The sequence below is a fragment of the Streptomyces sp. NPDC029122 genome (assembly GCF_055569445.1).
Genome location: NZ_JBVHWK010000003.1, coordinates 24918 through 80129 on the forward strand (window position 1 = coordinate 24918; position 55212 = coordinate 80129).

Consider the following 55212-nt stretch of genomic DNA (forward strand, 5'->3'; position numbering starts at 1 on the left):
GAAACCACCACGGTCACCACCACGGTTGTCGCCACCACGGTCATCGCGACGGAAGCCACCCGACGGACGGTCGTCACGGCGGAAGCCGCCACGGTCGCCACCGCGGTCGTCACGGTTGAAACCACCCGACGGACGGTCATCGCGACGGAAACCACCACGGTCACCACCACGGTTGTCGCCACCACGGTCATCGCGACGGAAGCCACCCGACGGACGGTCGTCACGGCGGAAGCCGCCACGGTCACCGCCACGGTCGCCACCGCGGTTGTCGCGGCGCTCGTAGTTGCCCCGCTCGTCACGGCGCTCGAAGGTGCGCTCCTGGACGACGGGCTCGGCGACGGCGGCCACGGCAGCGGCGACCTCGGCCTCGGCGGCCTCGACGACCTCGGCGACGGCGGTCTCCGGGTCCTCACCGCGCTCGCGGGCGGAGCGGGCGACGAGGCGGTCGGCCTCCTCGCGCAGCTCGGCGGCGCGACGGGTCGCGCGCTCCAGCTGCTTCGTCAGGTCGGCGACCTCGCGCTCGGCCTGCTTGGCGGCGTTGTTCGCGGAGTCGGCCTGGACCTCGGTGAGCGAGCGCGCACCGGTGATCTCGGCGACCTCCGGGTCGAAGGCGCCGGCGCCCTGGACGATGTGGCGCGAGGCGTCGACGCCCGCGTCCTCCATCAGGCGGAAGATCTGGCGGCGCTGGTGCGGCAGGGCCAGGGAGACGACGACACCGGACTTGCCGGCACGGGCGGTACGGCCCGAGCGGTGCAGGTAGTCCTTGTGGTCGCCGGCCGGGTCCACGTTCAGGACCAGGTCGATGCCGTCGACGTGGATGCCGCGGGCGGCGACGTCGGTGGCGACGAGCGCGTTGACGTAGCCGTCCTTGAAGTCGGCGAGGACGCGGGTACGGGCGCCCTGCGTCATGCCGCCGTGCAGCGCGTCGGCCTTCACGCCGGCCTCGATGAGCTGCTCGGCGATGCGGTCGGCGCCCAGCTGGGTGCGGACGAAGATGATGGTGCGGCCCTTGCGGGCGGCGATGGCGGCCGTGACCGGCGCCTTGTCCTTCGGCTTCACGACGAGGACGTGGTGGGTCATGGTCGTGACGTTGCCCTGGGCGCTGTCGACCTCGTGCGTGACGGGGTTGGTCAGGTAGCGCTTGACCAGGGTGCCGATCTCGTTCTCCATGGTGGCGGAGAAGAGCATGCGCTGGCCGCCGCCGGGGATCTGGTCGAGCAGCTCGGTGACCTCGGGCAGGAAGCCCAGGTCGGCCATCTGGTCGGCCTCGTCGAGGACGGCGACCTCGACGTTCGCCAGGGAGCAGGCGCCGCGGTTGATGATGTCGCGCAGGCGGCCCGGAGTGGCGACGAGGACGTCGACACCGCGCTCCAGGGCGTAGATCTGGTTGCCCATGGAGGTACCGCCGCAGACGACCTTCATCTTCAGGCCGAGGACGTCGCCGTAGGGCTGCAGGGCGTCCGCGACCTGCATCGCGAGCTCACGCGTCGGCGTGAGGATGATCGCGCGGGGCTTCTTCTTCTCGGTGTGGCCGCCGGCGAGGCGGGCCAGGGTCGGCAGACCGAAGGAGAGGGTCTTGCCGGAGCCGGTGCGGCCGCGGCCGAGGATGTCCTTGCCGGCCAGGGCGTCCGGGATGGTCGCGGCCTGGATCGGGAACGGGGAGGTGACGCCGTTCTGGGCGAGCTTGCGCACGACGCCCTCGGGCAGACCGAGGTCCGCGAAGGTGGTGGTGGGCTCGGCGTCGTCGGCGTCGGCCGCGTCCGCCTCGGCGGTCACGTCGGCGACATCCGCCACGTCGGCCTCGAGGGCCTCGATGATCTCGTCGCGCTCGATGGCGTCCATGGCCTCGGTGACCGCGAGGGTCTCGGCGTCGACGATCTCGGTGGAGTCGTTCTCGGGCATGACGGAACGGTCAGAACTGGAAATGGACATGCGAAATGCGAAACCTTCCGGAGTCTCGGCACGCGCCCAAACTCCGTGAATCGCAAATCGACCGCCTCAATGCGGTCAGCCACGGCTAGGGAGAGTACGCGCCACACGGCGCTCTTCGGATTCGGCGCCGGGCAATGGGATCAAACGATCTATAACCATACGCACCCTCCCGGGGGTCTGGCAAGTCGCCCCCGGGACATCACCCCTGACCTGCGGCGATGCTCCGGGGATGAGTTGCGCGAACCCAGGAAGGGCCACCCAGAACCCCGCGGAACGGGGCAGAGCATCCCTACGCCACGCTCGACCCGGGACCCGGATCGGACGGCGGCGTGGGTGTGGGTTCCGTCACAGTGGGCGAGGGCTCCGCGGTCGGGCCGCCCGTGCCGCCGCCGGTCCCACCGGACCCACCGGACCCACCGGACCCGGAGCCGCCGGAGCCGGAGCCCGACCCGGAGCCCGAACCCCCCGCCCCCGAACCGGATCCCGAGCCGCCGGCGGCCGAACCCGCACCGCCGGCTCCCGAGCCCGACCCGGAGCCGCCCGCCGCGGACCCCGAGCCGCCGGCACTCGTGCCGCCCCCGGACGGCGCCTGGCCGCCCTGACCGCCCGCACCGCCGCCCGGACCGCCCGTCGGCGCGGGCTGCCCCGGCTTCGCGGGAGCCCCCGGGCTGGGCGAGGCCCCGGCCGCGCCGGAGGCCTTCCCGGGCTCACCCGGCTTGGCCGCCTGGTTCCCCGTACCGTTCTTCACGCCGTGCCCGTTGCCGTGGACCCCGGAACCGTGGCCGCCGCCGGCCGCCCCGGCGGGCCCGCCCGTGTCCTTGCCGCCGACCGAAGCCGCGGGCCCGGGCTTGGCGGCGTCCTCGCCGACGCTCATGCAGCCGGCCGTCGCCGCCACCGCGAGGGCGGAGACGGCCAGTCTGAGGGACGCGGACAGGGAAGCGGTCAAAGGGCGCACGGGGGCACCTCCGGAGCACTGCGGCGGGGTCCGCGATGAGCGGGTCAATGAACCCAACTCCCTTTACCCCGTAAGAGACACGCCCCTTACGCGAACAGCTGCCGCGCCACCTGGGAGCCGAGCGTCACCGCGCCCAGCCCGGCCAGCACCGACGCGGCGACGTTCGCGGCGGCGAGGAACCACCGGCCGCGCTCGGCCAGCCGCAGGGTCTCGTACGAGAAGGTCGAATAGGTGCTCAGCGCCCCGCACAGCCCCGTACCGAGCAGCAACCGCAGCCGCGAGGAGCCCGCCCCGGCCAGCGCCGCCCCGGCCACCGCCCCGAGCAGCAGACACGCGGCGGCGTTGACGACGAAGGTCCCCCACGGGAAGACGGAATCGTGCCGCGCCTGCACCGCCCGGTCGGTGAGGTACCGCAGCGGCGCCCCGACGACCGCGCCCGCCACCACGAGCAGCCAGTTCACCGGCGTCCCCGCGCGAGCGCCAGCCGCGTCACCGACGCCGCCGCCCACACCGCGCCCAGGGCCGCCGCCACCGTCAGCCCGGCGTACGCCAGCGCGGTCCCGGCCTCGCCCTCGTCCAGCAGCCGGGAGAAGTCCTCGGCGTAGGCGGAGAAGGTGGTGAACCCGCCGAGCACGCCCACCCCCGCGAACGGCCGCAGCAGCGGATGCGGCGCGCTCCGCCCGCCCTCGCTGATCAGCACCATGAGTACGCCGATCAGCGCGCAGCCCGTGGCGTTGGTCCAGAAGGTCGCCCACGGGAAGGCCCCGGGTCCGGCCGGCCACAGCAGGGCCGCCCCGTACCGCGCCGAGGCGCCCACGGCCCCGCCCGCCGCGACGGCGGCGAGCACCCGGCCCTGCGGTTCGGCGCGCTGGGCGGGCACGTGGAGGTCGACGTCGGGGTCGATCGCCTCCGCGCCGGGGACGGGCCGGGTCACCCGTAACCCAGGGCGTGCAGCCGCTCGTCGTCGATGCCGAAGTGGTGGGCGATCTCGTGCACGACCGTCACCTCCGTCTCGGCGACCACGCTCTCCCGGTCCTCGCACATCCGCAACGTGGGGTTCCGGTAGATGGTGATGCGGTCGGGGAGCACTCCGGCGTACCACTCGCCGCGCTCGGTGAGCGGTGTCCCCTCGTACAGGCCGAGCAGCTCGGGATCATCGGCCGGGGGCTCGTCCTCGACGAACACCGCGACGTTGTCCATCAGCCGCGTCAGCTCCGGCGGAATCCGGTCCAGGGCCTCTGCGACGAGCTCCTCGAACTCCTCGCGCGTCATCTCCAGCACCCGGCCATTGTCGCTCCGGCCGGGGCCGCCGCCGCCCCCGGGGGAAACCGTTTTGGCGATAGCTCCTCCGATCCCATATGCTTCTCACGTCCCCGACGCGCTGAAAAGTGCCCGGCGGGCCTTTAGCCCTCATCGTCTAGTGGCCCAGGACGCCGCCCTTTCAAGGCGGTAGCACGGGTTCGAATCCCGTTGGGGGTACGCAACACCATGTGCAAGACTTGCTCTTGCACAAACCAGGTCCTGTGGAGCAGTTGGTTAGCTCGCCACCCTGTCAAGGTGGAGGTCGCGGGTTCAAGTCCCGTCAGGATCGCTGAGGCTGGAAACAGTCTCGTGGCTGGGTAGCTCAGTTGGTACGAGCGATCGCCTGAAAAGCGATAGGTCGCCGGTTCGACCCCGGCCCCAGCCACAGAAGGAAGGCCCCGTCCGTCGGACGGGGCCTTCCGCGTTCTACCCCTCCCGCTCCCCCGCGCGGGCCGTCCGCCGCCACCGGACCAGCCCGAGGGCGAGCGCCGCCGCGCCGACCAGTCCGAGCAGCGCCCAGTCCGGTACGGCGTCCGCGAGCGCGGCCACCCGTCGCTCGACGGCGTACGAGTCGTCCACGTCCAGCAGCCCGGGCAGGGCGCTCGTCCCGTCGTAGGCCAGGAACAGCGTGCCCAGGGTGATGAAGAACAGCCCGGACAGCAGCGAGGTCGTGTGCAGTTCGAGGCGGCCCAGCCGGACGGCCCGGCCGCGCAGCCAGCGCCTCCGGCCCAGGTCGAAGCGCTCCCACAGCAGGGCCAGCACGAACAGCGGTACGGCCATGCCCAGCGCGTACACGGCCAGCAGCAGACCGCCGTAGACCGGGCTGCCGCTGACGGCCGCCACGGTCAGGACGCTGCCGAGGATGGGGCCCGCGCAGAAGCCGGCCAGCCCGTAGACCGCGCCGAGGGCGTACACCGACAGGGCGGTGGTGGGGCGGATCCGGCCGGACAGCTCCGAGAGCCGCTTCGGGGCGAAGCCGAGGCCCAGGATCTGGGCGAGGCCCAGCGCGATGATCAGCCAGCCGCCCGCGAGGACGAGCAGGTCGCGGTTGCCGTGGAAGAAGCGGCCCGCGTAGGAGCCCGCCGCGCCCATCGGTACGAGGGTGCTCGCGAGGCCCGCGTAGAAGATCCCGGTGCGTGCCAGGAGCCGTGAGCGGGAGTCGATCGAGTACGCGAAGAAGGCGGGCAGCAGCAGGGCGCTGCAGGGGCTGAGCAGGGCGAGGAGACCGCCGAGCAGGGCGGCCAGGTATCCGATGCCGGTCACTGTCCGGCCGCTGCCCGCTCGGCCTTGGCGATGGCGGCCGCGAAGGCGTCCAGGGGCTGGGCGCCGGCGAGGGGCTGCCCGTTGACCAGGAAGGAGGGGGTGGAGCGGACGCCGATGCGGTAGCCCTCTTCCTGGTCCTTGCGCAGGGCGGCGGCGGCCTCCTCGCCCGCCATGTCCCGCTTGAAGCGCTCCAGGTCCGGGACTCCGGCCTCGCGGGCCAGCTCGGTCAGGCGCTCCTCGCCGAAGCCCTTGGCCTTGGCGTCCTCGGCGTACGCGGCGGCGTGGAAGGCCTTGAAGCGGTCCTGCCGGCCGGCGGCCCAGGCGGCCTTGGCGGCGGCCTCGGACTCGGCGCCGAAGATCGGGAAGTTGCGCCACTCGATGCGCAGGATGCCCGCCTCGACGTACTTCTTCACCAGTTCGGGCTCGGTGTCGCGGGCGAACTTGCCGCAGTAGCCGCACTTGAAGTCGGAGTACTCGATCAGGACGACGGGGGCGTCGGCACGGCCCAGCGCGAGCTTGTCGCCGGCGTCGCGGCGGGCCAGGGCCTTCAGCTCGGCGGCCGGGTCGGTGCGGGGCGCGGAGGCGACGGCGGTGTCGCGGGGCCTCTCCTGGGGGGCGGTGGCCTGCCAGGAGACCAGTCCGAGGGTGACGGTGGCGAGCGCGACCCCCGCGGAGATCAGCAGGGGCTTGCGGGACGAGCGGGACATAGGGGTGCTCCAGAGCTGCGTGTGATGAAGGGAACCGGTGGCGCGGCTCCCTCTAGACCCGCATCACGGACAGCTCCACCGGCGAGGGCGCGGGCCGGTCGGGCCCGCGTACGGGGCCCCGTACGCACTCCCCCCGGTCCGGCCGCTCCCCCTCCGGCGCGGGGCGCGCCGGGGGCAGCGGGGCGTGGTCCTGCCCGGCGCGGGGCGGTACGGCGGGTGCCGGGTCGTGGCCGGGGGAGTCGGGGCCGCAGGCGGGCCCCCGCCCCTGGAGCGGCTCGGCGACCGCCTCCCGTACCGGCCCCGCCGGAGCGCCGGCCGCGTACGCCGCCGGGACCGCGGTGGCCGTCCCCTGCCGCACCGCGACCGCGGCGCCGCCCGCGGGCGGCGGTAGGCCCGGGTCGGCGGTCCGGGCGAGGCCCGTGAGGGCGACCGCGAGGAGGCCCAGGACCAGCGCGAACAGGGCGGCGGCCGGAGCGCGGGGAGGACGGCGGGACAACGGTGGGCTGCCTCTCACTCGCACGGCCGGGGGACTCGTCCCGAAATGGTACGGGGAGGGGCACAAATGCGTTCGCCACCCGCCCGGCCCAGGTGAGATCCTCGATCAGGTATGTCTACTTCCTTCGCCGCCCTGCAGACGCTTCTCGGAGAGATCTCCCTCCGGGACGCGCACCGCCTCGGCCGCCGCCTCGAGGGCGCCCGCCGTATCCGCAAGCCCGAGGCCAGGCAGGCCGTGCTCGACGAGATCGCCGCGGAGGCCGAGAAGGCCGCCGCGCGACTGGCCGGCCGCGCCTCGCGCACGCCGGAGGTCACCTATCCCGAGAACCTGCCCGTCAGCCAGAAGAAGGACGAGATCGCCGAGGCGATACGCGACCACCAGGTCGTGATCGTCGCGGGCGAGACCGGCTCCGGCAAGACCACGCAGATCCCCAAGATCTGCATGGAGCTGGGGCGCGGCGTCCGGGGCATGATCGGGCACACCCAGCCCCGGCGGATCGCGGCCCGTACGGTCGCGGAGCGCATCGCGGAGGAGCTGAAGTCGGAGATCGGCCAGACGGTCGGCTGGAAGGTCCGCTTCACCGACCAGGTGGACCCGGACGCGACCTTCGTGAAGCTGATGACGGACGGCATCCTGCTCGCGGAGATCCAGACGGACAGGGAGCTGCGCGCCTACGACACGATCATCATCGACGAGGCGCACGAGCGGTCCCTGAACATCGACTTCCTGCTGGGCTACCTGGCCACGCTGCTGCCCAAGCGCCCCGACCTCAAGGTGGTCATCACCTCGGCGACCATCGACCCGGAGCGGTTCTCCCGGCACTTCGGGGACGCGCCGATCGTCGAGGTCAGCGGCCGCACCTATCCGGTGGAGGTGCGTTACCGCCCGCTGCTGGAGGAGGACAGCGAGGAGAGCGACCGGGACCAGATCACCGCGATCTGCGACGCGGTGGACGAGCTGCAGGGCGAGGGGCCGGGCGACATCCTGGTGTTCCTCTCCGGCGAGCGGGAGATCCGCGACACCGCCGACGCGCTGGTCAAGAAGCAGCTGCGCTTCACCGAGGTGCTGCCGCTGTACGCCCGGCTCTCGCACGCCGAGCAGCACCGGGTCTTCCAGCCCCACACCGGGCGGCGGATCGTGCTGGCCACGAACGTCGCCGAGACCTCGCTGACCGTCCCGGGCATCAAGTACGTGATCGACCCGGGCACGGCCCGCATCTCCCGCTACAGCCACCGTACGAAGGTGCAGCGGCTGCCGATCGAGCGGATCAGCCAGGCCAGCGCCAACCAGCGCAAGGGCCGCTGCGGCCGCACCAGCGACGGCATCTGCATCCGGCTGTACTCCGAGGACGACTTCAACGCCCGTCCGGAGTTCACGGACGCCGAGATCCTGCGGACGAACCTGGCGTCCGTCATCCTCCAGATGACCGCGGCCGGGCTCGGGGAGATCGAGAAGTTCCCCTTCATCGACCCGCCGGACCACCGCAACATCCGCGACGGCGTGCAGCTGCTCCAGGAGCTGGGCGCGCTGGACCCGGCGCAGAAGGACGTGAAGGAGCGGCTCACCCCGCTGGGCCGCCAGCTCTCCCAGCTGCCCGTGGACCCGCGTCTGGCCCGCATGGTCGTGGAGGCGGACAAGAACAACTGCGTGCGCGAGGTCATGGTCATCGCGGCGGCCCTGTCCATCCAGGACCCGCGCGAGCGGCCCTCGGACAAGCAGACGCAGGCGGACCAGAACCACGCCCGGTTCAAGGACGAGACGAGCGACTTCCTCTCCTACCTGAACATGTGGCGCTACGTCCGCGAGCAGCAGAAGGAGCGCGGTTCCTCCGCCTTCCGCCGGATGTGCAAGCAGGAGTACCTGAACTTCCTGCGGATCCGGGAGTGGCAGGACATCTACTCGCAGCTGCGCACGGTCGCCAAGACCATGGGGATCCACGTCAACGAGGCCGACGCTCCCGAGACGAGCATCCACGTCTCGCTGCTGGCCGGCCTGCTCTCGCACATCGGGCTCAAGGACACGGACAAGAACGAGTACCTGGGGGCCCGGTCCGCCAAGTTCGCGATCTTCCCGGGCTCGGCGCTGTTCAAGAAGCAGCCGAAGTTCCTGATGTCGGCGGAGCTGGTGGAGACCTCGCGGCTGTGGGCGCGGGTGAACGCCAAGGTGGAGCCCGAGTGGGTGGAGCCGCTGGCGCAGCACCTGATCAAGCGCACCTACAGCGAGCCGCACTGGGAGAAGGACCAGGCGGCCGTGATGGCGTACGAGAAGGTCACGCTGTACGGCGTGCCGATCGTGGCGCAGCGGAAGATCAACTACGGCCGGATCGACCCGGAGGTGTCGCGGGAGCTGTTCATCCGCAACGCGCTGGTGGAGGGCGACTGGCGCACGCACCACAAGTTCTACGCGGACAACCGCAAGCTGCTGACCGAGGTCGAGGAGCTGGAGAACCGGGCGCGGCGCCGGGACATCGTCGTGGACGACGAGACCCTGTTCGACTTCTACGACCAGCGGATCCCGGAGCACGTGGTGTCGGGGGCGCACTTCGACTCCTGGTGGAAGCACAAGAAGCGCGAGGAGCCCGAACTCCTCGACTTCGAGCGGGAGATGCTGCTGACGGAGAAGGCGGCCGGGGTCACCAAGGCCGACTATCCCGACACCTGGCGGCAGGGTCAGCTGAAGTTCCGGGTGACGTACCAGTTCGAGCCGGGCGCGGACGCGGACGGTGTGACCGTGCACATCCCGCTCCAGGTGCTGAACCAGGTGACCGACGAGGGCTTCGACTGGCAGATCCCGGGCCTGCGGGAGGAGGTCGTCACGGAGCTGATCCGCTCGCTGCCGAAGCCGATCCGCCGGCACTACGTACCGGCGCCGAACTTCGCGACGCGCTTCCTGCGGACGGCGCATCCGATGCAGGAGCCGCTGCCCGTGACGCTGGCGCGCGAGCTGCACCGGATGGTGGGGGTGCCCGTGTCGCCGGAGGACTTCGACCTCAGCCGGATCCCCGACCACCTGAAGATCACTTTCCGGATCGTCGACGAGCGGCGCCGCAACCTCGCCGAGGACAAGGACCTGGAGGCCCTGCGGCTGAAGCTGAAGCCGAAGGCCCGCCAGGCCCTCTCCAAGGCCGCGGCCGCGACCGCCGAGCGGGCGGGCGGGGAGTCGCTGGAGCGCACCGGGCTGACCGACTGGACGATCGGCACCCTGGTGCGGGTCTTCGAGACCCGCCGGGCCGGCCAGCCGGTGAAGGCGTACCCGGCCCTGGTGGACGAGGGGACGAGCGTCTCCGTACGGCTCTTCGACACGGAGGCCGAGCAGCAGCGGGCGATGTGGCTCGGCACCCGGCGGCTGATCCTGCTGAACATCCCGGTGAACCCGGCGAAGTTCGCCTCGGACAAGCTGACCAACCAGCAGAAGCTGGCTCTGTCGCGCAATCCGCACGGTTCCATCCAGGCGCTGTTCGACGACTGCGCGACGGCGGCGGCCGACAAGCTCATCGCCGACCACGGCGGCCCCGCCTGGGACGAGGCGGGCTTCCGCCGGCTCCACGACGCGGTCCGGGCCGACCTGGTGGACACGACGGTGCGGACCGTGGCCCAGGTGCAGCAGGTGCTGGCGGCCTGGCAGGCCTGCGAGCGGCGGCTGAAGGCCACCGGCAGCCTGGCCCTGATGGCGAACGTCGCGGACGTGAAGGCGCAGTTGGCTGCCCTGATGCCGGCCGGTTTCGTCACGCTGACCGGGCTGAAGCGGCTGCCGGACCTGATGCGCTACCTGGTGGCGGCCGACCGGCGGCTCCAGCAGATGCCGACGGGCGTCCAGCGCGACACCACGCGCATGGAGAAGGTCCACGAGATGCGGGACGAGTACCTGTGGCTGCTGGAGCAGTTGCCGAAGGGCCGGCCGGTCCCGGAGGCGGTGACGGAGATCCGGTGGATGATCGAGGAACTGCGGGTCAGCTACTTCGCGCACGCGCTCGGGACGGCGTACCCGATCTCCGACAAGCGGATCGTGAAGGCGGTGGACGCGGCGGCGCCGTGATCCGGTTCGACCGCACCCCCTGAGCTGCTGTACAGTCTGTTTCGCAGCCACGCCAGTCGGCCGCGAATCAAGGTCCTGTGGAGCAGTTGGTTAGCTCGCCACCCTGTCAAGGTGGAGGTCGCGGGTTCAAGTCCCGTCAGGATCGCAGAAACGTCAGGGCCCGTATCCCCCCAGGGGATGCGGGCCCTGACGCGTATCCGGGTGCGGTCCGCGCGTACGGCGCCCGCCCCGTCGGCGGCTACCCGCCGCGTGATCACCCGAAACCCGCCGCGCCCCTGAGCGCCCCCCTGAGGGCCCCGGCACCCCTGCGTGCGGTCCGGGCCCCGGAAAGCGGCCCCGGCCCCTCCAGCGGCCCTCCAGCGGGGCCGGCGCCCCCTCGCCCGGGCGGGAAAAAATCCCCCGTACGAGTGAGGCGCTCTGTACCGGACCTTCCCTTTACGAGGTGCATTGCCGGATGTACAAGAGTTATCAGCTGTGACGGGAGTCACCACATGAGTTTTCGAGACCCGCACGTTTATCGGACCCCTACGCACGCTCGATTTAATATGTGCAATGGCACCTCCCCGGCCGGCCTCGGCGGGCGACGGGGTCCCGCACCGGTCCGGAGCACAAAAAAGACCGCGCTGGACCCGGCGGAGTCCAGCGCGGTCAAACGGCATGGAGCCTGTTGGGGCAGGCCCGGCCGATGAAGCCATGTGGGTTTCATCGGATTGGGGGATCCGACACGTACCCGTTAATGCGGTGGTGCTGCGGGACCTCAGGCCTCGCTGCGCTGCTGCGGAATTCCCGCGAGCAGTGCGCGGACCTCAGCCTCGCGGTAACGGCGGTGTCCACCCAGGGTGCGGATGGACGTGAGCTTGCCAGCCTTGGCCCAGCGGGTGACCGTCTTCGGGTCCACGCGGAACATCGTGGCAACCTCAGCCGGGGTCAGCAGCGGCTCGGCATCAGGGGTGCGAGCGGTCATGAGCGGCCTCCTCGGGAGAACCGAACCATCTCGGTTCTTTCCTCTAAATTCTGCACCTTGGCCCGCGTTGCCCGAAATGGACATACGCAGGCCGAGTCGGTTATAGGACGAACGGCTTGTCCTCGGCACTACAACTACACCATCCGTCCAGCCTCGACGGCCAAACCGATGGAATTGCCCTCCGAGGTGTTCATCAGCGGCGGAAGCCGATGGACCGTCCCATAACGGACAGTCACCCCACTGTGACGATCAGTCACAGAGCGATCAGGAGCCGTCAGACCCCCCATAGAGTGCAATACCGAGCATTCCGCCCATAGTTGGGCGGAAGGAACCCTCCCCGGACTCCTTGTCCTATTTTGGCACGAGGGTAGGGGAAGGGCGCAAGGGTGTGGATAGTGCGTTCCGTCACGCTTGAGCCAATGGCCCGTATCGGGACGTAGGTCCTGGGACTAAGACCTTAATGCGGTGATCGAACCCCTGATCTGCGGATTGCGGCTGATCGGCCGATGACAACCGATACGGGCGATACGAGGGGGGTCCGAACGGGTCCGAACGGGTGCCGAACGGGATTCGTACATGATCCCCACCGACCCCGGGTTCCGAAAGGCCCCAAGCCCACCTAGTTCGCGAAGAGCCTCTCCCTGACCGCCCGCCACCGCAGCGACAGCTCCCCGTACACCTGCGCGGCACCCTCGTGATCGCCCGCCCGCAGGGCCGCGGTCCCCTCCGCCAGATCGCGGGCCGACCGGTCCCCCGCCAGGCCGTCAGCCGGCAGCGCGTGCAGCAGCCCGCCGTAGTCCAGTTCGACCATCGACCGCGGATGGAACTCCTCCAGCCAGCCGCCGACCTCCACCAGCCCGTCCGCCAGCGGCCCGTACCCCCGGCCCTCCGCCGCCCGCAGGGTCCGCAGCGTTCGCGCCAGCCGCCTCCGCGCCTGCACCATCGGCGTCCGGTAGCGCAGCCGCTCGCCCGGCAGGTACTCCCGCTCCTCGTCCGCCACCAGCACGAACCAGCGCAGGGGCACCTGCCACACCCCGGTACGGATCCACGGGCGCGCGTCCGGGTTCCGCTCGCGCCAGGCCTCGTACGCCTCCGCGGCCCGGCGCCGCTGCGCCGGCGGCAGCGCCGCGTCCAGCACCGGGCGCGGGAAGTCGGCGACCAGTTCCTGGAGCGCCAGCCAGCCGCGCAGCCGGGTCCGCCAGGGGCAGACCAGCAGCACCCCGTCGAGCTCCGCCGTGAAGGCGTCCCCGCTCTCGTGTACCGGGACCCCCACCACGGGGACCCGTACCAAATCCGCGAGCGACCGCCGCAGTTCGTCCTGGGCCGTCGGCGCGCTGCCGTGCCGGGCGTACGCCGCCCAGTGCGTGCGCTCGGGCTCGGTGAACGCCGTCAGGGGTTCGTACACGCGCAGGTAGGAGGCGTACGGGACGGCCGGCCCGGGCCGTGGGGATTGGCTCACGCACCGGTCCTGCCCCTTTCGGCGGTCCGGCTCACCTCCGGGGCGGCGGTAACCCGGGAGTGTTCCGATCCCCGGACAGGGGGTACCCCCGCACGCCGCAGGTCTTACTCTGCTCCCAGTGCGCCCTCCCCCACCCGCAGGGCGGGCGACTTTCCGCCGCATCTCTTCCATGGGAGTCACCACCGTGACCGAAATGACCGACGGCGTCCTGCACACCCTGTTCCGTTCGGAGCAGGGCGGCCACGAGCAAGTCGTGCTGTGCCAGGACCGTGCCACGGGCCTCAAGGCCGTCATCGCCATCCACTCCACCGCCCTGGGTCCCGCCCTCGGCGGCACGCGCTTCCACGCGTACGCCTCGGACGAGGAAGCCGTCCGCGACGCGCTGAACCTCTCGCGCGGCATGTCGTACAAGAACGCCCTCGCCGGCCTCGACCTCGGCGGCGGCAAGGCCGTGATCATCGGCGACCCGGCCGTCCTCAAGACGGAGGAACTCCTGCTGGCCTACGGCCGGTTCGTGGAGTCGCTCGGCGGCCGCTACGTCACCGCCTGCGACGTCGGCACCTACGTCGCGGACATGGACGTCGTCGCCCGCGAGACCCGCTGGGCCACCGGCCGCTCCCCCGAGAACGGCGGCGCCGGCGACTCCTCGGTGCTCACCGCCTACGGCGTCTTCCAGGGCATGCGCGCCAGCGCCCAGCACCTGTGGGGCGACCCCACCCTGCGCGGCCGCAAGGTCGGCGTCGCCGGCGTCGGCAAGGTCGGCCGCCACCTGGTCGAGCACCTGCTGGAGGACGGCGCCGAGGTCGTGATCACGGACGTCCGCGAGGAGTCGGTCCGCGAGATCCTCGCCAAGCACCCCGGCGGCAAGGTCAGCGCCGTGGCCGACACCGAGGCCCTGATCCGCACCGAGGGCCTGGACATCTACGCCCCCTGCGCGCTCGGCGGCGCCCTGAACGACCACTCCGTCCCCGTCCTGACCGCCACGGTCGTGTGCGGCGCGGCGAACAACCAGCTCGCCCACCCGGGCGTGGAGAAGGACCTCGCGGACCGCGGGATCCTCTACGCCCCCGACTACGTGGTCAACGCGGGCGGGGTCATCCAGGTCGCCGACGAGCTGCACGGCTTCGACTTCGACCGGTGCAAGGCGAAGGCCTCGAAGATCTTCGACACCACCCTGGCCATATTCGCACGTGCGAAGGCCGATGGGATCCCGCCGGCCGCGGCCGCCGACCGGATCGCCGAGCAGCGCATGGCCGACGCCCTGGCCCTGCGCGCCGCCGCCCGCAAGGCGTAGCCCCTTCGGGGACCCGCCGGGGCGCGGCGAGACGGAACTCACTGCGCTTCGGCGGGTCGGCGGCCAGGAAAGCGTTAAAATCGCAGCTGACCAGCGAGTACGGGGTGTCCCGCTGGTTCTGTGGAGAGGCGCGTCATGCGGGCGGCGTACCGTATGGCCGCGGAAGCAGGTACCGTTAAACCCCTACGGACGGTCTCTCCACCGAGAGCCCGCTCCGAACCATGAACGCGTGTCAGACTCTGGGGCCGTCGAGCCCCGTCACCGAGGGGGTCGAGCCATGGGGCGCGGCCGGGCCAAGGCCAAGCAGACAAAGGTCGCCCGCCAGCTGAAGTACAACAGCGGCGGGACTGACCTCTCGCGTCTGGCCAATGAGCTGGGCGCATCGCAGACAGAGCCGCTGCCTATCAGCGCGCCGGTCGAAGTCGATGACGATCTGGACGACGACGACCCGTACGCCAAGTACGCGGATCTGTACAACGATGACGACGAGGACGAGGACGAACAGTCCGGTCCGTCGGCGCACCGTCGCGGGGCTTGACGCAACGATCCTCTGCACACCGCGTGCGTACCAGCGGGCCGAGTGGGCCGCTGAACTCGTTCCATACGTGCCGAAACCCGGTCCAGGGCATTGCCCCGGACCGGGTTTCAGTGCTGCTCAGACCGCGTAGCTGCCGGTCAGGGCCGCGCCCTCGGCGTGGTCGCCCCGGTCGAGGATCTCGCCGGCGACCCAGGCCTCGACGCCGCGGTCGGCGAGGGCGGTCAGGGCCACGTCCACCGACTCCTGCGGGACCACGGCCATCATGCCGACGCCCATGTTCAGGGTCTTCTCCAGCTCCAGCTGCTCGACGCTGCCGGCCTTGCCGACCAGGTCGAAGACGGCGCCCGGGGTCCAGGTGGCGCGGTCGACCGTGGCGTGCAGGTGGTCGGGGATGACCCGGGCGAGGTTGGCCGCGAGGCCGCCGCCCGTGATGTGGGAGTACGCGTGGACCTCTGCCGTACGGGTGAGGGCCAGGCAGTCCAGCGAGTAGATCTTGGTCGGTTCCAGCAGCTCCTCGCCGAGGGTGCGCCCGAGCTCGTCGACGTGCTGGTCCAGGGACATCCCGGCCCGGTCGAAGAGGACGTGCCGGACCAGCGAGTACCCGTTCGAGTGAAGGCCGGACGAAGCCATCGCGATGACGGCGTCCCCCGTACGGATAAGATCCGCGCCCAGCAGCCGGTCGTACTCGACCACACCGGTGCCGGCGCCCGCCACGTCGAAGTCGTCCGGGCCGAGCAGCCCGGGGTGCTCGGCGGTCTCGCCGCCGACGAGGGCGCAGCCGGCGAGGACGCAGCCCTCGGCGATGCCCTTGACGATGGCGGCGACACGCTCGGGGTGCACCTTGCCGACGCAGATGTAGTCCGTCATGAAGAGCGGCTCGGCGCCGCACACGACGATGTCGTCCATGACCATGGCGACCAGGTCGTGGCCGATGGTGTCGTACACGCCCATCTGGCGGGCGATGTCCACCTTGGTGCCCACCCCGTCGGTGGCCGAGGCCAGCAGGGGGCGCTCGTAACGCTTGAGGGCGGAGGCGTCGAAGAGGCCGGCGAACCCGCCCAGGCCGCCGAGGACCTCGGGGCGCTGCGTCTTCTTCACCCACTCCTTCATCAGCTCGACGGCGCGGTCGCCCGCTTCGATGTCCACGCCTGCGGCTGCGTAGCTGGCACCGGTGGTCTTCTCTGTCATGACAGGAGAGAGCTTTCGTGTCGTTACTGCGTGTGGTGCTGGGCCCCCGGATAAGCCTCAAAGAGAGGGCCCAGCGCAGGTTGAGCCAGGGGGCTTGCTACGGGCGGCGGAGCGCGTCGGCGGCGTCGGTGCCGCCCGCGAGCTCGGACTCCAGCAGCTGCTTGCCCAGCAGCTGCGGGTCGGGCAGCTCCATGGGGTACTCGCCGTCGAAGCAGGCACGGCAGAGGTTGGGCTTCTGGATGGTGGTCGCCTCGATCATCGCGTCCAGCGAGATGTACGAGAGCGAGTCCGCGCCCAGCGAGGTGGCGATCTCGTCGACCGTCATGCCGTTGGCGATGAGCTCGGCCCGGGTGGCGAAGTCGATGCCGAAGAAGCACGGCCACTTCACCGGCGGGGAGGAGATCCGGATGTGGACCTCGGCCGCACCGGCCTCGCGGAGCATCTTCACGAGGGCGCGCTGGGTGTTGCCGCGGACGATCGAGTCGTCGACGACCACCAGGCGCTTGCCCCGGATGACTTCCTTGAGGGGGTTGAGCTTGAGGCGGATGCCGAGCTGGCGGATCGTCTGCGAGGGCTGGATGAAGGTCCGGCCCACGTAGGCGTTCTTGACCAGGCCGGAGCCGTAGGGGATCCCGCTGGCTTCGGCGTATCCGACGGCGGCGGGCGTGCCGGATTCCGGCGTCGCTATCACCAGGTCGGCCTCGACCGGGGCCTCCTTGGCGAGGCGGCGGCCCATCTCGACGCGCGAGAGGTAGACGTTCCGGCCGGCGATGTCGGTGTCCGGGCGCGCCAGGTAGACGTACTCGAAGACACAGCCCTTGGGCTTCGCTTCCGCGAAGCGCGAGGTGCGCAGGCCGTTCTCGTCGATCGCGATGAGCTCGCCCGGCTCGACCTCGCGGACGAAGCTGGCTCCGCAGATGTCGAGGGCGGCGGTCTCGCTCGCGACCACCCAGCCGCGCTCCAGGCGGCCGAGGACCAGCGGGCGGATGCCCTGCGGGTCCCGGGCGGTGTAGAGGGTCCCCTCGTCCATGAAGACGAGCGAGAAGGCGCCCTTGACCTGAGGCAGGACCTTGGCGGCCGACTCCTCGATGGTCAGGGGCTTGCCCTCGTCGTCGGTCTGGCCGGCGAGCAGGGCGGTGACCAGGTCGGTGTCGTTCGTGGCGGCCACCTGGGTGGCGCGCCCGTCCTGACGGGGGAGGTCGGCGACCATCTCGGCGAGCTCGGCGGTGTTCACCAGGTTGCCGTTGTGGCCCAGGGCGATGGAGCCGTGGGCGGTCGCACGGAAGGTGGGCTGGGCGTTCTCCCAGACGGAGGCTCCGGTGGTCGAGTAGCGGGCGTGACCGACCGCGATATGACCTTGGAGCGAGCCGAGAGAGGTTTCGTCGAAGACCTGGGAAACGAGGCCCATGTCCTTGAAGACGAGGATCTGGGAACCGTTGCTCACAGCGATTCCCGCGGACTCCTGTCCGCGGTGCTGTAGCGCATACAGTCCGAAGTAGGTGAGCTTGGCGACCTCTTCACCCGGAGCCCAGACACCGAAGACGCCGCAAGCGTCCTGGGGGCCCTTCTCACCGGGGAGCAGGTCGTGGTTGAGTCGTCCATCACCACGAGGCACACCACCGAGTGTAGGCGAGATCGACCACTGGTCCGAATTGGTGAGGGCCGGGAAATGTCACAGCACACAGGGTGACGGAACGGCCCCGGCTGGTATTCCGATCTCCTTGTGCGGAGCTACGAATAGGGCGGCCGGCCGAGGGGCCGCGGGCGACCCCAGAGTGACCGTGCGGTCACCCCTCGCGGCGCCTCTCGCGCAGAGCCGGGTCGAGGGCACGATCGCCGTGGGGCGCCCTTCCCCCGGTCACAACTCTTTCTCTCCTTTCATGATTTCGCTCATCCGGGCGGCGCTCTCCGATGCGGTGCGTCCCGGGCGACGGCCCGGGAGCGGCACGGCCCGGTCATGGTGCGGAGCCCCTGTGTCTTCGTACGAGTCGAGGCCGTCCCGAAGCGCCGTCCGCGTGGCCGGATCACTCCGCCGCCGAGGCCGCCTCGGCGGTCAGGGAGTCACCGTCAGTGGCCGTGAGGGTGAGGTTCCGGCCCTCGATCCGCCAGCTGAGGGGGCCGCTGCCGAAGAGGGCGGTCAGGGCCCGTTCCAGCTCGCCCGCCGGGCCCTCGCAGGCCATCCGGGTCGTGGTCAGCGGCCCCAGGGTCAGGGCGGTGCCGTCGACGGCCGCCGGGGCGCTGAAGCGGTTGCAGCCGAGGGTGCCGCTCGCGCGCCCCTCGGGGGTGAGGGTGAAGCGGGCCGCCCGGCCCTCGGGGGCCTCGGCCCCGGCGACGGAGCCGACGATCCAGACCGTCGCGGCGAGCGGGGCGTCGGGGAGCGGCGGCGCCGTCGGGGCCGGCCCGGTCGGTGCGGCGTCGTCCCGGCCCCGCCCGTCCGGCCCGCACGCGGCCAGGGCCAGTACGGTCAGGGCCAGTACGGTCAGGGACAGTACGAAGCCCAGGGCGGCGTTCGTGAGGTGCCTGAGGGTACGCATGCCCCTGGGACGAGCCGGGTCCCGGGCCGGTTCCGCCCTCAGCCCATCAGGGGCAGCAGCGCGGACAGGTCGGCCCGCTCGCCGCTGGCGCTGACCCGCGCCGCGTCCAGCTCCGCGGCCCAGCCGGTACGGCCCGTCGCGAGCCGCACCCAGGTCAGCGGGTCGGTCTCCACCACGTTCGGCGGGGTGCCGCGGGTGTGGCGCGGGCCCTCGACGCACTGGACCACCGCGAAGGGCGGGATCCGCACCTCGACGGAACCGCCGGGCGCCTTGAGCGCGAGGGCGTCGGCGAGCAGCCGCGTGCAGGCGGCCAGGGCCTGCCGCTCGACCGGGATGTGCAGCCCGGCGGCGCGGTTCAGGTCGTCGGTGTGGACCACCAGCTCCACCGTCCGGGTGACGAGGAAATCGGCCAGGGTCATGTCCCCGATCCACAGGTCCAGCACCCGGCTGCCCCGGTTCGCGTCCAGCGCCTCGGCCATCCGCGCGGCCGCCCGCTCGTACAGCTGGGGCAGCGGCTCCCCGCCGAGGGTCTCCCGGGCGGCCTCGGAGATCTTCCCGGCGAGGGAGGCGGTGGCGAACGGCCACTCGACGGCGGTCAGCTCGGCGACGGCGGCGGGCGGCCGGGCCAGGCCGGACGCCAGCGAGTCCGCGACCCAGGCGATGTGCGCGGCGAGTTCGGCCACGGACCACTCCCCGAGCCCGCTGGGCCGCGCCAGCTGCTCGGGGGTCAACTCCCCCACGGCGGCGGCGACGTGCCCGAACTGCGCGGTGACCGCGGTGCGGATCTTCGCCTGGTCGTACGTACGCGGCTTCTTCCTGACGGGCGGCATGCCCCGACCCTACTCGGGCGCCGGCGGCGGGCGTGGGCCCTGCGGGGCCGGGGGCAGCCGCACGCACACCGGCGGGCGCCGCCGCCAACGCCGCGGGCCCCCGGCCGGAGGGGATCCGGCCGGGGGCCCGCGGGAAGAGCGGCGGGATCAGGCCAGCAGGGCCGGGATCGTCGCCTCGTGGGCCGCGCGGAGCTCGGCCAGGGGGAGGGTGAACTCGCCCTGGATCTCGATCTCCTCGCCGTCCACCACACCGATGCGGGTGGCGGGCAGGCCCCGTGCGCCGCACATGTCGGTGAAGCGGAGCTCCTCGCTGCGCGGGACGGCCACGACGGCGCGGCCCGCGGACTCGGAGAACAGGAAGGTGAACGCGTCCAGGCCCTCCGGGACCACGATCCGCGCACCGTTGCCGCCCTTGAGGCAGGACTCGGTGAGCGCCTGGATGAGGCCGCCGTCCGACAGGTCGTGCGCCGCGTCGATCATGCCGTCGCGGGAGGACGAGATCAGGATCTCGGCGAGCAGCTTCTCGCGCGCCAGGTCCACCTTCGGCGGCAGGCCGCCCAGGTGGTCGTGGACGACCTGGGACCAGGCCGAGCCGCCGAACTCCTCGGTCGTGTCGCCCAGCAGGTACAGCAGCTGGCCGGCCTCCGCGAACGCCATCGGCGTACGGCGGTTGACGTCGTCGATGACGCCGAGGACCGCCACGACCGGGGTCGGGTGGATCGCGACCTCACCCGTCTGGTTGTAGAGGGAGACGTTGCCGCCGGTCACCGGGGTGCCCAGCTCGAGGCAGCCGTCGGCGAGGCCGCGGGTGGCCTCGGCGAACTGCCACATGACGTCCGGGTCCTCGGGGGAGCCGAAGTTCAGGCAGTTCGAGATCGCGAGCGGCTTGGCGCCGGTCGCGGCGACGTTGCGGTACGACTCCGCCAGCGCGAGCTGCGCACCCGCGTACGGGTCGAGCTTGGCGTAGCGGCCGTTGCCGTCGGTGGCCATGGCGACGCCGAGGTTGGACTCCTCGTCGATGCGGACCATGCCCGCGTCCTCGGGCTGCGCCAGGACGGTGTTGCCCTGCACGAAGCGGTCGTACTGGTCGGTGACCCAGGACTTCGAGGCCTGGTTCGGGGAGGAGACCAGGGCCAGGACCTGCGCGCGGAGCTCTTCCGAGGTCCGCGGACGGGGCAGGGCGCCCGCGTCGTCGGCCTGGAGGGCGTCCTGCCACGCGGGGCGGGCGTAGGGGCGGTGGTAGACCGGGCCCTCGTGGGCGACGGTGCCCGGGGGCACGTCCACGATCTGCTCGCCGTGCCAGAAGATCTCCAGGCGCTCGCCGTCGGTCACCTCACCGATGACGGTGGCGATGACGTCCCACTTCTCGCAGATCTCCATGAAGCGGTCGACGTACTGCGGCTCGACGATCGCGCACATGCGCTCCTGCGACTCGCTCATGAGGATTTCCTCGGGCGAGAGCGTCGCGTCGCGCAGCGGGACCGTGTCGAGCTCGACGCGCATGCCGCCGGAACCGGCGGAGGCCAGCTCGCTCGTGGCGCAGGAGAGCCCGGCGCCGCCGAGGTCCTGGATGCCCGCGACCAGCTTCTCCTTGAAGATCTCCAGGGTGCACTCGATGAGGAGCTTCTCCTGGAAGGGGTCGCCGACCTGGACGGCGGGGCGCTTGGTGGGCTTGGTGTCGTCGAAGGTCTCGGACGCGAGGACCGAGACGCCGCCGATGCCGTCGCCGCCGGTGCGGGCGCCGTAGAGGATGACCTTGTTGCCGGGGCCGGAGGCCTTGGCGAGGTGGATGTCCTCGTGCTTCATCACGCCGATGCAGCCGGCGTTGACCAGCGGGTTGCCCTGGTAGCAGGCGTCGAAGACGACCTCGCCGCCGATGTTGGCCAGGCCGAGGCAGTTGCCGTAGCCGCCGATGCCCGCGACGACGCCCGGCAGGACGCGCTTGGTGTCGGGGTGGTCGGCCGCGCCGAAGCGCAGCGGGTCGACGACGGCGACGGGGCGGGCGCCCATGGCGAGGATGTCGCGGACGATGCCGCCGATGCCGGTGGCCGCGCCCTGGTAGGGCTCGATGTACGAGGGGTGGTTGTGCGACTCCACCTTGAAGGTGACCGCGTAGCCCTGGCCGACGTCGACGACGCCGGCGTTCTCGCCGATGCCGACGAGCATGGCGTCGTTCTCGGGGACCTTCTCGCCGAACTGCTTCAGGTGGACCTTGCTGCTCTTGTACGAGCAGTGCTCGGACCACATGACGGAGTACATGGCGAGTTCGGCGCCGGTGGGGCGGCGGCCGAGGATCTCGCGGATCCGGGCGTACTCGTCCTCCTTGAGGCCGAGCTCCCTCCAGGGCTGGGAGGCGTCCGGCGTCTCGGTGGCGTTCTTTACGGTGTCGAGGCTCATGCGCTGACCAGCTTCTTCAGGACCGACGTGAAGAACGGGAGGCCGTCGGTGCGGCCGGTCCCGATCAGCGGCTCGACCGCGTGCTCGGGGTGCGGCATGAGGCCGACGACGTTCCCCGCGGCGTTGGTGATGCCGGCGATGTCGCGCAGCGAGCCGTTCGGGTTCACGTCGACGTACCGGAAGGCCACTCGGCCTTCGGCCTCCAGTTCGTCGAGCGTGCGCTCGTCGGCGACGTACCGGCCGTCCATGTTCTTGAGCGGTACGGAGATCTCCTGGCCGGCGGTGTAGTCGCCGGTCCACGCGCTCTCCGTGTTCTCCACCCGCAGCTTCTGGTCGCGGCAGATGAAGTGGAGGTGGTTGTTGCGGAGCATCGCTCCCGGCAGCAGGTGGGCCTCGGTGAGGACCTGGAAGCCGTTGCAGATGCCGAGGACGGGCATGCCGGCCTTGGCCTGCTCGATGATGGTCTCCATCACCGGCGAGAACCGGGAGATGGCTCCGGCGCGCAGGTAGTCCCCGTAGGAGAAGCCGCCCGCGAGGACGACCGCGTCGACCTGGTGGAGGTCCTTGTCGCGGTGCCACAGCGAGACCGGCTCGGCCCCCGCGAGGCGGACGGCGCGCAGCGAGTCACGGTCGTCGAGCGTTCCGGGGAACGTGACGACTCCGATGCGAGTGGTCACCGTCAGGCCTCGACCTTCACGGTGAAGTCTTCGATGACGGTGTTGGCGAGGAACGTTTCGGCCATCTTGTGGATGCGGTCGAGGGCGGCCTGGTCGACCGGTCCCTCCACCTCCAGTTCGAAACGCTTCCCCTGGCGGACGTCGGCGATCCCATCGAAGCCCAGGCGCGGCAGTGCACGCTGCACCGCCTGGCCCTGGGGGTCGAGGATCTCCGGCTTGAGCATGACGTCGACTACGACGCGTGCCACTGGCACTCCCGATGAGGTGGTTGGTGCGAAGGCGGTTCCCTCAGCGTACCCGCCCGAAATTTCTACGCGGGTAGATATCCTTCCGGTCCGATCCGCACGCCGTTTCGGCTTCACCAACGCTTCGCAAAATCCACCGGAAAACCACGTGCCCGGGATTGCGGCGGGACACGCTGGGAGAATTAACTGGGCTTCGCAATTCAATGCGAATTGCGGTACAAAGGAATCAGTCGAGACCGTGACATTTGTCGCTCCGCGACGGGTACGGTTTGACGCATTCCACCGAAACATCCACACAGGCGACATCACCGCACGTCAGCACGCGGCGACGGCGCACGAAGGGACCGATATCCGTGGCGCAGCGCGTAGTAGTCACGATCTCCGACGACCTCGATGGCGGAGAAGCGGCGGAAACGGTCACGTTCGCCCTCGACGGTAAGTCGTACGAGATCGACCTCAATGCGGCCAACGCAAAGAAACTGCGGAAGACCCTGGCCCCCTTCGTGGCCGCGGGCCGCCGCCAGTCCCGCTCGGGGAAGGCTTTCAAGATGACGTCGATCGCCCCGGACCCGGCGGTCGTGCGGGCCTGGGCCCGTTCCCACGGGCACGACGTGCCGCCTCGGGGCCGCATCCCCAAGGCCGTCTACACGGCGTACGAGGAAGCCCACTGACCGCACCTCGCGGAGCGTCGGGCGGGCGGCCGCCGGCTGCCCGCCGGGCGTCCCGGAGGGGTCCGGCGACCCGGATTTGCCATGCACCCCCTCCGATCGGCTAATGTGTGGATCACGCCGAGGGGCGAGGCCGAAAGGCCGGAACCCCGAAGTCGTGCGGGTGTAGTTCAGTAGCAGAACACCCCCCTTCCAGGGGGGAGGCGCAGTGTGCAATCCCTGTCACCCGCTCTGCACGCTTTACCGACCACGGTTGTGGATCAGGTAGAGTAGTGCTCGCATCGCGACGGCCCCGGTCGTAGCGAGATGCGGACGTAGCTCAGTTGGTAGAGCACCACCTTGCCAAGGTGGATGTCGCGCGTTCGAGTCGCGTCGTCCGCTCAGAGAGCGAAGGGCCCCGATCGGAATCCGATCGGGGCCCTTCGTCATTTCCCGGCACCGCACCCCTTCGTGGCGCACGTCACATTCAATGACAAATGTCATCGCGGCCGGTGACAGCGCGCACTGCCGCGTCCTGCGCGCCCCCGCGATGCTGGTTCCACGGCGGCGGACGACGGGGTGTCGCCGGCCCCACGAGACGGTGCGGCCACCCCGCTGGCCTGGATGATCGTCACGGTGTTTGCTGTCCAGAGCGGTTCCGCTGGACAGCGCGGCGCCAGTCACGCACGTCAGAGGAAGAGCCGGGGGGACGGGACCGTGTCGAAGCTGACCGGGTGGTGGGGGAACCGCAGCAGTGCGGGGAAGGTCGAGCTGTACACCCGCTGGTCCTTCCACTTCTTCGTACTCGTGGAGATCGTGTCGTTCGGACTCGTCGCCCTCACGGGCCGGGAGAACGACACCCCCCGGCCGCTCGGGATCACGGCCTTCCTGGTGGTCTGCGCGCACTCCGTCCTCGTCGGCTTCCTCTCCTCCAGGGCGCTGGACCGCGTGTCCGGCCGCCGCGAACCGCCCGTGCGCCTCGCGGTGGTGACCTCGGCCCTGACCGCCGCGGCCGTCCTGTTCTTCCTCTTCCTGCGCCGCTTCGGCGCGCTCGACGAGTCCGCGGCGCCCGGTCTGGTGGTGGGGGTGAGCTGCTTCGGCTGCGGATCCCTCGTACTGACCCTGGAGAAGGTCCGGCACATGAGGTACGTGCCGCTGGCCGCGGCCGCCGGAACCGCGGCGGTCGTCGCCGCGCTGGGCCTGGACCTGGACGAGGTCGTCGGCTACTTCATCGCGGTCCTGATCGCCGGTGCCTTCCTCGCCTTCACCTGCGGGTTCTCCGGATGGCTGCTGCGCACCGTCTACGAACTCGACCACGCCCGGGAGATCCAGGCCCAGCTGGCGGTCGCCGAGGAGCGGCTGCGGTTCGGCCGGGACCTGCACGACGTGATGGGCCGCAACCTGGCGGTGATCGCCCTCAAGAGCGAACTGGCGGTACAGCTGGCACGGCGCGAACGCCCCGAGGCCGTGGACCAGATGATCGAGGTCCAGCGGATCGCGCGCGAGTCGCAGCGGGAGGTGCGCGACGTGGTGCGCGGCTACCGGGAGGCGGACCTCGCGGTGGAACTGGAAGGCGCGCGCGGGGTGCTGAGCGCGGCCGGGATGGACTGCCGGGTGGAGTTCCGTACGGCGGCGGTACGGACGCTGCCGGGCGAGGTGCAGTCGGCGCTGGGCTGGGTGGTGCGGGAGGCCACCACGAACGTGCTGCGGCACGGGGACGCGCGCAGCTGCCTGATCCGGCTGACGGCGGCGGAGCCCGGGGACTCGGTGACGCTGCTGGTGGAGAACGACGGGGCGCCCGAGGCACCCGCCGGAATGCCCGGGTCCGGGCTGACGGGGCTGCGTGAGCGGCTCGCGGCGGTCGACGGAACCCTGCTGGCGGGGCCGGCCGAGGGCGGCCGGTTCCGGCTGCGGGCCGAGGTCCCCCTGGACACACGACGAGTGGAGGTGCGGGCGTGACCCCCGTACGGGTACTGCTGGCCGACGACGAACACCTGATCCGGGGCGCGCTGGCCGCGCTGCTGGGCCTGGAGGACGACCTCGTGGTCGTGGCCGAGGCGGCCTCCGGGCCGGAGGCACTGGCGATGGCGCGGGCGCACCGGCCGGACGTGGCGGTGCTGGACCTCCAGATGCCGGGCGCGGACGGTGTGAGTGTGGCCACATCGCTGCGGGTCGAACTGCCCGACTGCAAGACCATGATCGTGACCAGCCACGGCCGTCCCGGGCACCTGAAGCGGGCGCTCGCCGCGGGGGTGCGGGCCTTCGCGCCGAAGACGGTCTCGGCGCAGCGGCTGGCCGAGCTGATCCGCACCGTGCACGCCGGAGGGCGTTATGTGGACCCGGAGTTGGCGGCCGACGCGATCAGCGCCGGCGACTCGCCGCTGACGGTCCGTGAGGCGGAGGTGCTGGAACTCGCGGCGGACGGGGCACCGATCGCGGAGATCGCGGAGCGGGCCTCGCTGTCGCAGGGGACCGTACGGAACTACCTGTCGTCGGCGGCGACGAAGCTCGGCGCGGAGAACCGGCACACGGCGGTGCGTCTCGCACGGCAGCGGGGTTGGGTATAGTAGTTCTCGCGTTACGGCGCAGTGCGGACATAGCTCAGTTGGTAGAGCACCACCTTGCCAAGGTGGATGTCGCGCGTTCGAGTCGCGTTGTCCGCTCAGAGTGCGAAGGCCCCGATCACCGATCGGGGCCTTCGTCGTTCCTCAGGCCCCGGCGACCGCGGCCCAGGACTGGCCGGTGATGCGCTCGTAGGCCTCGACGTACTTGGCGGACGTCTGCTCGGCGACCTCCTGCGGGAGGGCCGGCGGGGGGAGTTCGCCGTGGCGGTCCCAGCCGGAGGCCGGGGAGGTCAGCCAGTCGCGGACGAACTGCTTGTCGAAGGACGGCTGCGCGCGGCCCGGCTCCCACAGGTCGGCGGGCCAGAAGCGGGAGGAGTCCGGGGTGAGGACCTCGTCGGCGGCGACCAGCCGCCCGTCCTTGTCGAAGCCGAACTCGAACTTGGTGTCCGCCAGGATGATCCCGCGTTCGCGGGCGATCTCGCGAGCCCGGGAGTACACGGCGAGCGTGGTCTGGCGCAGCATCGCGGCCGTCTCGGCGCCGGTGGTGCGCGCGACCTCCTCGTAGGAGACGTTCTCGTCGTGCTCGCCGACCTCGGCCTTGGCGGCCGGGGTGAAGATCGGGGCGGGCAGCTCGGAGCCGTCGACGAGGCCCTCGGGGAGCGCCAGTCCGCAGACCGTGCGGGTCTGCCGGTACTCGGCGAGCCCGGAACCGGTGAGGTAGCCGCGGGCCACGCACTCGACGGGGACCATGTCGAGGTTCTGGCAGATCAGGGTGCGGCCGGCCCAGTCGGCGGGGGCGCCCGCGGGCGGCTCGGTGCCGAGGACGTGGTGGGGGACCAGGTCCGCGAGCTGGTCGAACCACCACAGGGAGAGCTGGGTCAGGACGCGGCCCTTGTCCGGGATCTCGGTGGGAAGCACCCAGTCGAAGGCGGAGATGCGGTCGCTGGCGACCATGACGAGCCGGCCGTCCTCGTCCCGGTAGAGGTCGCGGACCTTGCCGGTGTGGAGGTGGACGAGGCCGGGCACCTGCACCGGCTCGGGCTTTTCGACGAATCCGGACACGGGGTCTCCCTGTGGTTCTGTACGAGCGCGTCCCCATTCTCCCGTACGGGCCCCCGTGCAGCCGTCAGGGGGTCGCTCAGTCCCGCTTGCAGATCCGGTCGAGGAGATTGGCCGTGGCCCGCTGGACCCGCTCGTCGACGTGCCCCGGGCGGTCGAGCGCCGGGGACCAGGCGAAGGTGCCCGACGCGAAGACCAGGGCCCCGCTCGGGGCCCGGTACAGGGAGGTCTCCTGGTGCCTCTTGGCCCCTTCGCCGTCGAGGTAGGGGGAGTGGGCGAGCAGGATCCGGTCCTGGTGCTCGGGGAGCTGGACGCGCGGGAAGTAGCGGTCGGCCTCGCCCGCCACCAGCCCGTCCAGCTCGTCGTTCTCGGCGGCGCCGGTGGAGTCCCAGAGCCAGTGGGAGGCGTTGCGGACGATCAGCGGCGCGGGCTCGGGGACCCGGCCCGCGTACTGGATGCCGAGCAGCTGCTGTTCGGGGCGGTCGATCTCGCGCCACAGGCTGGGGCGGCCGGGGCCGCGGCGTTTTCGGCAGGTCAGGAGCCGGTCCTCGACGCCGGAGGGCGAGGGGGACAGCTCGACCTGCCAGTACATGGTGTTGGCGGAGAGGAAGACGAGGGAGGTGCCGTGGTCGCGGGCGCGCTCGACGGTGCGGCGCATGGGGACCGACCAGTACTCGTCGTGGCCGGGGAAGACCAGCCCCCGGTAGCGGGTCGGGTCGATGCGGCCGGCGTGCAGGTCGCGGGTGTCGGCGTAGGCGAGGTCGTAGCCGTAGCGCTCGGCCCAGCGGATGAAGTCGTAGGCGTGGCCGACGTGCAGGGGCAGGCCGGCGCCCGCGTAGGGGCGGTCGAAGGACACGGTGGTGGCGGCGTCGCGCTCGCCGAGGAGCCGGCCCTGCTCGTCCCAGGCGTGGTAGAGGCTGGCGCCGGTGCGGCCGTCCTCCGGGTAGAGGTTGTAGGCCTGCCAGGTGATGTCCGGGAGCAGGAGCAGGAGGTCGGCGGGGTGGTCGTCGCGGACCGTGAAGGGAATGTGGGAGCGGTAGCCGTCGGCGGTGGTGAGGACGGCCACGTACGCGCCGATGCTCCAGTACGAGGGGACCTGGAGCCGCCACGAGAGCCACCAGTGGTGGCAGGAGACGGTGCGGTCGGCGGTGAGCGGGGGCGGCTGGACGATGCCGGACAGCCGGGGGCTGGTGGTGATCTTGGAGGCGCCGTCCCCGCCGTAGTGGCCGATCCGGTAGACGTCGACGGAGAACTGCTGGGGCGGATCGACCGTGATGTGGAAGTCGATGGCCTCGCCGGGGGCGACGGCTCCGGTGGAGGCGAAGCCCTTGATCTGCCGGTGGACGTCGTCGGCGGTGCGGGGGCCGCCGCGAGGGGTCTGGCCGGGGGCGGCGAGCGCCGGGCCCACGTACCAGGGCACGACCTGCCCCGTGTCGTCGAAGTACACCTCGCTGCCCCGGAACCAGGGCAGGGGCCCCTGGCCGAAGGGGTCGTTCACCGCGTGCGCGAGCGCACCCGACTCCCAGCGCCGGATCTGGTCCGCACCCATACCGTTCCCCTCCCTCACTCCCCCGAACGTGTGCTCCCGTCGGTGCACGGCGGGTTTTCGGACACCCATCCGCGACCGGTCCCAAGCACATCACATAACGCACTCACTCCGTCACCGTTCGTCGTGAATTGACGTGACCGGAACGTAGCGCGCCGCTCGGGGCGCGCCGGGCGCCGTGCGCGCCGGGGCGGCGCGGTGGTGGCGGGGGGACAAGCGGCGCGGTGATGGCGGGGGGTCAGAGGAGGCGGACGGGCTTCTCGGGGGGTACGCCGAGTTCGTCGAGCCAGTCGCGCAGGGGCTCCGGGTCCCCGTCCTCCACGAGGGAGAGCACCCGGGGGGCGAGGTCCGCGCGGCGCTCGCCGCCGACGAGCAGCACGGGCCCGTCCAGCCAGTCCAGGCCGGGGCCCGCGCCGGCCGAGTCCACGGCGGCGCAGCACACCAGGGCGGTGACGTGGTCCGCCAGCAGGTCGCGGCCGCTGCGCGGGGGCTGGAGGGGGAACAGCGGCAGCGTGTCCGCGCCGCCGCGCGGCCGGGGGCTCCCGGCTCCGGCGGTACGTTCCTCCCGGGCCAGGTCGCCGCTGAGCCGCCCGGCGAGGGCGTCTCCGGCGGCGCCGTCCCCCGAGGGGTCGGTGAGGTAGCCGAGGATCCGCTCCAGCGTCGGCCCGCCCGGGGACGCCGGTCCGCCGAGGGCGGGCCGGTCCGCGGCCCGGGCGGCGGCCGTGACGGAGGGGCTGCCGGGGTCGGCGGTGCCGCCGGGACCGGCGCTCACGGCCCCCGGGACTCCGGCCTGGGCGGGCGCGCCCGTGGTCACCGGGACCGGCTCCCCCGGTGGACGGGAGCGGTCCGGGCGGGCCGGGGCGGCCGCGGGCGGGGCCGGGCCCGCCGGGACGGACAGGGCGTCCAGGGCGGCGTGCAGGCGGGCCGCCTCGGTACGCCACTTCCGGTCCACGACCTCCTGCGGGTAGGCCGCCCAGTCCACCGGCGCCCAGTCGGGCCCCGCCTCGGCCGGGCCGCCGTGGAACAGCCGGGCCGCCAGCAGGGAGGCGGCCTCGTCGACCACGCCCGGCTGCTCCAGCAGGTCGCAGGCGGGGCGCTCGCCGAGCCGCGAGGTGAACCCCTCGGCCAGCCGGTCCCGCCGGGACAGCTCGGTCAGGGCGGAGACCACCCCGGCGTCCAGGTGCGCCGGCCAGCGGCCCATCCGCCAGGCGGGCAGCGCGACCCGGGTCAGCAGCCGGTCCCAGCCGGCGTAGGCGAGGCCGACCTGCTCCTGGGCGACGATGCGCAGCGCGTAGTCCACGTCCTGTGCGCGGTCGGAGGCGGCCGCGGCCACCCCGCGCTCCATCTCGGTGGCGTCCGTCCGGCACAGCCGCAGCAGCAGCCGGGCCGGGCGGGCGATCCAGCCCAGGCCGCGCCTGCCCCCCACGTCCACCGCCGCGTCGAGCCCCCGTACGAAGCCGCGCGCGTCGGCTATGTCCGGGTGCGCGGAGGGGCCCGTACCGGCGACGACGGGCGCGAGGACGGCCCGTAGCTCGGCGACCCGCATCCACCACAGGAACGGCGAGCCGATCACCAGCACGGGGGCCGCGCCGGGCTCGGACTCCGGGCCGGTGCCTATGCCGGACCGGCGGTGGGCCGCATGGGTGCGGTCCTCCAGCCAGCTGTCGCAGTCCGGGGTCAGCGCTATCGCGGAGGGCGCGGGAACGTCCATCCGGTCGGCGAGGTCGCGCACGAGCCGGTAGAGGTCGGGGGCGGCGGCCTCCGGCAGCGGCACCGTCGGGGTCACGGCGGGACCCGCGCGCAGCACCACCGCGCCGAATATCCCGCCCGCCAGCAGCACCAGCGCGGCCACCGCGCAGACGGCCAGGGTCACCGCCGGCCAGGGATCCCCGGCCAGCCGGCCCGTCATACGGGCGGCGAGGAGCACCACCGCGACGGCGGCGGGCAGCAGCACGACGGCCATGGCCCTGCTGCGGACCCGCAGCACGGCGAGGGCCCGCGACCGCGCGGACGGCACGCCCACTTCTGCGTTCGAACCGGTTCCGGACACGACCGGACCTCACCCCCTCTGCCCTGCGGCGGCTTTGCTCACTCCCCCACTGTGACACCCGCCACTGACATCGCAATGCCGGTGGGCCATGTGCCGGAATGCTTGCGCCGCACCCTAGTTGGGGCGGGCGCGGCAGTCAGGCACTCCGGGGGACGATCACCCGATGGAATGGCTTTGGGTAAAGGTGGGTGCGTTCGAAGGCGGCCGGATGCAGTCGCACGCGCATACACGCGCGGGCCCGGTGCGCGTTTTCGCGCCCCGGGCCCGCCTCGTGACAGCCGTGCTGGTCAGCGGCCTTCGGCCGCCTTGGCGGCGATGTCCGTGCGGTGCTGCGAGCCGTCCAGCCTGATCCGTCCGACCGCCTTATACGCCTTCTCGCGCGCCTGCGCCAGATCGGAACCGGTCGCCGTCACCGAGAGCACGCGACCGCCCGCGCTGACCACCGCGCCGCCCTCGCGCCGGGTCCCGGCGTGCAGCACGTACGCGTCGGGCGCGTCCTGCGCGGCCACCTCGTCGAGGCCCTCGATCGGGTCACCGGTGCGCGGCGTGTCCGGGTAGTTGTGCGAGGCGACGACCACGGTGACGGCCGCGTCGTCGCTCCAGTTCAGCGGGGGGAGGGCGTTCAGGGTGCCGTTCGCGGCGTTCAGCAGCACGCCCGCCAGCGGGGTGCGCAGCCGGGCCAGGACCACCTGGGTCTCGGGGTCGCCGAAGCGGGCGTTGAACTCGATGACGCGGGTGCCGCGGCTGGTGATGGCCAGGCCCGCGTAGAGCAGCCCGGAGAAGGGGGTGCCGCGGTGGCGGAGCTCGTCGACGGTCGGCTGGAGGACCAGTTCCATGACCTCGTCGACCAGCTTCGGGTCGGCCCAGGGGAGCGGCGAGTACGCGCCCATGCCGCCGGTGTTGGGGCCCTCGTCGCCGTCGAGCGCGCGCTTGAAGTCCTGCGCGGGCTGGAGGGGCAGCACGGTGACGCCGTCGGTGATCGCGAAGAGGGAGACCTCGGGGCCGTCGAGGTACTCCTCGATGACGACCCGCTCGCAGGCCAGCGCGTGGGCGCGGGCGGCGGCCCGGTCCTCGGTGACCACGACGCCCTTGCCGGCGGCGAGGCCGTCGTCCTTGACCACATACGGGGCGCCGAAGGCGTCGAGGGCCGCGTCGACCTCCTCGGCGGTGGTGCAGACGTAGCTGCGCGCGGTGGGCACCCCGGCCGCGGCCATCACGTCCTTGGCGAAGGCCTTGGAACCCTCCAGCCGCGCGGCCTCGGCGGACGGGCCGAAGACCGGGATGCCGGCCGAGCGGACGGCGTCCGCGACACCGGCGACCAGGGGTGCCTCCGGTCCGACGACGACCAGGCCGGCGCCGAGTTCGGTGGCGAGGGCGGCGACCGCGGCGCCGTCGAGGGCGTCGACCGGACGCAGCTCCGCCACCTCGGCGATCCCGGCGTTGCCGGGGGCGCAGTACAGCGCGGAGACGTCGGGGTCGAGGGACAGAGAGCGGCACAGGGCGTGTTCGCGGGCGCCGCCGCCGATGACGAGGACCTTCACGCCGCCCAGGGTAGCCCGGACGGCGCGGCCGGTTTCGTGCGGCCACCCAATCAGCGCGGGCTACTCATTCGTGTATTCCTCCACAACGGTCGCTCCGAGCTCGCGCACGATCAGGTCGTGTCCGGTCAGGGCGCTGTCGACGAGGTCCGGGTCGTCCGCCTCCGGTACGTCGTCCTCGGGGGCGACCGGCGGGGGCGCCTGCTGTACGGGCGGCCGTGGCGCGGAGGCCTGCTGCTGGGGCGGCGGCTGGTGGGCGGGGGCCTGCGGCTGCGCCTGCTGGGGCGTCTGGGCCGGCCGGTCCGGGGAGGCGGGGGGCGGGCTGTAGGCGGGGGCGGCCGGGGCGGAGTAGGAGGAGTACGACGAGGGCGCGGCCGGGGCCGGGCCGCCCCCGCCCACCACGGCGTCGATCTTCCAGTTGACCTGGAACTGCTCGGCCAGGACCGCCTTGAGGACGTCCTCGCTGCCGCTGCTCGCGAAGTTGTCGCGGGCTCCGGCGTTGGGGAAGCCGAGCTGGAGGGTGGTCCCGTCGAAGCCGGTGACCTGGGCGTTCTGGCTGAGCAGGATCCAGGTGAAGCGCCGGCGGTTCTTGACGGCCTCCAGGACGCCGGGCCACATCGCCTGGACCTGCCCGGCCCCGGCGGCCATGTCGGCGGCGGGCGCGGCGGCCGTCGGCGCGGGCGCGGAGGCGGGCGCCGCGGGAGTGGCCGCGGGGGCGGGAGCGGCCGGTGCCGGGGTGCCGCTGCCGGGCACGGCGGCGCTGGGCCACGCCCCGGCGGCCGGGGCCACGGGCGCGGCCGGGGCGGGGGCCTGCGCGGCGGCCGGGGCGGCGGCCCCGGGCCAGGCACCGCGCGCGGGCGCGCCGCTGCCGGGCTGCGCGGCCCCGGGCCAGGCGCCGGGCGCCTGCGCGGGGGCGGCGGCCGGGGCGGGAGCCTGCGCGGCGGCCGGGGCGGGAGCCTGCGCGGCGGCCGGGGCGGCAGCCGGAGCCGGGACGGGAGCCTGGGCGGGCTGGGCCTCCGCTGCGGCCTCCGGCACGGGGCCCCGTACGGCGGCACGCGCGGCGGCGACCCCGCCGGCGGGCCCGGCGGGGGCCATGGCGTGCGCCTCGGGCCCGGGCACGTACCCCATGGCGGGCGGCGCGGCGGCGGCCACGGGCTGCGCGGCGAAGGCGGCGGGGGGGCCGCTGCGCTCCAGCCGGTCGAGCCGGGCCTGGAAGGAGCGCTCGTCGTCGAAGGCGGCCGGCAGCAGCACCCGGGCGCAGATCAGCTCCAGCTGCAGCCGGGGCGAGGTCGCACCCCGCATCTCGGTGAGCCCGGCGTTGACCAGGTCGGCGGCACGGCTGAGCTCGGCGGCCCCGAACACCGACGCCTGGGCCTGCATCCGCTCCACGACATCGGCGGGGGCGTCGATCAGCCCCTTCTCCCCGGCGTCGGGCACGGCGGCCAGGATCACCAGGTCGCGCAGCCGCTCCAGCAGGTCGGCGACGAACCGGCGCGGGTCGTTCCCGCCCTCCACCACCCGGTCCACGACCTCGAAGGCGGCGGCCCCGTCCCCGGCGGCGAAGGCGTCCACGACGGAATCGAGCAGCGATCCCTCCGTATACCCGAGCAGGGAGGTGGCCATGGCATACGTCACACCCTCCTCGCCGGCACCGGCGAGGAGCTGGTCCATGACGGACATGGAGTCACGCACCGACCCGGCACCGGCGCGCACGACGAGCGGCAGCACCCCGTCCTCGACCCGCGCCCCCTCGCGCCCGCAGACCTCGCCGAGGTACTCGCGCAGCGTCCCCGGTGGCACGAGCCGGAAGGGGTAGTGGTGCGTCCTGGACCGGATCGTCCCGATGACCTTCTCGGGCTCGGTGGTCGCGAAGATGAACTTGAGGTGCTCCGGCGGCTCCTCGACCACCTTCAGCAGTGCGTTGAAGCCCGCCGAGGTGACCATGTGGGCCTCGTCGATGATGTAGATCTTGTACCGGCTCGACGCGGGGCCGAAGAAGGCCTTCTCGCGCAGGTCACGGGCGTCGTCCACACCACCGTGCGAGGCGGCGTCGATCTCGATCACGTCGATCGACCCCGGCCCGTTGCGGGCCAGGTCACGACAGGACTGGCACTCCCCGCAGGGGTCGGGGGTCGGACCCTGCTCGCAGTTCAGACACCGGGCGAGGATGCGGGCGCTGGTCGTCTTTCCACAGCCGCGCGGGCCGCTGAACAGGTACGCGTGGTTGACCCGGTTGTTCCGCAGGGCCTGCATCAGCGGGGCAGTGACATGCTCCTGCCCGATGACCTCGGAGAACGACTCGGGGCGATAGCGGCGGTACAGCGCAAGGGACGACACGTCTACGAGGTTATCCGGGCCCGCCGACAACAGCGGCCCGCCGACGCCCCCCGGACCCGCCCGGGAACGCAAAGCGCCCCCCACGCACCCGCCAGAGCCCACTTACCCTTGCTGCCTTCCGGCCCTGGGGGAGTTGGGTGAGATAGCGCCACGTGAGGGGCTGCCCCCCACCCTAGCGGATACGGCCCCCCGGAATCGAGCCGGTCCCCCCGCCGATCCGGATCCGGACCACCGATCCGGATCGTGTTCGCGAGCACCCCTCAACGTCTTGTATTGTTTGCGGCGGAGGATTCGCCTAGAGGCCTAGGGCGCACGCTTGGAAAGCGTGTTGGGGGCAACCCCTCACGAGTTCGAATCTCGTATCCTCCGCCAGTGCCTCACCGGGCACTTGAAGGCCCCGACCGGGAAACCGGCCGGGGCCTTCTGCGTTCCGCGGGTCTGTGCCTGTGCGCACTCCGTCTGAGATCCCGTCCGCCAGTACCGCGCCTACGTCCCGTGCTCCCATGGGTTCAGCGTGAGCGCACCGGTCCGGGCCAGGTGCTCGACGTTCCGGCTCACCACGGTCCAGCCGTTCGCGATGGCGGTGGCAGCGATCAGCGCGTCCGGCGGGTCGATGCTCGTTCCAGCGCTCTTGAGCCTCCGGTGCACGGCAAGGCAGGCGAAGGCCTCGCGCTCACCGATGGAGGCGATCCGATCGCGGAATTCGTCCCGGACACCCTCGAGCGCCCGCTCGAAGACAGACCGGCGCACCGCGTTCGGCGTCCCCTCGATGCCCGCCTCGATCTCCGCGATCGTGATGACGCTCGGGTGGAGAGCGGGAGCTGGGACAGAGCGGGCCCAGGCGACGACGGCCGGGGCGGGTGTGACAGAGACTCCCGGGTCTCTCGGATCGTCCGCAACGGGTGGGGCGCGTCGGGACAGCTGCGCGCCCGCACCGCCCCCGGGGGCCGTCAGTCCAGGTTGAGGCGGGCCAGTTCGGTGCGGGAGCGGATGCCCAGCTTGGGGTAGGCCTTGTAGAGGTGGTGCTCCACCGTGCGCGGGCTCAGGAAGAGCAGGGCGGCTACCTCGCGGCTGCTGCGGCCCTCCGCCGCCAGCCGGACCACCTGCAGCTCCTGCGGTGTGAGGCGGTCGGCGAGGGCGCGGGCGGTGGGGACGGCCGGGGCGGCGGACTCCCCGGCGGCGCGGAGTTCGGCGCGGGTGCGGTCGGCCCAGGGGGTGGCCTGCAGGCGCTCGAAGACCTCCAGGGCCTCGTGCAGGCGGACCCGGGCCTCCGCCTGGCGGCGGGCGCGGCGCAGCCACTCGCCGTGGACCAGCAGGGTGCGGGCGGCCTCGAAGGGGCGCCCGCTCTTCGCGTGGAGCGATTCGGCCTCCGCGTACGCGTCCTCCCGTCCCGTCAGCTGCGCCTCGCAGCGCAGCGCGATGGCCCGGGCCCAGGGCTGGCCCCCGGCCTCCGCCCAGGACACCAGGCGCTGCCACGGGAGCCGGGCGCGTTCGGGGGTGCCGAGTCGTACCGCGGCCTCGACCAGGTCGCCGGTCGCGGCCACCAGGGCCGTCATGTAGTGGGCCGGGCGGGTCCACGCCGACTCCAGCCGGACCAGGGCGTCCTCGTAGCGGCCCAGGCCCAGGTCGAGCAGGCCGAGCAGGCAGGCGACCGCGATGCCGCCGTCGACCGGCCCCCCGGCCGGCGGGCGGCAGCGCTCGGGGTCTCCCTCGATCGCGGCGATGCGGGCGAGGGCCACGTCCAGGCGGCCGATGCGCTGCGGCATGCCGCAGTCCTCGGCGACGGCCCGGGCCTCGGCCACCGAGGCCTCCGCATCGCGGTGCCGGCCCTGGATCACCTGGAGCCGGGCCAGCATCTGCAGGGCCTCCGGGAGTCCGCCGACCAGGCCGGCGCGGCGCCTGCGGGCCACTTCGGCGACGACCAGCTCCTCCGTCCGGCCGTCATCGCCGAGCAGGGCCGCGGCGTAGACGGGACGCATGCCGGGCCCGCCCTCGGCGACGGCCGCGGTGAGGGCCGCGAGACCGGCCCGGTGGTCGCCGTCCACCAGCCCGGCCATGCCCTGGACGGTGTGGTCGCCGGGGAGGAGCTCGGCGCAGGCGCGCACCGAGTCGGCGTCGCCGGAGAACCACGCGTACGTCGCCGCGGTGCGCAGCATCGACGCCGCCGGCCCGGGCTCGGCTTCCGGGGCGCCGGCGACGAGGAGGCGCGCCGCGGCGGCCTGGTCGCCGCGCTCGAACTCCACGGCGGCGCGGACCTCGGCGAGGGCGGCCCGGTCCGTTGCGGTGGTGGCGAGCGGGCCGGCCTGTTCGGCCAGGACTCCGGCCAGGCTCAGGTCCCCGGCACCCACCGCCGCGGCGGCCGCGCGGCGCAGCATGCGTCCGCGGTCCGGCAGGGAGGTGGTGAGCGCCGCGGCACGCTGGTAGAGGTCGCAGGCGATGGCGGGGGCGGCTCGGTCCCGGGCGCGGTCCGCCGCCCGGGCGACTTCCGCGGCGACCGAGGCGTCCGGTCCGAGGGCGGCCAGCGCCAGGTGGCGGGCGCGGGCGTCCGAATCCGCGGCCAGGCCGGCCAGCTCGCGGTGTACGCGGGCCCGCTGGACGGAGGCGGCGCTCTGGTAGGCGGCGGCGCGGATCAGCGGGTGCCGGAAGGCCGGCTGGACGCCGTCGATCCGGAGCAGCCCCGACCGCTCCGCCGCCTCCAGCGCCTGCGGCCCGTTGCCGCCCAGCGCGTCGACGGCGGCCAGTACGGAGGCCAGGTCGCGGCTGCTGTCGGCGGCGGCGGTGAGCAGCAGCAGCCGGACGTCGCAGGGCAGTTCGGCGATCGTGTCGCGGAACGAGGCGAGCACCCGGTCGGTGACGTGCCGGCCGGCGGAGGGCCCGGAGGTGCGGTCGCTCCGGCCGAACTCCAGGAGCGCGAGAGGGTTTCCGTCCGCGTCCTCGAGGACCTGTTCGCGTCGGGGGGCGGGCAGCCGGTACCGGTCGAGCACTTTCGCGGCGGCCTGCCGGTCCAGGCGGGGGAGGAAGAGCTCCGGGAGACCGCGCGCGTCGAACCCTTCCTCCCGCGCGGCGAAGACGAGCGCCACCGGCTCGGCGTCGAGCCGGCGGGCCGCGAACAGCAGGGCGTCCGCGCTGCTCTGGTCCAGCCACTGGGCGTCGTCGACCACGCAGAGCACCGGGCCGGACTCGGCGAGGTGGGCGAGCAGGGTGAGCAGCGCCAGCCCGGTGGTGTACCGGTCCGCGGGTGCGGCCGAGCCGCCCAGGACGGTCCGCAGCGCCTCCGCCTGCGGGCCGGACAGCTGCGCGACCACGTCCTGCAAGGGCCACAGCAGTTGGAGCATGGCGGCGCCGACGAGGTCGCGTTCCGCCTCGCAGCCGGTCACCCGCAGCAGCGTGTGCCCCGGCGCCGCCGAGACGCGGTCCAGCAGGGCGGACTTGCCGATGCCCGCCTCCCCGCGCAGGACGAGCGCGCCTCCGCGCCCCTCGCGCGCCGCGTCGAGCAGTGCGTCCAGCGCCGCTTCCTCGGTCTGCCGTCCGTAGAGCATGTGCCGCTTCCCCCCTCGCTGCTCGGGCCGCTCCTGGCGGGCTTACGTAGCCACTGCCAGAAACCTTACTGATCCGGCCGGTAGCCGCCCGTGCCTACTGTCGGCAGCAGCTTCGCGGTACCCGCCGCGGCCTCCCCCTCAGGTCTCTCAGCAAGGAGTCCGACCATGACCGTGCGCGTCCTCGCCCTCGTCGGCAGCCTCCGGGCCGGCTCGCACAACCGGCAGCTGGCCGAGGCGGCCGTCAAGCACGCGCCCGAGCACGTCTGCGTCGAGATCCACGGCGGTCTGGCGGAGATCCCCTTCTACAACGAGGACATCGACGTCGCGGGCACCGTCCCCGGCCCGGCGGCGGCCCTCCGGGAGGCGGTGGCCGGGGCGGACGCGCTGCTGTTCGTCTCGCCCGAGTACAACGGCACCATCCCCGCCGTGCTGAAGAACGCGATCGACTGGCTGTCCCGTCCGTACGGGACGGGCGCGATCACCGGCAAGCCGGTCGCCGTCATCGGCACCTCCCTCGGCAGTTACGGAGGGGTCTGGGCCCAGGACGAGACCCGCAAGTCCGCCGGTATCGCCGGCGCCGCCGTGCTCGAACAGGCGCGGCTCGCCCTCCCCCGCTCCCTCACCCGCTTCGCCGACACCCACCCCGGCGACGACAGCGAAGTCGTCACCGGACTCCTCCAGGTCCTCGACCAGCTCGCCGCCAAGGCGACCGTCTGAAACGTCCGGGCTGACGTACCGCAGCTCCGTCGGGCATTCACGCTGCGGCCGGGTCACCGGCCGGAAAGGAACACCGCCATGCTCATCCTGACTCCCCGTGAAGGCGCCGCGCCGAGGGTCTTCGGACCGGCTCCGCACGGCCAGGGCTCCCAGATCTCCCCGATCATGCTGCAGGAGGAGCTGTGGGAGCGGATGCGCGCGCTGCCGTACGTCTACATGGCCCCCACGCTGGTCTCGGTACCGCACGCCCGTGCGCTCTTCCTGCCCGAGGGCATCGGCACGGGCCCGGTGGAGGCCTTCCAGCGCGGCCGCGAGTGGGCGCACATCCACCCCCACCACGACGGCTCGCTGCACCTGACGCTGCCGCGGGACGCCGAGGCCGACGTCATCGCCGCGGGCTGGGGCGTGCACCACCCGGCGCAGCCGGTGACGCTCATCTACGGGCCCAGGACCGCGGAGGAGCTGGAGACCGTCTGGAAGATCGTCCAGTTCTCCTACCGGTACGCGGTCGGCGCGAAGTGAAGCACCCCGGACCGGCCGGGCGTCACTAGCCGGCGAGGCCGTCCGGTGGTGGAGCGGGGCGGAACGCGCCGGCGGTCGTTGAGCGGCCGGCGAGGCCGCCCCGCGTGGTGGGCACCGCCCGCGCCCATGTGGTGGTACCGGCGCTCCCGGGGCTCAGCGCTCACGCCGGCGCAGGGCCTCCTGGGAGGCGACGTATTCACAGCGCATTCACAGCAAGGAATTCCGTCGGAGCGGGCCGCACCCTCACGACCGGCGGCCGACGAACCGGAGCACGCATGACCACCCTCATCACCGGCGCCCGCGGCAAGGTCGGCCGGGCCGTCCTCGAACGTCTGCACTCCGCCGGCCTCACCGTCCGCGCGGCCAGCGCCTGTCCCGCCGAACTGAACGTCCCGGCCGGCGTCGCGACGTACCAGCTGGCCCTCGACCGGCCCGAGACCTTCGCCGCCGCGCTGGACGGCGTGCGGCAGGTCTTCCTCTACCCCGAGCCCGCCGGCATCCAGGAGCTGGTCGCGGCCGCCGAGGCCGCCGGCGTCGAACACGTCGTACTGCTGTCCTCGTCCTCGGTACTCGGCCCGGACGCCGAGAACGACCCGCTCGCCGGCCACAGCCTCACGGTCGAGCGCGCCCTCGCCGCCTCCACCCTGACCTGCACCTTCCTGCGCCCGGACGCCTTCGCCAGCAACTCCTTCGGCTGGGCGTACTCCATCGGCCGGTCGCTGCCGGTCCAGCTCGCCTACCCCGACGCGCACATCGCGCCCATCCACCCGGAGGACATCGCCGACATCGCCGTCGAGGCCCTCACCGGCGACTCCCTCACCGGCCGCCGGCTCACCCTGACCGGCGGCGAGTCGCTCACCTTCCGCCGCCAGCTCGCCGTCCTCGCCGACGCCATCGGCCGCGAGATCACCGTCGAGCACATCACCCGCGCCGAGGCCGAGCGGCGGATGGGCGCCCACATGCCCGCGCCGATGGTCTCCTCGCTCCTCGACCTGTGGGAGGCCGCGAACCACGGCCCCGCACCCATCGCCGACACCACCGCGACCCTCCTCGGACGCCCCGCCCGCACCTTCGGGCAGTGGGCCCGCGAGAACGCCGCCGCCTTCACCGGCCGCTGAGCGGCGCCACCGGCCCGGCGGGCGTACGGCGCACCGGTGACTTCCCGCCCGCACGCGCCCCCGCTTCACCACCGCACGCCGTATCACGGAACGTAACCTCCCCTTACCCTCGGTCATGACACCTGGTCAGGCGAGAGGAACGAGGCGGGCGATGGCGATGCGAAGGACGGCAAGGCTGCTGGGTGCGTGCGCGGCGGCCGCGGTGCTGGCGCTGACGGCCCCGGGCACGGCACAGGCGGCCCAGGGGGTCCTGTACATCGACGGCGTCCGGTACGACGACCCGAGCGGCTGCTTCCCGCTGGGCGACTTCGTCCCCTCGGAGGTCGCCAACCTCACCGACGGGGTGGCCTGGGTGTGGAACGGCCCGCACTGCGACGGCCGGGTGGTGCACGCGGTCCACCCGGGCCGGATCGCGATCGGGCACGGCCTGAGCCTCTACATCGAGTGAACGGCGGGCCCCGCCCTCAACCCCGGTGCCCGGCACCCGCGCAGGGCTCGGCGGACAACACCCGCCCGAGCGCCGCTCGGCCGGCCGGACCCCAGGTCCGTTTGCCGCCGGGCAGGCCCCGCTCCCACGCCCGGCCGATCTCGACGAGACCGAGGCCCCGGAGCAGGGCCCACCCCCGGGCGCGCCGGACCGTCGCGGCGTCCACGTCCCCGTACGCGGCGAAGAAACGTGACACCGAGGCCCCGGGGAGCAGCAGCCAGGCCGCCGCGAGGTCCGTCGCCGGATCTCCAGCGCACAGCTCGCCGAAGTCGACCACGCCCGCGAGCGTGCCGTCCGAGACGACGACGTTCGCCGGATGGAGGTCGCCGTGCAGCCAGACCGGCGGGCCGCCCCAGGCGGGGGCGGACACCGCCGCGTCCCAGACCGCCCGGAGCCGCCGACCGGTGGCGGGGGCCGGGAACCTGCCGAGCGGCGCGCCACGGCCCGGATTCGCGGGGGCACCGTCGGGAGCGGGCCGGTGGAGGGCCCGCAGGAACGCCGCCAGCCGGTCGGCGGCGTCGTGGCCCCGGCTGATCGGGACCCGGTCGGCGGGGTCGCCGGGGACCCAGACGGCGACGGTCCAGGGCCTCGGGAAGAGCGCGGACGGCTCGCCGGCGCGCAAGGGCACCGGTACCGGGAGCGGCAGGTGCGGGGCCAGTACGGGCAGCCACGCGCGCTCCTTCAGGAGCAGCCCCGGAGCACGCTCCGTACGCGGCACCCGCGCGGCAAGCCCGTCGCCGAGGCGCCACAGCTGGTTGTCCCAGCCATCGGCCACCGGGCGGATCTCCAGCGCGGCGAGGTCCGGATGCTGTTCGCGCAGCAGCGCCCGCAAGAGGCCCTCGTCGATCCCGTCCATGGTCCCGCTCCCCCAACTCCCCGTCCGCAGGCCCGTACTCGGCCTCTTCCCGCCCTCACCCCCAGGACGTACGCGGCCCCCGCGCGGTTGACGTGCTTCCGGCCCGGGCACCGGCTCGCGGTTATCGGGGGGTCGGTGGAGCCGTACGTTTCTTTTGCTACGCAGTACCGGGGGAAAACACCTTGCCCAACCCACCCAGCCCTCCCCGCCGAGGCCGCCTCACTCACACGGGTGAACAAGTCCAACTCGGCTGGATTCGGCACCGGTTGCCGGGCATATGCTCGCCCCGACCACCCCAGACATGAAGCGGCCCCCGCCGGGACGGCAATCCCGAACGAGGGCCTCACCAAGCAGGAAGTAACCGGCTTCCCCATGGCTCTCAAGCACACTAGCGTGCGCATGCGCGCGGCGTACGGCGTTCATCACTCCAACGTCCGTCACACGTCCCGGTACACCGTCATCGGGAACCACCTGCTCCAGAACCCCGCCCTCTCGCTGACCGCCCGGGGCCTCGGCGCGTACATCCAGTCGCTGCCTCCCGGAACGCCCATCAGCATCAAAGAGCTGGTCAAGCGGGTGCCGGAGGGGGAGATCCGGATCGCGGCGGCGCTGCGCGAGCTGGAAGCACACGGGTACCTGAAGCGGGTCCGGGAACAGCTGCCGGACGGGCGGTTCGTCACCCGTACGGTGTCCTACAACCACCCCAAGGCCGCCGCCACGGCCCGCACCGAGCGGCCGACGGCCCCCGAGCCAAAGCCCGGGCCGCAACCCGCGCCACAGCCCGCGCCCGTCACGGAACCCGAGCCCGAGCCGGAGCCCATCGCGGAGCCGGAGCCGGAGCCCGAGCCCGCGCCCGTCACGGAACCCGAGCCCGAGCCGGAGCCCGAGCCGGAGCCCGAATCCGCACCGCAGCCCGCCCCCGAGCCCGCACCGCGACCCGACCCGGCACCCGCCCCCGCCCCCGCCCCCGAGGCCCCGGCGGCGGATCCGCCCGTGGACGACGGGCCCTCCCCCGCCCGCAGGGCCGCCATGGCCCTCCTCGCCGAGCTGCGCCGCGTCGATCACCGCCTGCTGCTCGGCCAGCAGGACATCGAGCTGCTCTCCGGGAAGGTCGAGGTCTGGACGGAGCGCGGGGCGAGCAAGGAGGCGGTGATCGCCGTGCTGACGGCGAACATCCCCGACTCCGTCCGCAACCCGGCCGGACTGATCGCCCACCGCCTCGCCGTCCAGGAACCCCCGGCCCTGGCACCCCTGTTCCGCAAGGCCGCCTACGTCCCGCCCGACCCCTTCCAGAGCTGCGACAGATGCGACCGGGCCTTCCGCAGCCCCACCCCCGGCACCTGCGGCCCCTGTACCCGGCTGGCGGAACCGACTGCTCCGCACGGGCGAGGAAAAGGGGCGAGTGATCGGTTCTGCGGTGAATCGACTGCGGCAACCGGGTGATCAGGAGTGTCCTCGGCTGGTGGGCGGAAACGCGCGGACGCTATCTCTGCACGCATGATCAAGAACATCGCCGCCGCCGCGGCGCTCGCTCTCAGCACCGCCCTGTTCACCTGCACCCCCGCCCAGGCCGCGCCGAGCCCCTTCCCGCTCCCGCCCTTCGGGTATCCCGCCGTCCAGACCGTCCTCTCGGGCCCGGCCGTCCGGGACGGCCGGCTGGTGGTCCACCCCGCGTACGCCGTCCTGGCGCTGCGCTGACCCCCGCACACCCGTGTCCCGCCGTGTCGACCGGCGGGGCACCGGCGGACCCGTACGGCCGTCCCGGGTCAGCCGAACTCCGGCATCTCCCCGACCGTCGTCGACAGGTCGATCACCGCGAACGCCGCACCCTGCGGGTCGGTGAGCCCCGCGAAGCGGCCGAAGGGGCTGTCCATCGGCCCGAAGTGCACCTGCCCGCCGCGCTTCCTGGTCTTATCGACCGCCTCGTCGCAATTCGGCACCGCGAAGTAGACCTGCACGTACGACGGGATCTCCGGGGGGAAGTCCTCGCCCATCCTCATGCGGCCCAGCACTGGGTTCTGCGGGCCGCCGATGCTGAAGACCTTGAAGTCCATCCCGGCCGTCTCCGGGTCGTCACCGGCCTCCATCTGCTGGGACTCGTACGGGAAGACCTTCGACAGGAACTCGTCCGCCGCGTCGGGATCCCGGGTGAAGACCTCCGCCCAGGCGTACGCGCCGGGCTCGCCGAGCTTCTCGAAGCCCTTGTGCTCGCCGGGCTGCCAGACGCCGAAGACCGCGCCGCTCGGCTCCCGCGCGATCGCCATCGTGCCGAAGGCGCCGACCTGCATCGTCTCCATCATCAGCGTCCCGCCCGCCGCCTTGATCTTGTCGGCGGTGGCGGCGGCGTCCCGCGAGGCGAAGTACAGACACCACTGCGAGGGCGCGTCCCCGCCCGGCATCGGCGGCACCACGGCCGCGACCGCCTTGCCGTCGGAGTACGCCTGCGTGTAATTGCCGTACTCGCTGCTGGCCTCGCCGAAGGTCCAGCCCAGCACGTCGCCGTAGAACTCCTTGGCGGCCTCCACATCGGTGAACATCGCGTCCACCCAGCACGGGGCGCCTTCCGGGAACTCAGCCATGGTCGATCGACTCCTGTGTCGTCTGTCGTCCAGTACGCATGCTTGCCCTGCCGATCCCACGCTAGGCGGGGGGTCTGACAATCGCGCGGCGACCGCGTGCCGCCCGCGCTGCCGGGCGCTCCCGGGGGAGGCTGGGGGCATGGACGACATCACCATCCGGCTCGCGCAGCAGCCCGAGGCCGACGCCCTGCTCGCGCGCAGCCCGCTGGCCGCGCTGACCGGCATGCTCCTCGACCAGCAGGTGCCGATGGAGTGGGCGTTCTCGGGGCCGTGGACCATCGCCCAACGGCTCGGCACCGACGACCTCGACGCGCACGCCATCGCCGCCCACGACCCCGAGGCCTTCGCGGCGCTGCTGTCGCAGAAGCCCGCCGTGCACCGCTATCCGGGGTCGATGGCGAAGCGGATCCAGCAGCTGTGCGCGTACCTGGTGGAGCACTACGGCGGCGACGCGTCCGCCGTCTGGGGCGACGCCGCCACGGGTGCGGAGCTGCTGGCCCGTCTGAAGGCGCTGCCGGGCTTCGGGGAGCAGAAGGCGCAGATCTTCCTGGCCCTGCTGGGCAAGCGGTTCGGGGTGCGTCCGGAGGGCTGGCGCGAGGCCGCCGGCGGCTACGGCCTGCCGGGGGTCCACCGCTCGGCGGCCGACATCACGGGCCCGGAGTCGCTGGCGAAGGTCCGCGAGTACAAGCAGGCCCAGAAGGCCGCCAAGCGCTCCCCGTCCTGACGCGCGGGGCAGGCGGGCCGAGACGGCCCCTGGGGCCCCCTACGCCGACTGCGCCGGCCGGGCGCGCAGCACCGAGGCGTAGACCTCGTCGGCGTCGAGCCGCCGCAGTTCCTCCGCGATCAGTTCGGCGGTGCTCCGGATCTTGAGCGCGACCTTGCGGTCCGGCCAGCCGGGCAGGACCAGGGTGGCCAGCGAGCCGGTGGGGCGGTCCACGACCACCTCCCCGGCTGAGGTCTCCAACCGGACCCGGGTGATGAGCGGCCCGTCGGTCGCCACCCGGGTCACCGGCACGCCCAGGCGGTCCTCCAGCCAGCGCGCCAGCAGCTCGGCGCTCGCGTTGTCGGCCTCGCTCTCCACCGTCGCGGCGGTCACCGGCAGCGGCCTCTGGTCGAACGCGCAGGCCAGCAGGGAGCGCCACGGCGTGAGCCGGGTCCAGGCCAGGTCGGTGTCGCCGGGCGCGTACGAGTCCGCGCGCGCGGCCAGCACGCCGACCGGGTCGGGCGCCGCCTGGGAGTCGGTGATCCGCCGCTGCGCCAGGACGCCCAGCTCGTCGCGGGCGGGATCGGCGGGGGCGCCGGCCGGCCACCACGCCACCACCGGCGCGTCCGGTGCCAGCAGCGGGAGCACCACCGAGCCGGCCTGGGTGGTGAGGTCGCCGTGCAGGCGCAGCAGCACGATCTCCCCGGATCCGGCGTCCGATCCCACGCGCAGCTCGGCGTCGAGCCGGGTCCGGCGCCGGCGTTCCGGGCCGCGCGAGGTCCGCTTGATCACCGCGATGATCCGGCACGGGTGCTCGCGCGAGGCCTCGGAGGCCGCGCGCAGCGCGTCGTAGGCGTTCTCCTCGTCGGTGACGATCACGAGGGTCAGCACCAGCCCCATGGTGGGGCTGCCCACGGCGCGGCGGGCGTCGAGGAGCGCCCGGCCGATCTTGCTGGACGTGGTGTCGGTGAGTTCGGTCCGCATGCCCCGAGTCTGTCAGCGCCCGGCGCGGGGCCGACAGCCGGTTCGCTCGATTCCGTCTGGAGGAGCGGCGAGGTGACGCGGGCTCAGCGGCGCCGCCGCGCCGTCCCGAAGATCGACCGCGAGATCTCCCGTCCCAGCTGCGTCCCGATCGACCGCGCCAGGGAGCGGAACAGTCCGCTCCCGACGACCTGTTGTACCAGCGAGGGTTCCGCTTCCGGCGCGCCGCGTGCGGCCTTCCCCGCATCCCCTGCCTCCGCGGCCCGCTTCCGGGACTCCTCCGCCGCCGCGGCCGCCTCCGCCTCGGCCTCCGCGGCGGCCTGTTCGGCGGTGATCTTCTCGTACGCGGACTCGCGGTCGACCGGCTCGGCGTAACGCGCGTACAGCGGTGAGGACGTGACGGCCCGTTCCAGGGCGTCGGCGCCGACCGGTCCCATCAGCGACTGCGGTGCGCGCAGCCGGGTGGCGGCCACCGGGGTCGGGGCGCCCGTCTCGCTGAGTACCGTGACGACGGCCTCGCCGGTGCCCAGCCCGGTGAGCGTCTCCTCCAGGTCGTACGCGGAGCGGGGGAAGGTCCTCACCGTGGCCCTGAGGGCCTTGGCGTCGTCCGGGGTGAAGGCGCGCAGGGCGTGCTGGACGCGGTTGCCGAGCTGGGCCAGCACGTCCGCCGGGACGTCCTTGGGGGTCTGGGTGACGAAGAAGACGCCGATTCCCTTGGAGCGGATCAGCCGGACGGTCTGGGTGACGGACTCCAGGAACGCCTTCGAGGCCCCGTTGAAGAGCAGGTGCGCCTCGTCGAAGAAGAAGACCAGTCTGGGCTTCTCCAGATCGCCGACTTCGGGCAGCCCGCCGTAGAGATCGGCGAGCAGCCACATAAGAAATGTAGAGAAAAGCTGCGGTTTGTCCTGAACTGCCGGGAGTTCCAGTACGGAGACCACTCCGCGCCCGTCGGCGGCCGTCCGGAGCAATTCCCCGGTGTCGAATTCGGGCTCGCCGAAGAATTCCGTCGCGCCCTGCTGCTCGAACGCCGTCAGGGCGCGCAGGATCACTCCCGCGGTGACCGTGGAGAGTCCGCCGATTCCCTTGAGCTCGGACTTCCCCTGGTCGGAGACGAGGAAGGCGACCACCGCCCGGAGGTCCTTGAGGTCGATCAGCTCCAGGCCCTTGGAGTCGGCGTAGTGGAAGATCAGGCCGAGGGACTGCTCCTGCGTCCGGTTCAGCTGGAGCACCTTGGACATCAGCACCGGCCCGAAGGCCGTCACGGTCGCACGGACCGGGATGCCGGGGCCGATCCCGCCCAGGGCGTAGAACTCGCCGGGGCATCCGGCCGCCTTCCACTCCTGCCCGACCTGCGCGGCCCGCGCCGCGGTCCTCCCGTCCGCCGCGCCCGGAACGGTGATGCCGGAGACGTCGCCCTTGACGTCGGCCAGGAAGACGGGCACCCCGTTGGCGGACAGCTGCTCGGCGATCAGCTGGAGGGTCTTGGTCTTGCCGGTGCCGGTGGCTCCCGCCACGAGCCCGTGCCGGTTGAGCATCGAGAGCGGGATCCGGATCTGCCGTTCGGGCAGGCACGTCCCGTCCCAGAGCAGGGCGCCCAGGTCGAGCGCGGGGCCCGTGAAGGCGTACCCGGCGGCGATCTCGGCGGCGGCCGGACCGGACGCCCCGGCCGCGCGGGGCGGTGCGGCCGCGCCGGCTTCCCCGGCCGGACCGGGCGGGTCCGCCGGATCGGGTGAGTCGGTGCCCTGGCTCATGCATCCCTCCCGGAATAGCCCTGTCTGCCACTTTTGCACCGACCGGGCGAGGCTGCGCCCGGAGGCACCGGCCCGGTAGGCTTTCCGTGTGATCTTCAAGCGCATCGGAAGCGGGCGGCCGTACCCCGACCACGGCAGGGAAACCACCCGGCAGTGGGCGGACGTCGCCCCGCGCCCGGTCCGGCTCGACCAGCTCGTGACCACCAAGGGACAGCTGGACCTCGAGACCCTGCTCGCCGAGGACTCCACCTTCTACGGGGACCTCTTCGCCCACGTCGTGAAGTGGCAGGGCGACCTCTACCTGGAGGACGGGCTGCACCGCGCCGTCCGCGCGGCCCTCCAGCAGCGCCAGGTCCTGCACGCACGCGTCCTCGAGATGGACTGATTGCGCCTTTCGGGTCGCCCTCACCCGATCAACTCATCATTTAGTAGGCATCATTCCGGTACGGCACTACGCTGCCGCTCATGAGCATGCTCACTCCCCCCGGCATGGGCGGAAAGTACCGCGTCACGGGAGCTGCCTACCCCCGTATGAGCCGCCCCAGGCGGCGCCGGAAGATCGTCCTCGCCCTGCTGGGGTGCGTCGTGGCCCTGGCCCTCCTCGGCTACGGCGCGCTGCAGCTCATCGACGTGTTCGGCGGCGACGACAGCGGCGAGCGCAATATGGCGGCGGCCCGCAAGAACTGCCCGACGGCCTCCGCCAAGCCCGCGAACGCCGTGAAGCCGGCCACCGCACCCGACGCGGGCCCCGCCGCCTCCAAGGCCCCCGCGGTCGCCCTCCCGCAGCCCGGCCAGATCACCGTCAACGTGTACAACGCGACCCCGCGCTCGGGCCTGGCCAAGGCCGTCGGCGACGAGCTGAAGAAGCGCGGCTTCACCGTCGGCCACGTCGGCAACGCCCCCGCCGACTTCGACAAGAAGGTCCAGGGAACCGGGATACTGCTCGGCTCGCCCCGCACCGACAAGGCGGTCTACTCCGTCCTCGGCACCCAGCTCACCGGGCTCACCACCCAGACCGACGCCCGTGAGGGCGCGGACATCGACCTGATCCTCGGCGACGCCTTCAAGGAGCTCAGCACGAAGGAGGACGCGGACAAGGCGCTGGCCGTCCTGGCCAACCCCGCGCCCACGCCCTCCGCGCGGTGCTGATCCCCCACCGGGGAAGGGCTACTCGGCCGAGCCGTACATGCGGTCGCCCGCGTCGCCCAGGCCCGGCACGATGTAGCCGTGCTCGTTGAGCCGCTCGTCCACGGCGGCCGTCACCACCGTCACCGGCGTGCCCGCGAGCTCGCGTTCCATGATCTCGACGCCCTCGGGCGCGGCCAGCAGCACCACGGCGGTCACGTCGTCGGCGCCGCGCTTGATGAGCTCCTGGATCGCGGCGACCAGCGTGCCGCCGGTGGCCAGCATCGGGTCGACGACGTACACCTGGCGGCCGGAGAGGTCTTCGGGCATGCGCGTCGCGTACGTGGAGGCCTCCAGGGTCTCCTCGTTGCGGACCATGCCCAGGAAGCCCACCTCGGCGGTCGGCAGCAGCCGCACCATGCCGTCCAGCATGCCGAGGCCGGCGCGCAGGATCGGGACGACCAGCGGACGCGGGTGCGACAGCTTGACGCCGGTGGTCGGACCGACCGGGGTCTCGATGTCGGACTGCTCGGTGCGCACGTCGCGGGTGGCCTCGTACGCGAGGAGCGTCACCAGCTCGTCGGCGAGCCGCCGGAACGTGGGGGAGTCGGTGCGCTTGTCGCGCAGCGCGGTGAGTTTGTGCGCCACCAAGGGGTGATCGACGACCTGCAAACGCACAACATCCTCCAAGACTCAGCCGGGCTTCGATCTGCGATCCGCGAACTGCGAGACCCTGCTACCTGCGAAAACGGCCGCCTGTTCGCGACCCACTGGCAAAAGGCTACGCGCTGTGCGCACCGCTCCGCGTCCGCCGCGGGCCCCGGGATGCGGGGCGCCGCGCCCCCCAGCACCCTGGACTCGTGAGCAACGGACTGGTCATCGCGGCCGTCGACGGATCCGAGCACAGCCTCCGCGCCCTGGAATGGGCCCGCGCGGCGGCGCTGCGCCACGGCACCGGGCTGCTGGTCGCCCACGTGCTGCCCGACGTCACCCAGCTGTACGCCGGCCGCCGCTCGGGCCTGCACGACCCGAACCAGCCCGAGGAGCACGCCGACCCGGTGGCCGACCGCGTACGCGCCCTCCTGGACGCCTCCCCCGAGCTGCCCCGCGAGGTCCGCTACGAGTCCCTGGAGGGCTCGGTGCCGGCGGCCCTGCGGGTGATCAGCGCCGAGGACTCGCCCCGGATGCTGGTGATGGGCTCCCGGGGGCGCGGCGGGTTCGCCGCGCTGCTGCTCGGCTCGAACAGCAGGGCCGTGGCCACCACCGCGTCCTGCCCGGTGGTGGTGGTCCCGCACTCCGATCGCGACGCGGCGGCCGGTCCCGCCGGGGAGGCGGCGGAGCCCTCGGCCGGCAAGGTGGTGCTCGGGCTGCACGTCACCGAGACCCCGGAGTCCGTACTGACCTTCGCCTTCGCGGAAGCCGCCGCACGGGGGACCACCGTCCAGGTGGTCTCCGCGTACGCCGTCCCGCCCGGCCCGACGAACCTGCTCGGCGCCCCCTTCGCGGTGGTCCCGCCCGAGGCGCTGGCCGACGCGGGGGACACGGTGCCGGCCGAACGGGAGACCCTGCGGGCCCAGGCACGGCGGCTGGACCCGCTGCGGGCCAGGTACCCGGACGTCCCCGTCGAGCAGGCCACCGAGCCGGGGAACGCGGCCGGGCGGCTGGTGGAGGCGTCCCGGTCGGCCGCGCTGGTCGTGGTGGGCCGCCACCACCCGCGCGTACGGTCACTGCTGATCGGATCGGTGGCGCACGCGGTGCTCCAGCACGCGCACGGCCCCGTGGCCGTCGTACCGACCCTCACGGAGGAGGACGGCGCCCCCTGACGGCTGCCGGGCCCGGCCCCGCTCCCGCCCCCCGACCCCTGACCTGGGGTGATCTGCGCGGAGGTGGCATCAAACGAGCCGACCGGGGGAAGGGGGGAACCCGGGGGGTCTGCTTCGCGACGGCGGAGGAGGACGACCGGACCAGCCTGGGGTGGTGCCGATGCCGGAGACGCAGCCCAACGACACCGACGGGAGAGAGGCCTACGAGGCGCCGGAGACGGCGGCGCAGCGCAGGGCGCGACGCGCGCAGTTCCTGCGCGATCTGAACGAGGCCAGAGAGCTGCGCGACCGGGTCCAGCCACGGCGCGCCCGCGCGGCCCGGATGCGGCAGCAGATGCGGATGCGGACCTTCCGCTGGTGAGCGGGGGCGCGGCCGGGCGCGTCGCGGCCCGTACCGGCGGCGCCCGGACCGGTCCCGGGACCGCCCCCGTGATCCGGCGTACGACCGGCGCCGCGACACGGCCGCCGCGCGGAAGACCTCTCGCAACGCCGCTGTTTCTGCCACGATGCCGATTGGGCGGGGTGCGGACGGCGGGCGTCACGGCCGTGCACACCCCAACCTCCGGCCGGGGGGACCTCCAACCGGCACGCCTATGACCAGTGGGAGAGTCACGGTGTACTTCGCCGCACTGCTCGCGCGCACCGAAGACGGGTGGGAAGCGAGCGACATGGAACTCGACGACGTCGAGTCCCTCAGTGATCTGATCGATCTCGCACGGTCCGCCGCTGTCGACGACGACACGGTGGTCGCCCTCATCGAGCAGGAGGACGCCTGGTTCGGCGTCATCCGCGTGGACGGAGAGGAGGACCCCCGGTACTTCGTCTCGAACGCCTCCGTGGCCGACCGCAGCTCCTACGGATCGATGCTGACGAAGGAACTGCTGGGCACCGACGAGGAGGACGACGACCTCGACGAACTGGACCTGGACGGCACCGAGGACGGCGACGGCGAACTGGTCGCCGCCTACACGGACGAGACCGACGACGAGGACGACGAGCCGCGCTCCGGCTCCGAGCCCCTGCCCGCCGGCCCCCTCGGCGACCCCCGCCTGCTGGACGACCTCGGGGTCGGCCACAAGGAACTGCTGACCCTCGACGGAGACGCCCTCACGGAGATCGCCGACGCGCTCGGCGCCACCGAAGTGCTGGAGGCCGTCCGCTAGTGATCTCCGAGCACGACACCCCGTACGGCCCCGATCCCGTACGGGATCCCTGGCGGGACTCCATGCGCCTGGCGCTGAAGGAGGCCGCCCTGGCGGTACCGGCCGGCGACGTGCCGGTCGGTGCCGTCGTGCTCGGTCCCGGCGGGGAACTCCTCGCCACCGGGCACAACGAACGGGAGGCCGTCGCGGATCCCACGGCACACGCCGAAGTACTCGCGCTGCGCCGGGCGGCCGCCCGGCTCGGGGAGTGGCGGCTGACGGGATGCACGCTGGTCGTGACCCTGGAGCCGTGCGTGATGTGCGCGGGCGCGCTCGTACAGTCCCGCGTGGCGCGGGTCGTCTACGGGGCGGGGGACGAGAAGGCGGGCGCGGCCGGGTCGCTCTGGGACCTCGTGCGCGACCGCAGGCTCAACCACCGTCCCGAGGTGATCCGCGGGGTGCTGGAGCAGGAGTGCGCGCGGCAGCTCACCGACTTCTTCCGGGAGCGGTGAGCAGCGCCACGTGCTGCGGATTTGCAAACCACTCCCCACCGTGGGCTAGGATCTCTCTCGGTAGTGTGTCCGAGTGGCCGAAGGAGCTCGCCTCGAAAGCGAGTATGGGGCAACCCATCGGGGGTTCAAATCCCTCCACTACCGCTCTTGAGAGCCCCGGTTCGTACGAACCGGGGCTCTCGTGCGTCCCCGCCGTGACCGGCCGTCCGCTCGGCCGTTGACACGGCATGACCAAGACCCAGCGCATGCTCGCCGCCTTCGCCCTCGCGGGGGCCGCCGCGGGCCTCGCCGCACCTGCCGCCTCCGCCGCGCCCGTGGGCGTGACCCCCCTGGCCCTCCCCGACCTCCCGGCCGCCGCCCCGGGCATGCCCGCCGGCGCGCAGCCCTCCGTACCCGAGATCGGCGCGAGGCTCAGCCAGGGGGCCAACCAGCTCAACCAGCTGGCCGACCTGCCCGACCAGCTCACCCCGGTGATCGCGCCCGTCGAGCCGGTCCTGAGCCTCCTGGGCGCCATCCAGTAGCCCCGCCGCCACGCCGGACGCGCCCGTCGCCCCTCCTTCCCCCGCCCCCCGACGCGAAGAAGGCCCCGACCGGAGCCGGGACCTTCGACGGTGGGGACGGGGGAAGCGGCCATCGGGGGGACGAGCCGCCTCCCCCGGTGAGGACGGACCTGCCAGCCCGAGCCGCGGTCAGGGGGAAGCCCGCGGCTCGGACCCCGCAGTGAGGTCCGGTCCCTCACCCACCGGTTTCCTGCCAGAACCGGTGGGCTCGCGTTCCATCCTGCTGCTCCCCCGACCGGACGCTCAGCGGCAAAGGGCCCCAACCGGCGGGTCATTGGTCCTTAAAGGTCAGGTGAGTGACCAAACCTGACCGGTTAGACTCACCCGACTTTGCAGCGCCGGTTGGGGAGGCCGACACCGTTCATGGACACCAAGAAGCTCATCACGGGCGTCCTCACCGTGTTCGTCCTCTTCGTGATCATCACCCAGCCCAAGCGGGCGGCGGAGATGGTGGGAATAGGCTTCCAGGGCATATCGGATGCGGCCTCGGGCATCGGCGAGTTCATCACCGAACTGGTGAACTGAAACCGTACGCCGAAGCGATTTCCGGACTTCCAGGTCCCCCACTCCGACGGGTGGGGGACCTTTCGCGTTCGCGCCGGGGAAGCCGGTAAAAGGAATACGCCTAAATGCCCAACTTGCCCTCAACACGGCTATATACGGTGCTTGCACATAGTGCACATCTCTTGTGATGCTATGACCGCTTTTGACCGATGAGTTGACCGAAGGGGTGGCGTGACCGTGCCGGCCAGTACTGCGCCTCAGGTGCCTCCCCAGCAAGAGCTCCGCCCGCACGAGCCGCGCCGCCAGGAGCCGCGTCCGGCGGAGCCCCGTACCGGGGGGCGTCCCGGGCCCGGCCCCCACGAGCCGCGTCCCGAGTCCCGGCCACAGGAGTCGCCGGAGCCCCAGGAGCCCCAGGAGCCCCAGGAGCCCCAGGAGCCTCAGAGACCGCGAGGACCGCAAGGACCGCAAGGACCTCAGGAGTCCCAGCAGCCCCAGAATTCCCAGGAGCCCCCCCAGGACACGTACGAGGCGCCCGAGGAGCCGCCGCAGGCTCCCCCGCGACCCCAGGGCCGGGGCGCCGACACCCGGGCCCTGACCCAGGTGCTCTTCGGCCAGCTGAAGGGCCTGGAGCCGGGCACCAGCGAGCACCACCGGGTGCGCGGGGCCCTCATCGAGGCCAACCTCCCGCTCGTCCGGTACGCGGCCGCCCGCTTCCGCAGCCGCAACGAGCCGATGGAGGACGTCGTCCAGGTCGGCACCATCGGGCTGATCAACGCGATCGACCGGTTCGACCCCGAGCGCGGGGTCCAGTTCCCCACCTTCGCGATGCCGACGGTCGTCGGCGAGATCAAACGATACTTTCGCGACAACGTGCGAACCGTCCACGTCCCGCGCCGCCTCCACGAGCTGTGGGTGCAGGTCAACGCCGCGACCGAGGACCTCACCACCCTCCACGGCCGCACCCCGACCACGTCCGAGATCGCCGAGCGGCTGCGCATCGGCGAGGACGAGGTGCTGTCCTGCATCGAGGCCGGGCGCAGCTACCACGCGACCTCCCTGGAGGCCGCCCAGGAGGGCGACGGCATGCCCGGCCTGCTGGACCGGCTCGGCTACGAGGACCCCGAGCTGGCCGGCGTCGAGCACCGCGATCTCGTGCGCCACCTGCTGGTCCAGCTGCCCGAACGGGAGCAGCGGATCCTTCTGCTGCGCTACTACAACAACCTGACGCAGTCCCAGATCAGCGCGGAGCTGGGCGTCTCGCAGATGCACGTGTCGCGGCTGCTCGCCCGGAGCTTCGCCCGTCTGAGATCCGCAAACAGGATCGAGGCTTAACCGGAACGGGTGGAGCCGTTACCGCGTTTCCCTACAGAATCGGCTCATTCCGCTCGGTCGCCCGTCTGTCGCTGGAGATACTTGTCGACATGGCGCTACAGCGTGTTGCCGACATGTGACATTCTGCTGGAACCGCGTTTGCCGCAGCCCCGCCTCCGGTATTCAGGTGGAGGCTGCGTTCCTCTGACGGGCGCAGAGACGCGACCGTCCGCGACCTCAAGGGGGTGGCATGTCCGTAGAACAGGGCAGCTCCAAGGTGCTCACGCTCGACAAGCGTGAGCTGCCGGCAGTGGCCGACCGCTCGGAAGCCATCGACACCCGCACCCTCTCCCGCACCCTCTTCCAGCGACTCGCCGCCCTGGACGCGGACAGCCCCGAACGGACGTACGTACGCGACACCCTGA

General features: G+C 72.6%; 51 protein-coding genes, 9 tRNA genes and 1 other RNA gene (1 of these 61 cut by a window edge). 32 read left to right on the plus strand and 29 right to left on the minus strand.

The window, feature by feature from the left end; translation table 11 throughout:
- From ACZ4WZ_RS04660 to ACZ4WZ_RS04675, 4 genes are all read right to left on the minus strand, one after another.
- A partial coding sequence (locus ACZ4WZ_RS04660) for a DEAD/DEAH box helicase (protein ID WP_467885033.1) occupies nt 1-1932 on the minus strand: 1932 nt, incomplete at its 3' end.
- Nucleotides 1933-2973: 1041 nt separating this feature from the next.
- Nucleotides 2974-3348 (minus strand): fluoride efflux transporter FluC, encoded by a 375-nt coding sequence (locus ACZ4WZ_RS04665; protein WP_467885035.1) that lies wholly within the window; start codon nt 3346-3348, stop codon nt 2974-2976.
- A complete protein-coding gene (locus tag ACZ4WZ_RS04670) occupies nt 3345-3821 on the minus strand; it encodes a FluC/FEX family fluoride channel (RefSeq protein WP_467885038.1) in 477 nt (158 codons plus the stop codon). The genes ACZ4WZ_RS04665 and ACZ4WZ_RS04670 overlap by 4 nt, the downstream gene beginning before the upstream one ends.
- A complete protein-coding gene (locus ACZ4WZ_RS04675; protein WP_030225620.1) occupies nt 3818-4168 on the minus strand; it encodes a metallopeptidase family protein in 351 nt (116 codons plus the stop codon). Before ACZ4WZ_RS04675 ends, ACZ4WZ_RS04670 begins: the two co-directional genes overlap by 4 nt.
- 125 nt (nt 4169-4293) lie before the next feature.
- On the opposite strand from ACZ4WZ_RS04675, the gene ACZ4WZ_RS04680 reads away from it, so the two are divergent.
- The 3 genes from ACZ4WZ_RS04680 (at nt 4294) to ACZ4WZ_RS04690 (ending at nt 4574) form a co-directional block, all read left to right on the plus strand.
- Nucleotides 4294-4366: transfer RNA gene (locus ACZ4WZ_RS04680), tRNA-Glu, on the plus strand.
- Between the two features lie 38 nt (nt 4367-4404).
- A tRNA-Asp gene (locus ACZ4WZ_RS04685) sits at nt 4405-4478 on the plus strand.
- A 22-nt stretch (nt 4479-4500) separates the two neighbouring features.
- Nucleotides 4501-4574: transfer RNA gene (locus tag ACZ4WZ_RS04690), tRNA-Phe, on the plus strand.
- Between the two features lie 41 nt (nt 4575-4615).
- Here the strand turns inward: ACZ4WZ_RS04690 and ACZ4WZ_RS04695 are convergent.
- From ACZ4WZ_RS04695 to ACZ4WZ_RS04705, 3 genes are read right to left on the minus strand one after another with little or no spacing between them, the layout of a single operon-like run.
- Nucleotides 4616-5452, minus strand: a complete 837-nt coding sequence (locus tag ACZ4WZ_RS04695; protein ID WP_467885041.1) for a cytochrome c biogenesis CcdA family protein — start codon at nt 5450-5452, stop codon at nt 4616-4618.
- Nucleotides 5449-6159, minus strand: coding sequence for a DsbA family protein (locus tag ACZ4WZ_RS04700; RefSeq protein WP_467885044.1), 711 nt, complete (start codon nt 6157-6159; stop codon nt 5449-5451). Before ACZ4WZ_RS04700 ends, ACZ4WZ_RS04695 begins: the two co-directional genes overlap by 4 nt.
- A 52-nt stretch (nt 6160-6211) precedes the next feature.
- Nucleotides 6212-6655, minus strand: coding sequence for a hypothetical protein (locus tag ACZ4WZ_RS04705; protein ID WP_467885047.1), 444 nt, complete (start codon nt 6653-6655; stop codon nt 6212-6214).
- Between the two features lie 111 nt (nt 6656-6766).
- Here ACZ4WZ_RS04705 and hrpA point away from each other — a divergent pair, with 111 nt between their 5' ends.
- The gene (hrpA, locus tag ACZ4WZ_RS04710; RefSeq protein ID WP_467885050.1) at nt 6767-10690 is read left to right on the plus strand and encodes an ATP-dependent RNA helicase HrpA; all 3924 of its coding nucleotides are present in this window, start codon (nt 6767-6769) and stop codon (nt 10688-10690) included.
- Between the two features lie 71 nt (nt 10691-10761).
- Nucleotides 10762-10835, plus strand: a tRNA-Asp gene (locus ACZ4WZ_RS04715).
- A 612-nt stretch (nt 10836-11447) separates the two neighbouring features.
- On the opposite strand, the gene bldC is transcribed toward ACZ4WZ_RS04715, so the two are convergent.
- Nucleotides 11448-11654, minus strand: coding sequence for a developmental transcriptional regulator BldC (bldC, locus tag ACZ4WZ_RS04720; protein ID WP_003949541.1), 207 nt, complete (start codon nt 11652-11654; stop codon nt 11448-11450).
- A 619-nt stretch (nt 11655-12273) separates the two neighbouring features.
- Entirely contained in the window at nt 12274-13113 is an 840-nt protein-coding gene (locus tag ACZ4WZ_RS04725; RefSeq protein ID WP_467885053.1) for a DUF8083 family protein, read from the minus strand.
- A gap of 184 nt (nt 13114-13297) precedes the next feature.
- On the opposite strand from ACZ4WZ_RS04725, the gene ACZ4WZ_RS04730 reads away from it, so the two are divergent.
- Both ACZ4WZ_RS04730 and ACZ4WZ_RS04735 read left to right on the plus strand, forming a co-directional pair.
- Nucleotides 13298-14407, plus strand: coding sequence for a Leu/Phe/Val dehydrogenase (locus ACZ4WZ_RS04730; protein ID WP_388932383.1), 1110 nt, complete (start codon nt 13298-13300; stop codon nt 14405-14407).
- Nucleotides 14408-14684: 277 nt separating this feature from the next.
- Nucleotides 14685-14945: a DUF3073 domain-containing protein gene (locus ACZ4WZ_RS04735; RefSeq protein ID WP_125602468.1), complete on the plus strand. Its 261-nt coding sequence runs from the start codon at nt 14685-14687 to the stop codon at nt 14943-14945.
- A 117-nt stretch (nt 14946-15062) separates the two neighbouring features.
- Here ACZ4WZ_RS04735 and purM read toward each other — a convergent pair whose 3' ends face one another.
- From purM to purS, 7 genes are all read right to left on the minus strand, one after another.
- The gene (purM, locus tag ACZ4WZ_RS04740) at nt 15063-16133 is read right to left on the minus strand and encodes a phosphoribosylformylglycinamidine cyclo-ligase (RefSeq protein ID WP_467885058.1); all 1071 of its coding nucleotides are present in this window, start codon (nt 16131-16133) and stop codon (nt 15063-15065) included.
- A gap of 97 nt (nt 16134-16230) precedes the next feature.
- The gene (purF, locus tag ACZ4WZ_RS04745) at nt 16231-17748 is read right to left on the minus strand and encodes an amidophosphoribosyltransferase (protein WP_393827734.1); all 1518 of its coding nucleotides are present in this window, start codon (nt 17746-17748) and stop codon (nt 16231-16233) included.
- 409 nt (nt 17749-18157) lie between these two features.
- A complete protein-coding gene (locus ACZ4WZ_RS04750; protein ID WP_467885061.1) occupies nt 18158-18667 on the minus strand; it encodes an META domain-containing protein in 510 nt (169 codons plus the stop codon).
- A 38-nt stretch (nt 18668-18705) separates the two neighbouring features.
- Nucleotides 18706-19497, minus strand: coding sequence for a maleylpyruvate isomerase family mycothiol-dependent enzyme (locus ACZ4WZ_RS04755; protein WP_467885063.1), 792 nt, complete (start codon nt 19495-19497; stop codon nt 18706-18708).
- 147 nt (nt 19498-19644) lie between these two features.
- Complete coding sequence (purL, locus tag ACZ4WZ_RS04760) at nt 19645-21894, minus strand: phosphoribosylformylglycinamidine synthase subunit PurL (RefSeq protein WP_467885066.1); 2250 nt, start codon at nt 21892-21894, stop codon at nt 19645-19647.
- Complete coding sequence (purQ, locus tag ACZ4WZ_RS04765) at nt 21891-22571, minus strand: phosphoribosylformylglycinamidine synthase subunit PurQ (protein ID WP_467885068.1); 681 nt, start codon at nt 22569-22571, stop codon at nt 21891-21893. The genes purL and purQ overlap by 4 nt, the downstream gene beginning before the upstream one ends.
- A 2-nt stretch (nt 22572-22573) precedes the next feature.
- Nucleotides 22574-22819: a phosphoribosylformylglycinamidine synthase subunit PurS gene (gene purS / locus ACZ4WZ_RS04770; RefSeq protein ID WP_042801325.1), complete on the minus strand. Its 246-nt coding sequence runs from the start codon at nt 22817-22819 to the stop codon at nt 22574-22576.
- Between the two features lie 350 nt (nt 22820-23169).
- On the opposite strand from purS, the gene ACZ4WZ_RS04775 reads away from it, so the two are divergent.
- The 6 genes from ACZ4WZ_RS04775 (at nt 23170) to ACZ4WZ_RS04800 (ending at nt 26126) form a co-directional block, all read left to right on the plus strand.
- Nucleotides 23170-23487, plus strand: coding sequence for a histone-like nucleoid-structuring protein Lsr2 (locus tag ACZ4WZ_RS04775; RefSeq protein WP_467885071.1), 318 nt, complete (start codon nt 23170-23172; stop codon nt 23485-23487).
- A 156-nt stretch (nt 23488-23643) separates the two neighbouring features.
- Nucleotides 23644-23715 (plus strand) — tRNA-Gly (locus ACZ4WZ_RS04780).
- Between the two features lie 77 nt (nt 23716-23792).
- A tRNA-Gly gene (locus ACZ4WZ_RS04785) sits at nt 23793-23865 on the plus strand.
- A 315-nt stretch (nt 23866-24180) separates the two neighbouring features.
- Nucleotides 24181-25422: a sensor histidine kinase gene (locus tag ACZ4WZ_RS04790; protein ID WP_467885074.1), complete on the plus strand. Its 1242-nt coding sequence runs from the start codon at nt 24181-24183 to the stop codon at nt 25420-25422.
- A complete protein-coding gene (locus ACZ4WZ_RS04795; RefSeq protein WP_467885077.1) occupies nt 25419-26030 on the plus strand; it encodes a response regulator in 612 nt (203 codons plus the stop codon). The genes ACZ4WZ_RS04790 and ACZ4WZ_RS04795 overlap by 4 nt, the downstream gene beginning before the upstream one ends.
- Nucleotides 26031-26053: 23 nt before the next feature.
- A tRNA-Gly gene (locus tag ACZ4WZ_RS04800) sits at nt 26054-26126 on the plus strand.
- Nucleotides 26127-26171: 45 nt separating this feature from the next.
- On the opposite strand, the gene ACZ4WZ_RS04805 is transcribed toward ACZ4WZ_RS04800, so the two are convergent.
- The 6 genes from ACZ4WZ_RS04805 to ffs form a co-directional block, all read right to left on the minus strand.
- The gene (locus ACZ4WZ_RS04805; RefSeq protein WP_467885079.1) at nt 26172-27089 is read right to left on the minus strand and encodes a phosphoribosylaminoimidazolesuccinocarboxamide synthase; all 918 of its coding nucleotides are present in this window, start codon (nt 27087-27089) and stop codon (nt 26172-26174) included.
- Between the two features lie 76 nt (nt 27090-27165).
- On the minus strand, nt 27166-28635 hold the full coding sequence (locus ACZ4WZ_RS04810; RefSeq protein WP_467885081.1) for a N,N-dimethylformamidase beta subunit family domain-containing protein: 1470 nt from the start codon (nt 28633-28635) through the stop codon (nt 27166-27168).
- A gap of 235 nt (nt 28636-28870) precedes the next feature.
- On the minus strand, nt 28871-30682 hold the full coding sequence (locus ACZ4WZ_RS04815; RefSeq protein WP_467885084.1) for a hypothetical protein: 1812 nt from the start codon (nt 30680-30682) through the stop codon (nt 28871-28873).
- Between the two features lie 287 nt (nt 30683-30969).
- Nucleotides 30970-32223, minus strand: a complete 1254-nt coding sequence (gene purD / locus ACZ4WZ_RS04820) for a phosphoribosylamine--glycine ligase (protein ID WP_467885086.1) — start codon at nt 32221-32223, stop codon at nt 30970-30972.
- 60 nt (nt 32224-32283) lie between these two features.
- Entirely contained in the window at nt 32284-34557 is a 2274-nt protein-coding gene (locus ACZ4WZ_RS04825) for a DNA polymerase III subunit gamma and tau (RefSeq protein ID WP_467885089.1), read from the minus strand.
- 66 nt (nt 34558-34623) lie between these two features.
- Nucleotides 34624-34722, minus strand: an RNA gene (gene ffs, locus ACZ4WZ_RS04830) — signal recognition particle sRNA small type.
- 119 nt (nt 34723-34841) lie between these two features.
- Between ffs and ACZ4WZ_RS04835 the strand changes: the two genes are divergently transcribed.
- Nucleotides 34842-34929: transfer RNA gene (locus ACZ4WZ_RS04835), tRNA-Ser, on the plus strand.
- A 114-nt stretch (nt 34930-35043) separates the two neighbouring features.
- On the opposite strand, the gene ACZ4WZ_RS04840 is transcribed toward ACZ4WZ_RS04835, so the two are convergent.
- Nucleotides 35044-35511 carry a PIN domain-containing protein gene (locus tag ACZ4WZ_RS04840; protein WP_467885890.1) on the minus strand — a complete coding sequence of 156 codons (468 nt, stop codon included), beginning with the start codon at nt 35509-35511 and terminating at the stop codon, nt 35044-35046.
- Nucleotides 35508-38096, minus strand: a complete 2589-nt coding sequence (locus ACZ4WZ_RS04845; RefSeq protein WP_467885091.1) for an AAA family ATPase — start codon at nt 38094-38096, stop codon at nt 35508-35510. Before ACZ4WZ_RS04845 ends, ACZ4WZ_RS04840 begins: the two co-directional genes overlap by 4 nt.
- 165 nt (nt 38097-38261) lie before the next feature.
- On the opposite strand from ACZ4WZ_RS04845, the gene ACZ4WZ_RS04850 reads away from it, so the two are divergent.
- The 4 genes from ACZ4WZ_RS04850 to ACZ4WZ_RS04865 all read left to right on the plus strand — a co-directional run bounded on the left by ACZ4WZ_RS04850 (nt 38262) and on the right by ACZ4WZ_RS04865 (nt 40901).
- Nucleotides 38262-38813: an NADPH-dependent FMN reductase gene (locus ACZ4WZ_RS04850; protein WP_467885094.1), complete on the plus strand. Its 552-nt coding sequence runs from the start codon at nt 38262-38264 to the stop codon at nt 38811-38813.
- A gap of 78 nt (nt 38814-38891) precedes the next feature.
- Nucleotides 38892-39335 carry a luciferase domain-containing protein gene (locus ACZ4WZ_RS04855; RefSeq protein ID WP_467885097.1) on the plus strand — a complete coding sequence of 148 codons (444 nt, stop codon included), beginning with the start codon at nt 38892-38894 and terminating at the stop codon, nt 39333-39335.
- A gap of 275 nt (nt 39336-39610) precedes the next feature.
- Nucleotides 39611-40453 (plus strand): NAD(P)H-binding protein, encoded by an 843-nt coding sequence (locus ACZ4WZ_RS04860; RefSeq protein WP_467885100.1) that lies wholly within the window; start codon nt 39611-39613, stop codon nt 40451-40453.
- Nucleotides 40454-40604: 151 nt separating this feature from the next.
- The gene (locus tag ACZ4WZ_RS04865; protein WP_467885103.1) at nt 40605-40901 is read left to right on the plus strand and encodes a hypothetical protein; all 297 of its coding nucleotides are present in this window, start codon (nt 40605-40607) and stop codon (nt 40899-40901) included.
- 16 nt (nt 40902-40917) lie between these two features.
- Here ACZ4WZ_RS04865 and ACZ4WZ_RS04870 read toward each other — a convergent pair whose 3' ends face one another.
- Nucleotides 40918-41796, minus strand: a complete 879-nt coding sequence (locus ACZ4WZ_RS04870; RefSeq protein WP_467885106.1) for an aminoglycoside phosphotransferase family protein — start codon at nt 41794-41796, stop codon at nt 40918-40920.
- Nucleotides 41797-42168: 372 nt separating this feature from the next.
- On the opposite strand from ACZ4WZ_RS04870, the gene ACZ4WZ_RS04875 reads away from it, so the two are divergent.
- Both ACZ4WZ_RS04875 and ACZ4WZ_RS04880 read left to right on the plus strand, forming a co-directional pair.
- Complete coding sequence (locus ACZ4WZ_RS04875; protein ID WP_467885109.1) at nt 42169-43239, plus strand: helix-turn-helix domain-containing protein; 1071 nt, start codon at nt 42169-42171, stop codon at nt 43237-43239.
- 54 nt (nt 43240-43293) lie between these two features.
- Nucleotides 43294-43494 (plus strand): hypothetical protein, encoded by a 201-nt coding sequence (locus ACZ4WZ_RS04880; RefSeq protein WP_467885111.1) that lies wholly within the window; start codon nt 43294-43296, stop codon nt 43492-43494.
- Nucleotides 43495-43562: 68 nt separating this feature from the next.
- On the opposite strand, the gene ACZ4WZ_RS04885 is transcribed toward ACZ4WZ_RS04880, so the two are convergent.
- Entirely contained in the window at nt 43563-44375 is an 813-nt protein-coding gene (locus tag ACZ4WZ_RS04885; protein ID WP_467885114.1) for a VOC family protein, read from the minus strand.
- 139 nt (nt 44376-44514) lie between these two features.
- On the opposite strand from ACZ4WZ_RS04885, the gene ACZ4WZ_RS04890 reads away from it, so the two are divergent.
- Entirely contained in the window at nt 44515-45099 is a 585-nt protein-coding gene (locus ACZ4WZ_RS04890; RefSeq protein WP_467885117.1) for an HhH-GPD-type base excision DNA repair protein, read from the plus strand.
- Nucleotides 45100-45138: 39 nt separating this feature from the next.
- Here the strand turns inward: ACZ4WZ_RS04890 and opcA are convergent, their stop codons facing one another.
- The gene (opcA, locus tag ACZ4WZ_RS04895) at nt 45139-46062 is read right to left on the minus strand and encodes a glucose-6-phosphate dehydrogenase assembly protein OpcA (RefSeq protein WP_467885119.1); all 924 of its coding nucleotides are present in this window, start codon (nt 46060-46062) and stop codon (nt 45139-45141) included.
- An 83-nt stretch (nt 46063-46145) separates the two neighbouring features.
- Complete coding sequence (locus ACZ4WZ_RS04900) at nt 46146-47810, minus strand: helicase HerA-like domain-containing protein (protein ID WP_467885122.1); 1665 nt, start codon at nt 47808-47810, stop codon at nt 46146-46148.
- A gap of 88 nt (nt 47811-47898) precedes the next feature.
- Here ACZ4WZ_RS04900 and ACZ4WZ_RS04905 point away from each other — a divergent pair, with 88 nt between their 5' ends.
- A complete protein-coding gene (locus ACZ4WZ_RS04905; RefSeq protein WP_008740979.1) occupies nt 47899-48195 on the plus strand; it encodes a type II toxin-antitoxin system VapB family antitoxin in 297 nt (98 codons plus the stop codon).
- Nucleotides 48196-48299: 104 nt separating this feature from the next.
- Nucleotides 48300-48959 carry a LytR C-terminal domain-containing protein gene (locus ACZ4WZ_RS04910; protein ID WP_467885892.1) on the plus strand — a complete coding sequence of 220 codons (660 nt, stop codon included), beginning with the start codon at nt 48300-48302 and terminating at the stop codon, nt 48957-48959.
- Nucleotides 48960-48977: 18 nt separating this feature from the next.
- Here ACZ4WZ_RS04910 and upp read toward each other — a convergent pair whose 3' ends face one another.
- On the minus strand, nt 48978-49613 hold the full coding sequence (gene upp / locus ACZ4WZ_RS04915) for a uracil phosphoribosyltransferase (protein ID WP_467885126.1): 636 nt from the start codon (nt 49611-49613) through the stop codon (nt 48978-48980).
- 182 nt (nt 49614-49795) lie between these two features.
- Between upp and ACZ4WZ_RS04920 the strand changes: the two genes are divergently transcribed.
- The 9 genes from ACZ4WZ_RS04920 to ACZ4WZ_RS04960 form a co-directional block, all read left to right on the plus strand.
- A complete protein-coding gene (locus ACZ4WZ_RS04920; protein ID WP_467885129.1) occupies nt 49796-50758 on the plus strand; it encodes a universal stress protein in 963 nt (320 codons plus the stop codon).
- A 160-nt stretch (nt 50759-50918) separates the two neighbouring features.
- Nucleotides 50919-51119: a hypothetical protein gene (locus tag ACZ4WZ_RS04925; protein ID WP_050779660.1), complete on the plus strand. Its 201-nt coding sequence runs from the start codon at nt 50919-50921 to the stop codon at nt 51117-51119.
- 253 nt (nt 51120-51372) lie between these two features.
- A complete protein-coding gene (locus ACZ4WZ_RS04930) occupies nt 51373-51921 on the plus strand; it encodes a tRNA adenosine deaminase-associated protein (protein ID WP_467885895.1) in 549 nt (182 codons plus the stop codon).
- A 62-nt stretch (nt 51922-51983) separates the two neighbouring features.
- Complete coding sequence (gene tadA, locus ACZ4WZ_RS04935; RefSeq protein WP_467885897.1) at nt 51984-52412, plus strand: tRNA adenosine(34) deaminase TadA; 429 nt, start codon at nt 51984-51986, stop codon at nt 52410-52412.
- Nucleotides 52413-52471: 59 nt separating this feature from the next.
- A tRNA-Ser gene (locus tag ACZ4WZ_RS04940) sits at nt 52472-52556 on the plus strand.
- Between the two features lie 83 nt (nt 52557-52639).
- Nucleotides 52640-52933: a hypothetical protein gene (locus ACZ4WZ_RS04945; RefSeq protein ID WP_467885132.1), complete on the plus strand. Its 294-nt coding sequence runs from the start codon at nt 52640-52642 to the stop codon at nt 52931-52933.
- 402 nt (nt 52934-53335) lie between these two features.
- On the plus strand, nt 53336-53497 hold the full coding sequence (locus ACZ4WZ_RS04950) for a hypothetical protein (protein WP_164720920.1): 162 nt from the start codon (nt 53336-53338) through the stop codon (nt 53495-53497).
- A 240-nt stretch (nt 53498-53737) separates the two neighbouring features.
- Nucleotides 53738-54808: an RNA polymerase sigma factor SigF gene (locus tag ACZ4WZ_RS04955; protein WP_467885136.1), complete on the plus strand. Its 1071-nt coding sequence runs from the start codon at nt 53738-53740 to the stop codon at nt 54806-54808.
- 229 nt (nt 54809-55037) lie between these two features.
- Nucleotides 55038-55212, plus strand: the 5' end (the start) of a protein-coding gene (locus ACZ4WZ_RS04960) for an RNA polymerase sigma factor SigF (RefSeq protein WP_467885138.1). It continues 665 nt past the right edge of the window; only the first 175 of its 840 coding nucleotides appear in the window; it begins with the start codon at nt 55038-55040; its stop codon lies beyond the right edge, outside the window.

Excerpts from the sequence above, each read along its gene's own strand:
- ACZ4WZ_RS04700 (WP_467885044.1), bottom strand. The coding sequence starts at position 6,159 with ATGTCCCGCTCGTCCCGCAAGCCCCTGCTGATCTCCGCGGGGGTCGCG.
- hrpA (WP_467885050.1), top strand. The coding sequence starts at position 6,767 with ATGTCTACTTCCTTCGCCGCCCTGCAGACGCTTCTCGGAGAGATCTCC.
- bldC (WP_003949541.1), bottom strand. The coding sequence starts at position 11,654 with ATGACCGCTCGCACCCCTGATGCCGAGCCGCTGCTGACCCCGGCTGAG.
- ACZ4WZ_RS04735 (WP_125602468.1), top strand. The coding sequence starts at position 14,685 with ATGGGGCGCGGCCGGGCCAAGGCCAAGCAGACAAAGGTCGCCCGCCAG.
- purM (WP_467885058.1), bottom strand. The coding sequence starts at position 16,133 with ATGACAGAGAAGACCACCGGTGCCAGCTACGCAGCCGCAGGCGTGGAC.
- ACZ4WZ_RS04750 (WP_467885061.1), bottom strand. The coding sequence starts at position 18,667 with ATGCGTACCCTCAGGCACCTCACGAACGCCGCCCTGGGCTTCGTACTG.
- ACZ4WZ_RS04755 (WP_467885063.1), bottom strand. The coding sequence starts at position 19,497 with ATGCCGCCCGTCAGGAAGAAGCCGCGTACGTACGACCAGGCGAAGATC.
- purL (WP_467885066.1), bottom strand. The coding sequence starts at position 21,894 with ATGAGCCTCGACACCGTAAAGAACGCCACCGAGACGCCGGACGCCTCC.
- ACZ4WZ_RS04810 (WP_467885081.1), bottom strand. The coding sequence starts at position 28,635 with ATGGGTGCGGACCAGATCCGGCGCTGGGAGTCGGGTGCGCTCGCGCAC.
- ACZ4WZ_RS04845 (WP_467885091.1), bottom strand. The coding sequence starts at position 38,096 with ATGCTCTACGGACGGCAGACCGAGGAAGCGGCGCTGGACGCACTGCTC.
- ACZ4WZ_RS04850 (WP_467885094.1), top strand. The coding sequence starts at position 38,262 with ATGACCGTGCGCGTCCTCGCCCTCGTCGGCAGCCTCCGGGCCGGCTCG.
- ACZ4WZ_RS04855 (WP_467885097.1), top strand. The coding sequence starts at position 38,892 with ATGCTCATCCTGACTCCCCGTGAAGGCGCCGCGCCGAGGGTCTTCGGA.
- ACZ4WZ_RS04860 (WP_467885100.1), top strand. The coding sequence starts at position 39,611 with ATGACCACCCTCATCACCGGCGCCCGCGGCAAGGTCGGCCGGGCCGTC.
- ACZ4WZ_RS04865 (WP_467885103.1), top strand. The coding sequence starts at position 40,605 with ATGGCGATGCGAAGGACGGCAAGGCTGCTGGGTGCGTGCGCGGCGGCC.
- ACZ4WZ_RS04870 (WP_467885106.1), bottom strand. The coding sequence starts at position 41,796 with ATGGACGGGATCGACGAGGGCCTCTTGCGGGCGCTGCTGCGCGAACAG.
- ACZ4WZ_RS04875 (WP_467885109.1), top strand. The coding sequence starts at position 42,169 with ATGGCTCTCAAGCACACTAGCGTGCGCATGCGCGCGGCGTACGGCGTT.
- ACZ4WZ_RS04880 (WP_467885111.1), top strand. The coding sequence starts at position 43,294 with ATGATCAAGAACATCGCCGCCGCCGCGGCGCTCGCTCTCAGCACCGCC.
- ACZ4WZ_RS04885 (WP_467885114.1), bottom strand. The coding sequence starts at position 44,375 with ATGGCTGAGTTCCCGGAAGGCGCCCCGTGCTGGGTGGACGCGATGTTC.
- ACZ4WZ_RS04890 (WP_467885117.1), top strand. The coding sequence starts at position 44,515 with ATGGACGACATCACCATCCGGCTCGCGCAGCAGCCCGAGGCCGACGCC.
- opcA (WP_467885119.1), bottom strand. The coding sequence starts at position 46,062 with ATGCGGACCGAACTCACCGACACCACGTCCAGCAAGATCGGCCGGGCG.
- ACZ4WZ_RS04900 (WP_467885122.1), bottom strand. The coding sequence starts at position 47,810 with ATGAGCCAGGGCACCGACTCACCCGATCCGGCGGACCCGCCCGGTCCG.
- ACZ4WZ_RS04910 (WP_467885892.1), top strand. The coding sequence starts at position 48,300 with ATGGGCGGAAAGTACCGCGTCACGGGAGCTGCCTACCCCCGTATGAGC.
- ACZ4WZ_RS04925 (WP_050779660.1), top strand. The coding sequence starts at position 50,919 with ATGCCGGAGACGCAGCCCAACGACACCGACGGGAGAGAGGCCTACGAG.
- tadA (WP_467885897.1), top strand. The coding sequence starts at position 51,984 with ATGCGCCTGGCGCTGAAGGAGGCCGCCCTGGCGGTACCGGCCGGCGAC.
- ACZ4WZ_RS04945 (WP_467885132.1), top strand. The coding sequence starts at position 52,640 with ATGACCAAGACCCAGCGCATGCTCGCCGCCTTCGCCCTCGCGGGGGCC.
- ACZ4WZ_RS04950 (WP_164720920.1), top strand. The coding sequence starts at position 53,336 with ATGGACACCAAGAAGCTCATCACGGGCGTCCTCACCGTGTTCGTCCTC.